Annotated in this window: 53 protein-coding genes and 3 tRNA genes (1 of these 56 running past the window's edge); 33 read left to right on the forward strand and 23 right to left on the reverse strand. The window is 65.8% G+C overall.

Going from position 1 to position 57,671, the window contains the following annotated elements:
* Positions 1-33 precede the first annotated feature (33 nt).
* The gene (locus MSZK_RS16410; RefSeq protein ID WP_099249573.1) at positions 34-774 is read right to left on the reverse strand and encodes a glucose 1-dehydrogenase; all 741 of its coding nucleotides are present in this window, start codon (positions 772-774) and stop codon (positions 34-36) included.
* 93 nt (positions 775-867) lie between these two features.
* Between MSZK_RS16410 and MSZK_RS16415 the strand changes: the two genes are divergently transcribed.
* Positions 868-1,656, forward strand: coding sequence for an alpha/beta hydrolase (locus MSZK_RS16415; RefSeq protein ID WP_099249575.1), 789 nt, complete (start codon positions 868-870; stop codon positions 1,654-1,656).
* A 17-nt stretch (positions 1,657-1,673) separates the two neighbouring features.
* Here MSZK_RS16415 and MSZK_RS16420 read toward each other — a convergent pair whose 3' ends face one another.
* The 5 genes from MSZK_RS16420 to MSZK_RS16440 form a co-directional block, all read right to left on the reverse strand.
* Complete coding sequence (locus tag MSZK_RS16420) at positions 1,674-2,273, reverse strand: TetR/AcrR family transcriptional regulator (RefSeq protein ID WP_099249577.1); 600 nt, start codon at positions 2,271-2,273, stop codon at positions 1,674-1,676.
* 3 nt (positions 2,274-2,276) lie between these two features.
* Positions 2,277-2,975, reverse strand: a complete 699-nt coding sequence (locus MSZK_RS16425) for a crotonase/enoyl-CoA hydratase family protein (protein WP_099249579.1) — start codon at positions 2,973-2,975, stop codon at positions 2,277-2,279.
* A 79-nt stretch (positions 2,976-3,054) separates the two neighbouring features.
* A complete protein-coding gene (locus MSZK_RS16430) occupies positions 3,055-3,867 on the reverse strand; it encodes a hypothetical protein (protein WP_099249581.1) in 813 nt (270 codons plus the stop codon).
* Positions 3,868-3,930: 63 nt separating this feature from the next.
* Entirely contained in the window at positions 3,931-4,632 is a 702-nt protein-coding gene (locus tag MSZK_RS16435; protein ID WP_099249583.1) for a hypothetical protein, read from the reverse strand.
* Between the two features lie 68 nt (positions 4,633-4,700).
* Complete coding sequence (locus tag MSZK_RS16440; RefSeq protein WP_099249585.1) at positions 4,701-5,417, reverse strand: MBL fold metallo-hydrolase; 717 nt, start codon at positions 5,415-5,417, stop codon at positions 4,701-4,703.
* Positions 5,418-5,574: 157 nt separating this feature from the next.
* Here MSZK_RS16440 and MSZK_RS16445 point away from each other — a divergent pair.
* The 11 genes from MSZK_RS16445 (at position 5,575) to rplA (ending at position 10,267) form a co-directional block, all read left to right on the forward strand.
* Positions 5,575-5,647 (forward strand) — tRNA-Thr (locus MSZK_RS16445).
* A 37-nt stretch (positions 5,648-5,684) separates the two neighbouring features.
* A tRNA-Met gene (locus tag MSZK_RS16450) sits at positions 5,685-5,758 on the forward strand.
* A 40-nt stretch (positions 5,759-5,798) separates the two neighbouring features.
* Positions 5,799-5,966 (forward strand): 50S ribosomal protein L33, encoded by a 168-nt coding sequence (gene rpmG / locus MSZK_RS16455; RefSeq protein ID WP_083118336.1) that lies wholly within the window; start codon positions 5,799-5,801, stop codon positions 5,964-5,966.
* 64 nt (positions 5,967-6,030) lie between these two features.
* Entirely contained in the window at positions 6,031-6,510 is a 480-nt protein-coding gene (hadA, locus tag MSZK_RS16460) for a (3R)-hydroxyacyl-ACP dehydratase subunit HadA (protein ID WP_099249587.1), read from the forward strand.
* Positions 6,497-6,925 carry a (3R)-hydroxyacyl-ACP dehydratase subunit HadB gene (hadB, locus tag MSZK_RS16465; protein WP_099249589.1) on the forward strand — a complete coding sequence of 143 codons (429 nt, stop codon included), beginning with the start codon at positions 6,497-6,499 and terminating at the stop codon, positions 6,923-6,925. The genes hadA and hadB overlap by 14 nt, the downstream gene beginning before the upstream one ends.
* Positions 6,926-6,927: 2 nt before the next feature.
* Positions 6,928-7,440, forward strand: a complete 513-nt coding sequence (gene hadC, locus MSZK_RS16470) for a (3R)-hydroxyacyl-ACP dehydratase subunit HadC (RefSeq protein ID WP_099249591.1) — start codon at positions 6,928-6,930, stop codon at positions 7,438-7,440.
* Positions 7,441-7,573: 133 nt separating this feature from the next.
* Positions 7,574-7,646: transfer RNA gene (locus MSZK_RS16475), tRNA-Trp, on the forward strand.
* A gap of 101 nt (positions 7,647-7,747) precedes the next feature.
* Positions 7,748-8,179, forward strand: a complete 432-nt coding sequence (secE, locus tag MSZK_RS16480) for a preprotein translocase subunit SecE (RefSeq protein ID WP_099249593.1) — start codon at positions 7,748-7,750, stop codon at positions 8,177-8,179.
* Between the two features lie 36 nt (positions 8,180-8,215).
* Entirely contained in the window at positions 8,216-8,971 is a 756-nt protein-coding gene (nusG, locus tag MSZK_RS16485) for a transcription termination/antitermination protein NusG (protein ID WP_099249595.1), read from the forward strand.
* 51 nt (positions 8,972-9,022) lie between these two features.
* A complete protein-coding gene (gene rplK / locus MSZK_RS16490; RefSeq protein WP_099249597.1) occupies positions 9,023-9,454 on the forward strand; it encodes a 50S ribosomal protein L11 in 432 nt (143 codons plus the stop codon).
* Between the two features lie 102 nt (positions 9,455-9,556).
* The gene (gene rplA, locus MSZK_RS16495) at positions 9,557-10,267 is read left to right on the forward strand and encodes a 50S ribosomal protein L1 (protein WP_099249599.1); all 711 of its coding nucleotides are present in this window, start codon (positions 9,557-9,559) and stop codon (positions 10,265-10,267) included.
* A gap of 49 nt (positions 10,268-10,316) precedes the next feature.
* Here rplA and MSZK_RS16500 read toward each other — a convergent pair whose 3' ends face one another.
* The 3 genes from MSZK_RS16500 to MSZK_RS33045 form a co-directional block, all read right to left on the reverse strand.
* Complete coding sequence (locus MSZK_RS16500) at positions 10,317-11,201, reverse strand: endonuclease/exonuclease/phosphatase family protein (RefSeq protein ID WP_233211349.1); 885 nt, start codon at positions 11,199-11,201, stop codon at positions 10,317-10,319.
* Positions 11,202-11,429: 228 nt separating this feature from the next.
* Complete coding sequence (locus MSZK_RS16505) at positions 11,430-12,917, reverse strand: sugar transferase (RefSeq protein ID WP_099249603.1); 1,488 nt, start codon at positions 12,915-12,917, stop codon at positions 11,430-11,432.
* A gap of 114 nt (positions 12,918-13,031) precedes the next feature.
* Positions 13,032-13,928, reverse strand: a complete 897-nt coding sequence (locus tag MSZK_RS33045; protein WP_233211350.1) for a hypothetical protein — start codon at positions 13,926-13,928, stop codon at positions 13,032-13,034.
* 2 nt (positions 13,929-13,930) lie between these two features.
* On the opposite strand from MSZK_RS33045, the gene MSZK_RS16515 reads away from it, so the two are divergent.
* A complete protein-coding gene (locus tag MSZK_RS16515) occupies positions 13,931-15,259 on the forward strand; it encodes a UDP-glucose/GDP-mannose dehydrogenase family protein (protein WP_099249741.1) in 1,329 nt (442 codons plus the stop codon).
* A gap of 30 nt (positions 15,260-15,289) precedes the next feature.
* On the opposite strand, the gene MSZK_RS16520 is transcribed toward MSZK_RS16515, so the two are convergent.
* Entirely contained in the window at positions 15,290-16,396 is a 1,107-nt protein-coding gene (locus tag MSZK_RS16520) for a glycosyltransferase (protein WP_099249605.1), read from the reverse strand.
* Between the two features lie 149 nt (positions 16,397-16,545).
* Here MSZK_RS16520 and MSZK_RS16525 point away from each other — a divergent pair, with 149 nt between their 5' ends.
* From MSZK_RS16525 to MSZK_RS16550, 6 genes are all read left to right on the forward strand, one after another.
* The gene (locus MSZK_RS16525) at positions 16,546-17,763 is read left to right on the forward strand and encodes an O-antigen ligase (RefSeq protein WP_099249607.1); all 1,218 of its coding nucleotides are present in this window, start codon (positions 16,546-16,548) and stop codon (positions 17,761-17,763) included.
* A gap of 123 nt (positions 17,764-17,886) precedes the next feature.
* Entirely contained in the window at positions 17,887-19,077 is a 1,191-nt protein-coding gene (locus MSZK_RS16530) for a glycosyltransferase (protein ID WP_099249609.1), read from the forward strand.
* Positions 19,078-19,190: 113 nt separating this feature from the next.
* Entirely contained in the window at positions 19,191-20,216 is a 1,026-nt protein-coding gene (locus tag MSZK_RS16535) for a GDP-mannose 4,6-dehydratase (RefSeq protein ID WP_099249611.1), read from the forward strand.
* Entirely contained in the window at positions 20,213-21,169 is a 957-nt protein-coding gene (locus MSZK_RS16540; protein WP_099249613.1) for an NAD(P)-dependent oxidoreductase, read from the forward strand. The genes MSZK_RS16535 and MSZK_RS16540 overlap by 4 nt, the downstream gene beginning before the upstream one ends.
* Positions 21,170-21,310: 141 nt before the next feature.
* Positions 21,311-22,276, forward strand: a complete 966-nt coding sequence (locus MSZK_RS16545) for a bifunctional 2-polyprenyl-6-hydroxyphenol methylase/3-demethylubiquinol 3-O-methyltransferase UbiG (RefSeq protein ID WP_158230593.1) — start codon at positions 21,311-21,313, stop codon at positions 22,274-22,276.
* 47 nt (positions 22,277-22,323) lie between these two features.
* Positions 22,324-23,136, forward strand: coding sequence for a phytanoyl-CoA dioxygenase family protein (locus MSZK_RS16550; protein ID WP_099249617.1), 813 nt, complete (start codon positions 22,324-22,326; stop codon positions 23,134-23,136).
* A gap of 62 nt (positions 23,137-23,198) precedes the next feature.
* Here the strand turns inward: MSZK_RS16550 and MSZK_RS16555 are convergent, their stop codons facing one another.
* Together MSZK_RS16555 and MSZK_RS16560 are read right to left on the reverse strand one after the other, a co-directional pair.
* Positions 23,199-23,921: a class I SAM-dependent methyltransferase gene (locus MSZK_RS16555; protein WP_158230594.1), complete on the reverse strand. Its 723-nt coding sequence runs from the start codon at positions 23,919-23,921 to the stop codon at positions 23,199-23,201.
* 228 nt (positions 23,922-24,149) lie between these two features.
* A complete protein-coding gene (locus MSZK_RS16560) occupies positions 24,150-26,516 on the reverse strand; it encodes a hypothetical protein (RefSeq protein WP_099249621.1) in 2,367 nt (788 codons plus the stop codon).
* A gap of 633 nt (positions 26,517-27,149) precedes the next feature.
* On the opposite strand from MSZK_RS16560, the gene MSZK_RS16565 reads away from it, so the two are divergent.
* From MSZK_RS16565 to MSZK_RS16580, 4 genes are all read left to right on the forward strand, one after another.
* On the forward strand, positions 27,150-28,016 hold the full coding sequence (locus tag MSZK_RS16565; protein ID WP_199203368.1) for an N-acetylneuraminate synthase family protein: 867 nt from the start codon (positions 27,150-27,152) through the stop codon (positions 28,014-28,016).
* 67 nt (positions 28,017-28,083) lie between these two features.
* Positions 28,084-29,148 carry a hypothetical protein gene (locus MSZK_RS16570; RefSeq protein ID WP_099249625.1) on the forward strand — a complete coding sequence of 355 codons (1,065 nt, stop codon included), beginning with the start codon at positions 28,084-28,086 and terminating at the stop codon, positions 29,146-29,148.
* A gap of 1 nt (position 29,149) precedes the next feature.
* Entirely contained in the window at positions 29,150-30,535 is a 1,386-nt protein-coding gene (locus tag MSZK_RS16575; protein WP_158230595.1) for an oligosaccharide flippase family protein, read from the forward strand.
* Complete coding sequence (locus MSZK_RS16580) at positions 30,501-31,706, forward strand: acylneuraminate cytidylyltransferase (protein WP_099249629.1); 1,206 nt, start codon at positions 30,501-30,503, stop codon at positions 31,704-31,706. Before MSZK_RS16575 ends, MSZK_RS16580 begins: the two co-directional genes overlap by 35 nt.
* 6 nt (positions 31,707-31,712) lie before the next feature.
* Here MSZK_RS16580 and MSZK_RS16585 read toward each other — a convergent pair whose 3' ends face one another.
* The 10 genes from MSZK_RS16585 to MSZK_RS16630 all read right to left on the reverse strand — a co-directional run bounded on the left by MSZK_RS16585 (position 31,713) and on the right by MSZK_RS16630 (position 42,842).
* Positions 31,713-33,218 (reverse strand): polysaccharide biosynthesis tyrosine autokinase, encoded by a 1,506-nt coding sequence (locus MSZK_RS16585; RefSeq protein WP_099249631.1) that lies wholly within the window; start codon positions 33,216-33,218, stop codon positions 31,713-31,715.
* 285 nt (positions 33,219-33,503) lie between these two features.
* Positions 33,504-35,330 carry a DUF4012 domain-containing protein gene (locus MSZK_RS16590; RefSeq protein WP_099249633.1) on the reverse strand — a complete coding sequence of 609 codons (1,827 nt, stop codon included), beginning with the start codon at positions 35,328-35,330 and terminating at the stop codon, positions 33,504-33,506.
* Positions 35,331-35,466: 136 nt separating this feature from the next.
* Complete coding sequence (locus MSZK_RS16595; protein WP_142389945.1) at positions 35,467-35,913, reverse strand: hypothetical protein; 447 nt, start codon at positions 35,911-35,913, stop codon at positions 35,467-35,469.
* 221 nt (positions 35,914-36,134) lie between these two features.
* Complete coding sequence (locus MSZK_RS16600; RefSeq protein ID WP_099249637.1) at positions 36,135-37,199, reverse strand: alpha/beta hydrolase; 1,065 nt, start codon at positions 37,197-37,199, stop codon at positions 36,135-36,137.
* A 51-nt stretch (positions 37,200-37,250) separates the two neighbouring features.
* Positions 37,251-38,144, reverse strand: coding sequence for a cyclopropane mycolic acid synthase family methyltransferase (locus MSZK_RS16605; protein WP_099249640.1), 894 nt, complete (start codon positions 38,142-38,144; stop codon positions 37,251-37,253).
* Between the two features lie 146 nt (positions 38,145-38,290).
* Complete coding sequence (locus tag MSZK_RS16610; RefSeq protein ID WP_099249644.1) at positions 38,291-39,163, reverse strand: cyclopropane mycolic acid synthase family methyltransferase; 873 nt, start codon at positions 39,161-39,163, stop codon at positions 38,291-38,293.
* Positions 39,164-39,304: 141 nt separating this feature from the next.
* Positions 39,305-40,252, reverse strand: a complete 948-nt coding sequence (locus MSZK_RS16615) for an alpha/beta fold hydrolase (protein WP_099249647.1) — start codon at positions 40,250-40,252, stop codon at positions 39,305-39,307.
* Positions 40,252-41,598, reverse strand: coding sequence for an AarF/ABC1/UbiB kinase family protein (locus MSZK_RS16620; RefSeq protein ID WP_099249650.1), 1,347 nt, complete (start codon positions 41,596-41,598; stop codon positions 40,252-40,254). Before MSZK_RS16620 ends, MSZK_RS16615 begins: the two co-directional genes overlap by 1 nt.
* Positions 41,599-41,680: 82 nt before the next feature.
* On the reverse strand, positions 41,681-42,277 hold the full coding sequence (locus MSZK_RS16625) for a DinB family protein (protein WP_099249653.1): 597 nt from the start codon (positions 42,275-42,277) through the stop codon (positions 41,681-41,683).
* A 10-nt stretch (positions 42,278-42,287) separates the two neighbouring features.
* Positions 42,288-42,842, reverse strand: coding sequence for a DinB family protein (locus tag MSZK_RS16630; protein WP_099249655.1), 555 nt, complete (start codon positions 42,840-42,842; stop codon positions 42,288-42,290).
* 61 nt (positions 42,843-42,903) lie between these two features.
* On the opposite strand from MSZK_RS16630, the gene MSZK_RS16635 reads away from it, so the two are divergent.
* Complete coding sequence (locus tag MSZK_RS16635) at positions 42,904-43,857, forward strand: YafY family protein (protein ID WP_099249658.1); 954 nt, start codon at positions 42,904-42,906, stop codon at positions 43,855-43,857.
* On the opposite strand, the gene MSZK_RS16640 is transcribed toward MSZK_RS16635, so the two are convergent.
* Positions 43,847-44,332, reverse strand: coding sequence for a hypothetical protein (locus MSZK_RS16640; RefSeq protein WP_099249660.1), 486 nt, complete (start codon positions 44,330-44,332; stop codon positions 43,847-43,849). The genes MSZK_RS16635 and MSZK_RS16640 overlap by 11 nt on opposite strands.
* 15 nt (positions 44,333-44,347) lie before the next feature.
* Here MSZK_RS16640 and MSZK_RS16645 point away from each other — a divergent pair, with 15 nt between their 5' ends.
* From MSZK_RS16645 to MSZK_RS16685, 9 genes are all read left to right on the forward strand, one after another.
* Positions 44,348-45,115: an endonuclease/exonuclease/phosphatase family protein gene (locus tag MSZK_RS16645; RefSeq protein WP_099249662.1), complete on the forward strand. Its 768-nt coding sequence runs from the start codon at positions 44,348-44,350 to the stop codon at positions 45,113-45,115.
* A gap of 27 nt (positions 45,116-45,142) precedes the next feature.
* Positions 45,143-49,324, forward strand: coding sequence for an NEW3 domain-containing protein (locus MSZK_RS16650; RefSeq protein WP_099249745.1), 4,182 nt, complete (start codon positions 45,143-45,145; stop codon positions 49,322-49,324).
* Complete coding sequence (locus tag MSZK_RS16655) at positions 49,321-49,923, forward strand: malonyl CoA-ACP transacylase (protein ID WP_199203369.1); 603 nt, start codon at positions 49,321-49,323, stop codon at positions 49,921-49,923. The genes MSZK_RS16650 and MSZK_RS16655 overlap by 4 nt, the downstream gene beginning before the upstream one ends.
* Positions 49,923-50,831, forward strand: a complete 909-nt coding sequence (locus MSZK_RS16660) for an ROK family protein (protein ID WP_099249665.1) — start codon at positions 49,923-49,925, stop codon at positions 50,829-50,831. The genes MSZK_RS16655 and MSZK_RS16660 overlap by 1 nt, the downstream gene beginning before the upstream one ends.
* A 295-nt stretch (positions 50,832-51,126) precedes the next feature.
* Positions 51,127-51,666, forward strand: a complete 540-nt coding sequence (rplJ, locus tag MSZK_RS16665; protein WP_099249668.1) for a 50S ribosomal protein L10 — start codon at positions 51,127-51,129, stop codon at positions 51,664-51,666.
* A 32-nt stretch (positions 51,667-51,698) separates the two neighbouring features.
* Positions 51,699-52,091, forward strand: a complete 393-nt coding sequence (gene rplL, locus MSZK_RS16670) for a 50S ribosomal protein L7/L12 (protein ID WP_099249671.1) — start codon at positions 51,699-51,701, stop codon at positions 52,089-52,091.
* 212 nt (positions 52,092-52,303) lie between these two features.
* On the forward strand, positions 52,304-53,353 hold the full coding sequence (locus MSZK_RS16675) for an ABC transporter ATP-binding protein (protein ID WP_099249674.1): 1,050 nt from the start codon (positions 52,304-52,306) through the stop codon (positions 53,351-53,353).
* Between the two features lie 23 nt (positions 53,354-53,376).
* On the forward strand, positions 53,377-55,560 hold the full coding sequence (locus tag MSZK_RS16680; RefSeq protein ID WP_099249677.1) for a molybdopterin-dependent oxidoreductase: 2,184 nt from the start codon (positions 53,377-53,379) through the stop codon (positions 55,558-55,560).
* Positions 55,561-55,662: 102 nt separating this feature from the next.
* Positions 55,663-57,671 carry the 5' portion of a lipocalin family protein gene (locus tag MSZK_RS16685; RefSeq protein WP_099249679.1) on the forward strand. It continues 1,114 nt past the right edge of the window, so the window shows 2,009 of its 3,123 coding nt (coding positions 1-2,009); it begins with the start codon at positions 55,663-55,665; its stop codon lies off the right edge, out of view.

Here is a 57,671-nt window from a genome sequence, read left to right on the forward strand (position 1 = left end):
GGTCCCCGCCGATGTGTGTCCGGGCGCTGGTGATCAGGGCATCCGGTGCGGAACGTCGGTGATCAAGCCGCCGTCCATGACGAATTCCGATCCGGTCGCGTACGACGACTCGTCGCTGGCCAGAAACAGCACGAACGTCGACACCTCGTGCGGCTCGCCGAGGCGTCCCATCGGGGCCGCCACCAGATCCTCGGGCATGTGTGCGGTCATCGGGGTCCGGATCATCCCCGGGTGCAGCGAGTTGACCCGAATGTTGTTGCCGGCCAATTCGAGTGCTGCCGACTTCGTCAGTCCGCGGATCGCCCACTTGGAGGCCACGTAACCGTGGTTTCCCGGGGTTCCGCGCATCGCCTGGATGGACGACATGTTGATGATGGAGCCGCCGCCGGCCGCAGTCATCGGTTCGATCACCGACTTGATCCCGAGCATGGTGCCGGTCAGGTTGACGTCGATCACCCGTTGCCAGCGCTCGGGTTCGAGGTTCTTGAGCGTGCGGCGGTACACGATGCCGGCGTTGTTGACCAGGACGGTCAGGCTGCCGAATTCGCGCACGGTGAGTGCGACGGCGGCCGACCAGTCGTCGGGATCGGCGACGTCGAGGTGGACGTAGCGGGCGGCCTCGCCGAGTTCGGCGGCCACCGCCGCCCCCTCCTCGTCCAGCACGTCGCCGAGCACCACCTTGGCGCCCTCACTGACCAGGAGCCGGGCGTGCGCCGCCCCCATGCCACGCGCGGCACCGCTGATCAGGGCGACCTTGCCCTCGACACGTCCCATGCGCGGCACGGTACTCCAGAGCGCACGGCTCGGGTGCAGGCTACCTCCGCGTTCGCCCGCCAAACAGCCCTGCCGGGGCTAAGGTGAGCGGCTGTGTTGGAGGTGATCGACAAGGGTGGGGCCACTGCCACCCACGCCACGCCGCTGTTGTTCGTGCACGGCGCCTTCCACGCGGCATGGTGCTGGGACGACCACTTTCTGGACTACTTCGCCGAGCGCGGCTATCACGCGCTGGCCCTGAACCTGCGTGGCCACGGCGGAAGCACGTCGCCGGCACCGATCAACGAATGCAGCGTCTTCGACTACGTCGCGGACGTGAATACCGTGGCCGACGGCCTGCCGGTGCGGCCGGTGGTCATCGGACACTCGATGGGTGGCTTCGTGGTGCAGAAGTACCTTGCGGTGCACGACGCGCCGGCCGCCGTCCTGGTCGCGTCGGCGCCCCCGACCGGTATCGCTCCCGCGACAGTGCGGGTGGCCCGGCGGCACTGGCGTCAGTCGATGCGCACCCGGTCGCTCAGTAGGCCGCTGGATTTCTTTGCTGCACCGGGTGTTTCGCGCGCGACCTTTTACCATTCCGCCACACCCGACGACATCGTCACCGCCTGCGTGTCGCGGCTCGGTCCAGAAAGTGCCCGGGTCCTCTACCGCGATCTGCTCTACCGCCACCTCGCCCGGCCCAAACAGGTCACCACCGAGGTGCTGGTGCTCGGTGCCGAACTCGACGGGTTCTTCACCCCGCGTGAGGTGGCCGCCACAGCCCGGGCGTACCGCACCGAGCCGGTGATGTTTCCTGCCATGGGGCACAACATGATGCTCGAGCGCGGCTGGTACGAGGTGGCCGATCACATCGACCGGTGGCTGCGGGCCACGCTGGGCTGAGCCGGACGTGACCGCGGTCAGCCGGCCGCCGGCCGCAACCCCGCCAGCATTGCCTGCACTCCGACCTCCCACCGGCGGTCGACCGACTCCGCCGTCGTGCCCAGCCAGCGGCCGGCCTCCTGGACCGCCAAACCCTGTGCCAGCGCCAGCAATACGTGGGCGATGTCGACCGGATCACCGGCGAGCAGCCCGGCGTCGGCACAGCGTTGGACCTTGCCGACGAGGATCTCGCGCACCGTCGGCGCGGCTGCCAGCTGCTCGGGATCAGGATCGAGATCCTGGAACGGCCTGCTGAACATCACCCGCGCCAGCGGCGGATAGTCCAGGCAGAACCGGCGAAACACCGGTATCGCCGCCCGCACGTCGGCCAGCGCGTCGTCGGTCTCCCCGATTGCGGTCAATTCGGTTCCCAGCCGGCGGAAACCCTCGAAGAACACCGCCCGTAGCAGACCGGCCTTGTCGGAGAACAGCTCGTAGACCGCCGGCACCGAGGTGCCTGCTCGTTCGGCCACCCGCCGAGTGGTGAAGCCGGACATGCCGTCTTCACACAGCGTCCTCACCGCGACGTCGATCACGCGATCGCGCAGCTCGGGAGTGCGCTGCTTGATCCTGGGCACGGACTAGGAGAGCCCGAACTCGGAGCCGATGTTGTCGATGCCCGCGCGCATGGCGTCCAGCGTGGCCTGGCGGGCGCGCAGCTTGCTGGCCACGTGTGCGCCGGCGCTCAGCGTGGTGAACTCGCGGGCGGCTTCCTCGGCGCGCGAGAGCACCAGGTCGTTCAGCACGATCTCGTCGACCCAGCCGCCGGCCAGGGCCGTCTCGCCGAGGAAGATCTTGGCCAGCCCGACGGCCTGCTGGTAGGCCGACGGGGTGAGCCGAAGCCGCAGGATCTCCAGCGCGGGGTAGGGCAGCACCATCCCGATTGCGACTTCGTTGGCCTGAAAGTTGTACGTGGGGCCGGTAATCCGATGATCGGTGCTGCATGCCAGGAATGACCCCATGGCGATGGCGTGGCCGGTGACTGCCGCGACGACGGGCTTGGGGAACGACAGCAGCCGGTGGGACAGGTTGAATCCGGCTTGCAGCATCTCGATGGAAGCCTGGATGTCGCCGGAGCGGAACACCTTCAGGTCGAAGCCGCCGCTGAACACCCGCTCGTTTCCGGCGATCACCACCGCGCCGGCGTCCTCGGCGAGCGCGCGGTCCAGATTGTCGTTGATCTCGCCGAGCATGGCCGGGCTCAGCACGTTGACCTTGCCGTCGTCCATCGTGAGCACGGCGATCGCGTCGTTCTTGCGATAACTGACCGATCCGCTCATGGAGGCTCCTTCGTCGCAGCGTCGAATTTCGTATCGACGTTACGTAACGAGGTTCCAATTGCCAAGAGGCAATCTCGGCTCAGCCGTGCCGGGGCAGCCGAACGACCTCGGTGGGATGCTCGAATCGCTCGCGCCGCCACCGGCTCTGGGTCTCGTCCGCGGCGCGCTTCATCCGGTCGATCTCGGCCCGCAATACGTCGACTCGGGCCTCCTTGGTGGCGTAGTGGAAGTAGTCGAGGGTGGTGCGCAACAGTTCGAGCTTCTCGCGCTCGCGCTTGGCCAGGTCGTGTCCGGTCATCATCTCCACACGGCGCACCGGCTGCAGCGACTCCCAGTCCAACACCACCTTGGTGCGATACACCGCGCGCTTGCGGCCGAAGGTTCTGGCCCGCCACCCCTGTGGTGCGGGACGGTCGTAATAGGAGACCACCCCTTCGAATCGTGAGTCGATCGACGGGCCGAACTGGTTACGATCCAGCGCGGAATCCCACACTGTGCGCCATTCCTGGGTGGGTGCGAGCTCTGGAATGCCCTGCGGCAGCGTCAATTCCACGATGTCGGTGAACCCGTCCTCGGCGTGCTCGTAGCGAGCAACCGTCGGCGGTTTGTCGAAGGTGAACCCCACGTCGTAGGCGGCCGTGCTGCCGTAGTTGCGGACGACCAGCTCGACGACGTGCCAGTCCGCCGCGTGCGGCTCCATCACCATCGCGACGTGTGGCCGCACCTGCTTGGCATTGACGTGCTGGTGCCGGCGGATCTGCCGATGCGTGTAGAGCAGCGCCACCAGCCCCAGCAGCAGTGCTGCCCAGGCGGCTACCGCCAGCCACGTTCCGGCCCCGACCCCGGTTACATCTCCCCACAGATCCGCGAGACTCTCTCTCGCGTTTTCCACCCATCGCTTATATCACGGCAAACTGTCGACCGCAGTATTGACGCAGGTGAAACTTATTGCGGCTCAGGACAACCGGCGCTGCGCGGCCAGCGGGCTGGCCGCGGCCAGCGCCCGCCGGCGTCGCGCGGCGAGGGTAACCGGCAACACCGCCCCGATCCCGCACGCCTGGGCGAACTGCTGAGCGGTGAGCCCATCGGCGGAATTCATGTCGCAGCGCCCGAACGGCGGTGCGCCCTCAGGTAATCCACCGCCGTACCCCTGCCCATCGGTGTACTGGTGAGCGACCTTGCCCGGATACGGCGGGTTCGAGCCGTAGGCGGCGACGACCAGGCGCAGACCCGCCGGCTTGGTGGGCCACAGGCGGTTCAGATCCCCGACGTTGCCGTAGCCGATCACCTTGGCCGCCGAGCCGACGTACGCCCCGACCGCGTCGTAGGCGGCGTTGATCCCGGCGGACTGGTCGCCGGAGATCTGCCCGCCCCACGACTCGACGTCGATCATCACCGCCATCCGCGGATGTGGCGCGCGCACCTGGGAGATGAAAGTGTTCACGGTGTCGCGCCAATTGGGCCGCCAGACGAAGTAGGCGATGAAGAACGTCAACCGCCCGGCATCGACATTGCGCAGGCACCAGGCGTAGTTGTTCACCCATCGGCGGTCTCGGTAGGTGCCGTCACAGGCCCGGATGCACAGCACCGGATACGGGTAGGTGTCGTTGACGCCGACCTGCCATTCGGAGACATCGGCGTAGAGCGTGTCTGCCATCGAATCTTCCCGGCTGTCAATCAAATTGGGGGCGGTGCCCCTGCGGTCAGGTTACCGCGTCGAGGCGCTCAGCCACCCATCAGCGTGCGCCACTGGTCCAGGTTGGACGCCTTGTACACGTAGTTGGAGCGCTTGACCTCCGACAGCGCGGCGCTGGGCTCGATGGAATACCAGTGTCCGGGAAACACCGCCGGATCACCGGACAGCGCCGCCAATTGCTGGAGGCTGCGGAACATCTCGTCGACATCGCCGCCGGGGAAGTCGGTGCGTCCGCAGCCGTCGAGGAAGAGCGTGTCCCCGGCGACCAGGCGGCCGTCCAGCAGGAAGCACTGGCTGCCCGGCGTGTGGCCGGGGGTGTGCAGCAGCTCGATGTCGATGGCGCCGACGGCCACCTTGTCGCCGTGCTCGTGCGCGGTCAGCCCGCTCATCGGGATACCGGTCACCCGGGACACCCAGAGCGCTTCGTGGGTGTTGACGTGGACGGGCACCTCGGCCCGCTCCAGCAGTTCGGCCAGGCCCGCCAGCGTGAAGCCCATCATCGATCCGCCGACGTGGTCGGGGTGGTGGTGGGTGACCAGCACGCCGGACAGATGCATGCCGTCGGCCTCGAGGGCGTCGACCAGGTCGCCGGCCGCATAGGCCGGATCGACGACAACGGCGTCGCCGGTCTCGCGGTCACCGATCAGGTACGCGAAGTTGCGCATCTGCTGGGCCATCATGTCGCCGGCGGCGAAATCCCGGCCGGACAGCAGCTGGCGGAAGTACAGACGGTCGGTCGAGGCCATGGCCACACAGTAGATCGCCCGGTAGTGGCTCGACCAGCCGTGCTCGCTCTCGTTCGCGGGTCATTTCGCGCCCGCGACGAGCGGTTTGGCTCAGTCCCGCGCCACGCTGTACCCTCTTTAAGGCCCACGCCGCGCCGCAGGTTGCGTCGGGGGTCAGGCCCCCTTAGCTCAGTCGGCAGAGCGTTTCCATGGTAAGGAAAAGGTCAACGGTTCGATTCCGTTAGGGGGCTCGGTGGACGCGAGCGGGGCTCCGCCCGCGCCTATCGGGGCGGTGTAGCTCAGCTGGTTAGAGCGCACGACTCATAATCGTGAGGTCGGGAGATCGAGCCTCCCCACCGCTACTAGTAGACGCAAACGAGAACGTGAAAGAAGGCAACGGACGTGGCCTCCAGTACTGACGTACGGCCGAAGATCACTTTGGCCTGCGAGGTGTGCAAGCACCGCAACTACATCACCAAGAAGAACCGCCGCAACGACCCCGACCGGCTGGAGCTGAAGAAGTTCTGCCCGAACTGCGGGCATCACCAGCCGCACAAAGAGTCGCGCTGATTTGTCGGCCGTCTGTCGACGGCCCGGTAGAAGTGCCGAGGTTGACTAGGTAGGTTTCTGTTCCGTGGCATTGTCCGAAGCTTTGATCGGAACGCACTACCGCCATCCCGAGTCCTATGTGGTGGAGCGCGAGAAGATCCGCGAGCACGCCAACGCCGTCAAGAACGACCATCCGGCGTTCTTCTCCGATTCGGCGGCCGCCGAACTCGGCTACGACGGCGTGCTGGCGCCGCTGACCTTCATCAGCATCTTCGGCTACACGGCTCAGACCGCCTTCTTCGCCGACGCCAACATCGGCCTCACCGACAAGCAGATCGTGCAGGTCGACCAGGTCTTGAAGTTCCGCAAGCCGATCACGGCCGGGGACACGCTCTTCTGTGACGTCTACGTGCATGACATCCGGCAGGCGCACGGCACCGACATCATCGTCACCAGAAATGTCGTCAGCAACCAGGACGACGAGGTAGTACAGGAGACCTACACGACGCTTGCCGGGCGGAGTGAGGAAGACGGAGAGAGTGGCTTCAACGATGGCACTGCGTGAGTTCAGCTCGGTCAATGTGGGTGAGGAGCTGCCTGAAAAGGTCATCACCCTGACCCGCGCCGACTTGGTCAACTATGCCGGTGTGTCCGGCGACCTCAACCCGATCCACTGGGACGACGAGATCGCCAAGCAGGTCGGCCTGGACACCGCGATCGCCCACGGGATGCTCACCATGGGCCTCGGCGGCGGCTACGTCACCTCCTGGATCGGTGATCCGGGTGCGGTGACCGAGTACAACGTGCGCTTCACCGCGATCGTCCCGGTGCCCAACGACGGCGTCGGCGCCGAGATCGTCTTCTCCGGCAAGGTGAAGTCCGCCGACCCCGAGACCAAGTCCGTGACCATCGCGCTGACGGCCACAACGGGGGGAAAGAAGATTTTCGGTCGCGCCGTGGCGATTGCGAAGTTGGCGTAACCATGGCACTCAAGACTGACATCCGGGGAATGGTCTGGGAGTACCCCGACACCTTCGTCGTAGGACGCGAGCAGATCCGCCAGTACGCCAATTCGGTGAAGGCCCACGATCCGGCCTCGATCGACGAGAAGGCCGCGGCCGAACTCGGCCACTCCGGTCTGGTGGCACCGCCGACCTTCATGTCGATCCTGGCCGTGATGATCCAGCGGCACTTCTTCCAGCATGTCGACGTCGGTTTCGAGACCATGCAGATCGTGCAGGTGGACCAGAAGTTCAAGTTCTACCGACCCATCGTCGAAGGCGACGCGGTCAAGGGAACGATGTACATCGAGTCCGTCGACGAGCGGTTCGGTGCGGACATCGTCACCACCCGCAATGTGCTGATCGACCAGCACGGCGAGGTGGTCATGGAGTCCTTCACCACGCTGATGGGTCACGAGGGCGACAACTCGATCTCGGCCGGCTGGGATCCGGAGACCGGACAGGTGCTGCGCAAGCCGGTGGCCCACGACTGACAGCGGGATTAACACTCGTCCGATGTGCCGTTGTACACTCGGACCTCGGGGTTTTCCCAGATAAGCGCGCTGTCCGTCGGTTCGGGTTGACCGAACGGGGAGCGCGCGACCTATGTGGGGCAAACCTTTGCAGAGGGGCGTAGCTCAACTGGCAGAGCAGCGGTCTCCAAAACCGCAGGTTGCAGGTTCAAGTCCTGTCGCCCCTGCAATAACTGAATAAGACTGGACTGGAACATGGTGGACACTGGAGGGTGCACACCGGGCTGGGGTACTCAGCCCTGACGGACTCGACACAAAGGAGCATGCGGTGAGCGACGAGCGCGACAGTGCTGACGCCGCAAGCGACAGCACCGAGGACACCACCGGCGGGCAGACCGTCGTCGTGACCCGACCCGCGCGTCCCACCGGCAAGCGGTCCAGGCGCGCCGGGGCCACTGCGCTGGCCGAGCCGGAGGAAGTCGAATCGAGCGCCGAAGAACTCGGCGTCGAGGACAAGTCCGGCAAGAAGACGAAGAAGAAGACCAAGAAGGCCAAAACCGGTCCTTCGCGCAACCCGATCCTCTTCGTCTGGAACTACCTCAAGCAGGTCGTCGCCGAACTGCGCAAGGTGATCTGGCCCAACCGCAAGCAGATGGTCAGCTACACCACCGTGGTGCTGCTGTTCCTGGCCTTCATGGTGGCCCTGATCGGCGGGGTCGACCTGGGCCTGGCGAAGCTGGTGCTGTGGGTGTTCGGCTAGCCCGAGCATGGATGTTTTTAGAGAGGACTGACTACCGTGACAACCCCCGAAGGCGATACGCCCACGGGTGAGGCCGTCGACGTCATCGACGAGGCCGCACCTGAGCTCGAGGCGGCGCCTGACGCTGAGGCGCCGCAGGCCGCCGGCGAGGCCGCCGAGGAGGAACTCGATCCGGCCGCCGCGCTCAAGGCTGAGCTGCGCAGCAAGCCGGGCGACTGGTACGTCATCCACTCGTACGCCGGCTACGAGAACAAGGTGAAGGCCAACCTCGAGACCCGCGTGCAGAACCTCGACGTCGGCGACTACATCTTCCAGGTGGAAGTGCCCACGGAAGAGGTCACCGAGATCAAGAACGGCCAGCGCAAGCAGGTCAATCGCAAGGTCCTGCCGGGCTACATCCTGGTCCGGATGGATCTCACCGACGACTCCTGGGCCGCGGTGCGCAACACCCCCGGTGTCACCGGATTCGTCGGCGCGACCTCGCGGCCCACCGCGCTGTCGCTGAACGACGTGGTGAAGTTCCTGCTGCCGCAGGGCGCGGCGAAGAAGCCCGGCAAGGCGGCATCGACGGCTGCGTCGGCCGCCTCGTCCGAGGCCACGCTGGAGCGCCCGGAGATCCTGGTGGACTTCGAGGTGGGCGAGTCGGTCACCGTCATGGACGGCCCGTTCGCCACACTTCCGGCGTCGATCAGCGAGGTCAACGCCGAGCAGCAGAAGCTCAAGGTGCTGGTGTCCATCTTCGGCCGCGAGACACCCGTCGAACTGACCTTCAACCAGGTCGCCAAGATCTAGTAATCGGGCGCTTGCGCCCTCTGGAAAGCACAGTAAGGAAGTCGAACACCCATGGCCCCGAAGAAGAAAAAGGTCGTCGGGCTGATCAAGCTGCAGATCCAGGCCGGGCAGGCCAACCCCGCCCCGCCGGTCGGCCCTGCGCTCGGCCAGCACGGCGTCAACATCATGGAGTTCTGCAAGGCGTACAACGCCGCGACGGAAAACCAGCGCGGCAACGTCATCCCCGTGGAGATCAGTGTCTACGAGGACCGCAGCTTCACCTTCGCACTGAAGACCCCGCCCGCGGCCCGGCTGCTGCTCAAGGCCGCCGGTATCCAGAAGGGTTCGGCCGAGCCGCACAAGACCAAGGTCGCCAAAGTGACCTGGGATCAGGTGCGCGAGATCGCCGAGACCAAGAAGGAAGATCTCAACGCCAACGACATCGACCAGGCCGCCAAGATCATCGCAGGCACCGCCCGGTCGATGGGCATCACTGTCGAATAAGAACTGCAGGAACACGTGGGAGAGCCCGCTTCGGCTCGTGATGAGCGCTTGCGCGAAGAGCGATCAACACAGCACCACGACCTCTGAATTCAGGAGATACCAATGAGCAAGACCAGCAAGGCATATCGCGAAGCCGCCGAGAAGGTGGACCGCACCAAGCTCTACAGCCCCCTCGAAGCCGCCAAGCTCGCCAAGGAGACCTCGTCGAAGAAGCAGGACGCGACCGTCGAGGTGGCGATCCGGCTCGGCGTCGACCCGCGCAAGGCCGACCAGATGGTCCGCGGCACGGTCAACCTGCCCAACGGCACCGGTAAGACCGCGCGCGTCGCGGTGTTCGCGGTGGGGGAGAAGGCCGAGCAGGCCAAGGAAGCCGGTGCCGACATCGTCGGCAGTGACGACCTGATCGAGGCGATCCAGGGCGGCATGCTCGACTTCGACGCCGCGATCGCCACGCCCGACCAGATGGCCAAGGTGGGACGCATCGCCCGCGTGCTGGGCCCGCGCGGTCTGATGCCGAACCCCAAGACCGGCACCGTCACCCCCGACGTCGCCAAGGCCGTCACCGACATCAAGGGCGGCAAGATCAACTTCCGCGTCGACAAGCAGGCCAACCTGCACTTCGTGATCGGCAAGGCGTCCTTCGACGAGAAGAAGCTCGCCGAGAACTACGGCGCCGCGCTGGACGAGGTTCTGCGTGCCAAGCCGTCGTCGTCCAAGGGCCGCTACCTGAAGAAGATCACGGTCTCGACGACCACCGGCCCGGGCATCCCGGTCGACCCGGCCGTCATCCGGAACTTCACCGAAGAGGCTTAGACGCTCGAACAAGTGGCCACCTGCCCTGGGCAGGTGGCCACTTGTCGTTTCAGGACGCGGTCGGGTCGACAGGTACTTCGATGGTGGCCAGCAGAGCGCGATGGTCGGAACCGGGAATCGTGACGGTCTGGACGGACGTGGCGACGGAATTCCGTGTCAGCACGTGGTCGACTGTGAGCAACGGCGGAAACCATGTGTCGGCCGGATACGTCGGGGCGAAGCCGGCCCCGGACTGATTGACCGCGTCGGCGTAGCCGCCAGTGAGCAGATCGCGGAACTGGCGCATGTCAGGAGTGCTGTTGTAGTCACCACCGACGATCACCGCCGCCGGCCCGGCGATCCGTTCGAACGTGCGAAGCTGGGCTTTGGCACCCGTCATTCCGATACGCCAGTTGCTGACGGTGTTCCGCTCGCCCGCGACTGGTGAGTACACGTGGACGCTGGCGAGCAGCGGGTCGAAACGTACACCGGGGACATCCACTCGGGCCGCCGGCATTTTCACCGCACGGTGTCGGGGCACTGTCAACGCGGTCAGAGGGTAGCGACTCCAGATCCCGATTCCGGCCGAACCCTCAGCCGGAAGCAGATGCGAATAGCCAAAAGCCTTGGTGATGCCCGCTCGCTTGAGGTGTTGAACCGCCTCCGGGGTCAGCTCCGCCACGGTGATCACATCGGCGTTGCCCTTGGCCAGTTGGACCAACACCGCGGCGTCGGCCTGTCCCTTGCGCAGGTTCGACGACAGGACGCGAATCTGGATGCGTTGTGTCGACGTCCCGGGAACGCCGAGGTAGTACCACGTGACCTGGATAGTCAGCGACATCGCCAGCGTCGCCACGGTGAGTACGGCGACGATGCGTTGGTGGTACAGGACGGCCACCAGAGCTCCGACGATCGCCACCAGCAGGACGTAAGGTGAGCCGACCGCCAAGATCATCGACGGCACATTCGTGATCGGCTTCGCCCGCGCGACCATGGCGACGACAACGAAGGCTGGGACAGCGGCTAACGACAGCCCTTGCAGGACCCGTCTGGCCGACAAGAGACGTGTGTCCTCCTTGTGCGTCCGCATCTGACCGCACGCTATCAGTCCAGATCAGCGCATGCTGGTTGGGCTTATAGGGGCTGGAAGCTGGTGGTGCCTGGTCCAACGGCCGCGATGCCGTCAGTATGCTCCGTGATGACCGAAGACAGCGCGGACTGTCTTCAGCGCAATCAGCAAGTCGGACATCATCGACCAGTTTTCGACGTAGAAGAGGTCGAGTCTGACCGAGTCTTCCCACGACAGATCTGACCGTCCACTCACCTGCCAGAGACCAGTGATGCCGGGGCGCACCAGCAGCCGCCGCTTGGCGTGATCGTCGTAGGACTTGACCTCGTTCGCCAGCGGCGGACGCGGGCCGACGACACTCATATCCTGCTTGAAGACGTTGATGAACTGGGGGAGTTCATCGAGGCTGTACTTGCGAAGGAACCGGCCGACCGGAGTGATCCGCGGATCGCACCGGATCTTGAACAGCACTCCGCCTTCACTCTCGTTCAGAGCGGACAATTGCCCCAGCATCGTGTCGGCGCCGTCGACCATGGTGCGGAATTTGACCATTTCGAATGGCTGACCGTTCATTCCGATCCGCTCTTGGCGGTAGAAGACAGGACCCTTGCTGGTCAGCTTGATGGCGATCGCGATGGCGGCCAGAATCGGCAGCCCGAACACCAGCACGGCGCTCGAGAACGCGATATCGAAAAGTCGCTTCTGGAAGCGCTTTGCGCCGTGGTATTGCGGCTTTTCCACATGGATCAGCGGTAAGCCGGCGACGGGACGCATCTGTAGCCGAGGTCCGGCAACATCGACCACGCCGGGCGAAACCAGCAGGTCGATGTTGAGCTTCTCCAGCTCCCAGGACAGGTCCCGGAATCCGCGTCCGTCGAGGCGCTCGGTCGCCGTCACGGCCACCGCATGGCTCTTGGTGGCGGTGACCGCACCGACGACGTTTGACTCGTCCCCGAACGACGCAATCGATCCAATGCCGGGAACAGTGATTTCAGTCCTGCTGCGAGGGCCCGGAATGCATGCACCGACCACTTCGTACTCCGAGCTGTCCCGAGCGAGGGACCGAGTGAGGTCACATACCGCCCGTTCGCTGCCTACAACGAGGACACGGGTGATGCAGCGCCCATACTTCCTGCGAGCCCTGACCACCATCTGCCGACCCAACCACCGGAACAGGATGAGCAGCGTGATGCCGGCGGGAAGCGCGATCATCAGGTAACCGCGGGCAATCTCCAGTTTGAACAGCATCGACAGGATGGCCACGGTGCCGAACACCGACAACGTGGCCAGCCACACCCGCCGATACTCTTCGGCACCCGAACCGATGACGCGGGGCGAACGAGAGCGGTTGATCGACAAGGCCAACGTCCAGCTGACCGCGATTATCGTCGAGACGACGAAATAATTTGAGTTCTTGAAAGGCGCTTCCGTGGGTGGCAACGCCCCGAAACGCAGCCACTGTGCCAGACTGATCGCGGCGACGACGGCGATCAAGTCGGCGACCACCAGGCGCCGAGCGTATCCGAGCTGCCAGGAAGGAATAGCCTCCGTAGCTGGACCTACGTCCGCAGCAGCCACCAATCGTTCGTTAATTGCAGTCATCTTCCCCCCAAAACCGGCTCCCCCGCAGGACTGCGCGACTCTGTGAGAATCATGTCATATTGGTGGCGACGTCGCGCCTTAACGGCCGGAGCCGATCGACTTGCTGGCGGAGAGCTAATTGACGCCCGGCGCCGAACTGCGATGGCAGAACTCGATGACCGTCGGCAGTTGTTCGGCGATCAGGGCGCCGACCTCGGCGAAGAACGCGGCGTCTTGCCCAATGGGGTCGGCGATATCCGCCACATTTCGCGCCGGTAGCTGGGAACGGACCGCGGCCAGGTCTGCCAGATTCTGCGGCTCGCAGTTCGCGATCAAGAGGGAAGCCTCGGTCAGGGTGAAGGTCCTGCGCAGCTGGCGCGGAGCCAGCTCCAGGACCGCGTCGCGATGTCGCGTGGTCATCGTCAGCACCAGGTCGGCGTCCGAGGCGATCTTGGGCGTGATCTGTCGTGCGGCGAAGTCGGACGCGTCACCGCCCAGCTCTTCGAGGACACGGGCAGCGTCGGAGTGAATCGGATGATTGCGGACCGCCCGCGTTCCTGCGCTGGACGCCCGAAATCCGTCCCATTCACGCGACTCGGCGTAGGCCTGGGCAAGTCGCTCGGCGATCGGCGACCTGCAGATGTTTCCGGTACAGACAAATAGGACGTGCAGAGCTGAACTCCTCGGTTCGGCGTCGGATCCCCGGTATGCCGGAGATCCGACGCATACGCCTTGGTTCGCGGTGGTGTCGGTGTCACAGGTTAGCCGCTGAAGCAGAAGAGTGAGCGGTGGGCGAGATGCGGGGCTGTTTGTGGCGAGGAGAACGCCTGGTATCCGCGGTGGGAGACAAAGCTGCAGGTCGTCGGCGGCCGGACAGGCGATGCCGGGCTCTGCTGTCGTCGATGTCCGCCTGAAGGGTTGCGGGTGGGCTGCTATTGGTGAATGTTGGTCCCGTTGGGGGCCATAGGTTGTGGTCCCGTGAGGGCGGAGCGTCGTTGGCGCCGAGATGGCGCCGTACAGGGTAGGGGACAATGATGGGTTGCCGCATCGCCGTTTTCGGAACCGGTTACCTGGGTGCTACCCACGCCGCGTGCATGGCCGAACTCGGTCACGAAGTCGTCGGTGTCGATGTTGACGAGGCAAAACTCGCGCGATTGGCCGCCGGTGAGGCCCCGTTCTTCGAACCAGGCCTCAACGAGGTGCTCAAGGCCAACGTGGATGCCGGCCGGGTGCGGTTCACGACGTCGTACGAGGAGGCGGCGGAGTTCGCCGATGTTCACTTCATCGCCGTGGCGACCCCGCAGAAGCGGGGGGAGTTCGGTGCCGATCTCACCTACGTCGATTCGGTGGTCGCGACCTTGGCGCCGCTTCTTCGACGGCCCGCAGTCATCTACGGAAAGTCCACCGTCCCGGTCGGTACTGCCGCGCGATTGAGCGAGATGGCGCACGCGCTCGCGCCAGTCGGTGATGTGATCGAAGTGGCGTGGAACCCCGAGTTCCTCCGCGAGGGCTTCGCCGTGCAGGACACCCTGCATCCAGACCGGATCGTGCTTGGCGTCGACCAGGGCCGCACAGGACAAGCTGAGAAGTTGGCCCGGGAGGTGTACGGCAAGATCATCGGTGAGGGGGTGCCGTTCCTGGTCACCGATCGCGAGACCGCTGAGCTTGTCAAGACGGCAGCGAATGCCTTTCTGGCAACCAAGATCTCGTTCATCAACGCAATGGCCGAAGTATGTGAAGCCGCCGGAGCCGACGTTTCGGAACTCGCTGACGCCATCGGTTATGACACCAGAATCGGGCGGCGTTTCCTGAATGCCGGAATCGGCTTCGGCGGAGGCTGCCTGCCGAAGGACATCCGTGCGTTCATGGCTCGTGCAGGCGAGCTGGGCGCCAACCACGCGCTGACTTTCCTGCGCGAGGTCGACAGCATCAACATGCGGCGTCGCGTCAGGATGATGGAAATGGCCCGTGAGGTCGCGGGCGGCTCATTGATCGGTGTACGGGTGGCTGTGCTGGGCGCGGCATTCAAGCCGGACTCTGACGACATTCGCGATTCTCCGGCATTGAACATCGCGGGTCAGATTCAACTGCAAGGGGCGTCGGTATCGGTATACGACCCGCAAGCCATGGAGAATTCCCGACGGCAGTTTCCGACCCTGGATTACGCCAGTGACCTTCGTGCCGCGTGTGAAGGTGCAGACCTGACGTTGGTGCTCACGGAATGGGATGAGTTCCGTCAGTTGGACCCCGGCTACCTGGACACCATTGTCCGGCAGCGGCGGATCATCGACGGCAGAAATTGCTTGGATCCGGCGAAATGGCGCAACGCCGGGTGGATCTATCGCGGAGTCGGCAGGCGCTAGAGACAGCGAATTTCGACGGTCAGGCCGACCTCAGGATTCGCTGGAGAGCACTTCCATCAGGCGTGCAAGAAAACGCTCCTCGGAAAACGTCGCCGCCTGGGCGCGGATGACGTCGGGATTCCACACCTTGGTGCGGCTCTTTTCGACCGCTTCGCGGACGAGTTCAGGGACAGGCTGGTCGAAATAGAGCCCCGTCTCACCTTCTCGTATCGTGTCGAGAAAGCCGCCCCAGCGCAAGACGATTGACGGCTTTCCAAAAGTTGCCGCCTCGATCGGCGTCAATCCGAAATCCTCGAAGCTGGCGGCCAGTACCGCGACGCAGTGCGCGTACAGCCACCTCATCTGGGCGTCGGTGAGGTTTTTGACCATCAGAATCGATGGTCCGGCCTTCTGCCGGAGCCGGCGCTCTTCTGGTCCCGCGCCGACAACGACCAGGGGCAAACCCAACTCGTTAAATGCATCGATCACGACGTCGACGTTCTTGTAGGGAAGCAGTCGGGAGATACACAGATAGAACCCGTCCGCCGCTGCCGGCAGAGCTGCGATGTCGACGGGCTCTTGGGGCAGAGTCGGGTCGATCGAATGCGGAGCCGGCAGGACCTCGGCCTCGATCTTGTACGTTTCCCGAATTCGCTGCTGAACAGCCGTGGATATCGCGAAGTATTTCGTGGCCGTCGCCGCCTGCCGCTTGTCCCATCGTTTGAGCAGCGGCGAAAAGACCTTTAAGGCAAGTCGTTTGGCCGTCATCCGATCCGAACCGAGGTACGCGTCGGGTTGGTAGAGCCAGCGGGCCGGCGAATAGCAGTATACGATTTTCGTGCCCGACGTGCGGAATCCGTGGGCCCATCCGCTGCTGCTCGCGATGGTATGCGTGGCGTTGATCTTCGTGCTGCCGACCACCGCAGCCAGTAGCGGCAGGGCCAGCCGATGGAATTTGCGCAGCAGTGCAACTCGATTGAGCCAGCTGGGGCGAATGTCGTGCGCTTGAAATTCTGGGTAGGTCGAGCCCGGTTCGTACAGGGTGGTGTAGATCGGAGCCTCGGGAAAGGCGCGTGCTAGAGCCAGGACCACCTTTTCGGCACCCCCGCGCTGGGTGAGGTAGTCGTGCGCGATGGCGATGCGGTCGTCCTTGGACATGCAGCGATGATCTCACGACCGAATCAGATGGCTCGTGCTGTGGAGCGCACGACCGCGCTGGCCGGCTCGCTGCGCGGCGTGCGTGTTGCTGCGTATGCTCATTACCGGCTGGAAAGTGTGTGCCAGCTGGGATGTGAAGGAGTGGGGGCATGGGGGAGCCGCGAACGACCGCCCGGCCCGACGTCGACTGGGGTCTGTTTGTGCTCGTTGTCGTCGCGTCGCAGGGATTTTCCGCGTTCCTCCCAGGAGACCAGACGCGCAGCACCCTGATCCTCGCGACCGTTGTACTGATCGGTTTGGTGGTTCGACAGCTTGCCCAGGCATTGAGCGCAACCTGGCTCAGTCCGCTGGTGCTTTTCCTCGCGTTCTGGTTGGTCGGAGCCGCACTTCTCTCGCCACGGCCAATGGCGTCGCTGCCCCAGGTCGTGGTGCTGATTCTGATGGTCGTGTACACGACCACCAGACAGGGCACCACCAAGGACACCATTCACACGTTCGCGCTGGCGACGACATTCGCGCTGGTGCCCTCGATCATCGGCCTGGTCACTCCGATTCTGGCGCCGGTATTTGCGCATGCGGGCAGCGCGGGCGGCTATGCCGGTTATTTCTCGTGGAACAGCATGTCCGGAATGTGCGCCGCGGCCGCCCTGCTCAGCATCGTGTTGGCGTTCTTCTATTGTGGATTCTGGTGGTGGCAGGTGCCTGGCGCGGCCGGTGCCGTGTTGATCCTGGTGTTGTCGGACTCCGCAACCGCAGATGGTGCGGTGTTGGCCGCGTTCGCGGTACTGGGTTGCGTTGCGATTCTGCGTCGCGTCAGTTTGCGTAACCGGCGCCAGGCAGTCATCGGCGTCGGAATCATCGCCGTCTTGCTGGTGATCAAAGCGGTCAGCGACCCGGAGATCCTGCCGAAGATTTCGGAAGCGCTGGGGCGCACCGATACCGTCAGCAACCGAACCTACATCTGGAACTATGCGATGGACGGGATCGCCGAGGCGCCGTATTGGGGTTATGGCTTCGGGTTCTGGGGTTCCTACACCAAGAACTCGGCCCACAACGGCTTCCTCGATCTTGCGCTGACGGCGGGACTGCCCGCGGTCGGTGCCCTGGTGGTGATGATCCTCGCCGCCGTGGGACGGCTGGCTGTCGCGGCCAGTCCCATGCTGCCGCTGCTGGCGTTTGGCATCATGATCAATCTTGCGTTGTCGCAGTTGGCAATTCCGTCGGTGGCGTCGTTGGCGATTCTGCTCGCTGTCGGGGCGGCCGCCGGGTTCGGTGCAAGGACGACGGCACGCGCCGATGCGCCTCCGGGCGACGCTTCGACACCGGCACCCACCGCAGCCATGCGTTCGCTGTCGGGCACCGCTTAGACACGGGGTCCGGGACGGATGCCTTGTGCGGCAGTGGTTTTCCCGCGCTCGATGCGGCTGAGCGCCATTCTCCCGACGTGTGGGGCGTCGAGCGGGTGAGTCGTCCGGTCATCGACGCCCTGGATGCCGCCACAGGTCCTCGGCCGAGGCGTCCTGTCACTTCGCTCGAGAATGAGGGACATGATTACCGTTGCCCATGTTGACCACACCGCTGAGGCTGGAGGTGCCGAGCTCGCGCTCGCCCGGCTCGTCGAGAAGGATCCTGGGTGGATGCCCCTGCTGATGATTCCGCCGACGAGCTCTGAAAGTGACACATTCGCCGTCGTTCCACAGAAGTACGTGTCGCGGCTAGGTGTGTGGCAACCGGCCGGCGCAATCGGGGGCGGCCTCACCGGCCAATTGGCACTGTTCGCCCGGGCCTTCTATCAGGCCTTGGTAATCAGGCTGAACCGGTCGTTCCGGCGCGCTGAGGTCGTACACGCGAACACGAGCCGCGCGGCGATCATCGGCTGGCTTGCGACCGTCGGTTCGCGGCGACGACTTGTGGTCCATCTGCGTGACGCGGTCGACGTCGAAGCCTTGGGCTCACGGAACACCAAGCTGCTCAGCCTGATCCTGGGCCGTGCCGCGGGCGTCATTGCGAATTCGAACTACACGTTGCGCTCCGCACAGCCACATCTGCGGCCAGGAACTCCAGCCATGGTGATCCCTTCTCCGGTAGGCCTTTCCGACGAGCGGCCGGTCGGAGGAGTGCGCGACGACGTCCGGGTGGTGGGCATGCTGGCCCGGATCACCGAGTGGAAGGGGCAGGAACTCCTGATTGGTGCGTTCGCGGACGCGTTCGCGGGGTCTACGGTCACGCTTGAACTGGCGGGCTCGCCGGCCTTCGGGCAGGACGCATATCTGGAGCACCTCCGCACCGTCGTGCGGGACCTCGGCATCGAGCAGCAGGTGCGGTTTTTGGGACACGTCAGCGACATCTGGCCATTGCTGGATTCCTGGGACATCTGCGTGCACGCGTCTTTGCACAGCGAACCGCTCGGCCAGAATGTGTTGCAATACCTCGCTGCGTGCCGACCGGTGATCGCGGCGAATGCCGGGGGCCCGACGGAATGGGTCAAGCAGGGTCATACCGGCCTGCTGTTCGAGACGGGCAGCCGGGCGGCACTCGGCTCGGCTCTCGAGACGTTGCGTGACGACGCCGAGCTCCGAAGGGCGTTGTCGGCGAACCTCGCTCGGGAACGGCCAGTGCCCACCGATGAGGCAGTTCGCGAGATTTACCGCGAGTTCTTCGAATCTGTCCGTCTCCGCTGACGCGCTGGTAGCGATCCCACGGCGTCCTTCTCGGCCCGAGCGGGGCGCGCCACGGTTGGGCCGAGTTACGATACGACCGCGGGACGCTACGGCGAGCGAGCGACGGGGGCCCATTGACCGAGCACACAAAGACCGCCCTGATCACGGGGATCACCGGGCAAGACGGTGGCCATCTGGCACCCCTCCTGCACGAGAAGGGCTACGAGGTCTACGGGATCATCCGTGGCCAGAGCAACCTCAAGAAGGAGAAACTCCTTGAGGAGTTTCCCTTCGTCAAACTGATCGAAGCGGATCTGCTCGACCCGTCGTCGATCATCCGCGCGGTTGAAGAGTCCGATCCCGACGAGTTTTACAACCTGGCGGCCATCAGTCATGTCGGGTACTCGTTCAAGAACCCGACGTTGACATTGGACACCACCGCCGGTGGCGTGCTCAATTGCCTGGAAGCCATTCGGATGACCGGCCGTGCCGACAAAACTCGGTTTTACCAGGCCTCGACCTCAGAAATGTACGGCGGACTTGATTACAACCGCCCGGGGCTCGGATATGACGAGCGATCGCTTTTTCATCCCCGAAGCCCCTACGGCGTCGCGAAACTTTACGGTCACTGGATAGCCAAGAACTACCGGGAGAGCTACGGCATCTTCGCCGCGTGTGGAATCTTGTTCAACCACGAGGGGGAGCGTCGTGGCGTGGAATTCGTGACGCGGAAGATCACCCATGCGGTGGCTCGTATTCATCTCGGCCTGCAGGACACGGTGAATCTCGGCGATCTGTGGCCCAAGCGTGACTGGGGGTACGCCGGCGACTACGTGCGGGGCATGTGGCAGATGTTGCAACACCACGAGCCCGACGATTTTGTCCTCGCCACCGGCGAAACCCATTCCATCGAAGAATTCCTCACCCAGGCATTCGCCGAAATCGGTATCGACGACTGGACACCGTACGTCAACCGGAGCCAGGCGCTCATCAGACCCGCGGAGGTCGACATCCTGCTGGGCAACCCGACCAAGGCGGAAACCGTGCTGGGTTGGGGGCGCGAGGTCGGCTTCACCGACCTGGTACGCCTGATGGTCCAGCACGACATCGCGGATCAGCGGGCGCGCAGCACCGTGCTCGCGTCGCAGACCGAGCGATGACCTTCGCGCGACCTGGCGATCGAATAGCGGTAAGTGGAGCAACAGGATTCGTCGGGCAGACGTTGGTGTCGCGGCTCTGCGCCGATGGCTACCGGGTGGTGGGCATCTCGGAGCGCCCGGAGCCGCCGCCGACCATAGCCGACATTCTCGACGACTACTGCGCCGCGGACCTGACGGCAGGCTGGCCGGTCACCGGGCCCGTCGGCGGGATCATCCATCTGGCTGGCCTCGCCGCGGTCGGTCCGTCATTCGATCATCCGCAGGATTACCTCGCGACGAACAGCGCGATGGTCACTCACCTGTTCGAGTGGGCCCTTGCCGAGCAGTGGAACGGTCGCGCACTCATCGTCAGTTCAGGCGCGGTTTACGGCGGTGAACTGGACGGGCACAGCTTCACCGAAGAGTCCCCGGTGGTGGCGACGTCGCCCTACGTGGTCTCCAAGCTGTTGGTGGAACTGCAGACGGAGTACTACCGCCGTCGCGGAATCGACGCGGTCATGGTCCGGCCGTTCAATCACATCGGCCCGGGCCAGCGGCCCGGCTTCATCGTTCCGGACCTGGCAGCCCGGCTCGCCGAATGGCAACCGGGCAGCGCGCTGCCGGTCGGCAATCTGGACTCCGCCCGCGACTACACCGACGTTCGCGATATCGCGGTCGCCTACCGCATGTTGCTGGAACTGCCCGCACCGCAACACAGCACCTACAACGTGTGCAGCGGCACGTCTCGCTCGGGATGGGAGATTCTCGCCGCAGTGTGCGCGGCCCTCGGAAAGCCGGTGCCACCTACGACTGGGACAACCCAGCGCAGCATCGACCCGTCGGTAATCGTCGGCAACGCCGAGCGGCTCTCCGAAGAGACGGGTTGGACGGCCACGGTGGATCTTCAAAAGTCGATCCACGACTTCGTCACGTCGGTCGACGGGTCTGACCAGGCTCGTTCCATCGACCGATGAGCCGACCCGACTGCCGATATAGTATTGCTTCTGCTCAATTGCCGACTGCGACTAGGGGGAGTTGCGATGCCGGACATGCTTGACCAGCTACTCGCGCGATCCAGGGGAACCCGCGAGAACCCCGCCGTGCCACTGAACTCGTTGCAGATCGCCACCCGGGATGCCGTGCTGGGTAAGTACGCCGACGGTACCTATGCAACGGTCGAGGTGGCGTGCCTCTGCGGCGCTCGGGGGGGTCAGCTGGTCGCTGAGCGCGATCGTTACGGGCTGCCGTCGCCGAGTGTGCTCTGTCTCGAGTGCGGTGTGGTCCGAACCTCGCCACGCCTCGCAGATGACAGTCTGTCGGCGTTCTACGACCACGAGTACCGCCCGCTCTACACCGGCTCGGTGCAAGCCCAGGACAAGTTTCTCGAACTCCAGCGCATCCGCGGGGAGAACATCAACCACTTCCTCACCGGTGTGCTCCCGGCCGGAAGCCGGGTTGTCGACATCGGCTGTGGTGCAGGGTTCACTCTGCTGTCGTTTCGGGAGTCCGGACACCGTGTTGCCGGCTGCGATCTCGGGTCCACCTTTCTCGACGCCGGCCGCTCCCGCGGTCTCGATTTGCGCCACGGAGACCACACCAGCCTCGCCGATCTGGCGCCGTTCGATCTCGTCATCTTGTGTCACGTCTTCGAGCACATCGCCGACCCGCGAAAGCTGATGGATGACTTGAAGCCGATGCTCGCCCCGGGTGGGTTGGTGTACATCGAACTGCCCGGCCTCCGAGCCATCCCGGGCTCGTTCGGCGATCCACTGCGCTATTTCCAGAATGCCCACCTGTGGAATTTCGATCTCGGCAGCCTCACCGCTGTTCTGGCCGGATATGGCTATCGGCAGGTGAAGGGCGACGAGTTCATCCGCTCGGTCTTCACCCCCGACCCGACGGTGGTTCCAGCAGATCAGGGTGGGTATGACCGCGCGGTGCAGGCGCTTTCGCATGCCGAGGCCATGCGACGTCGGTCCGATGCGCGCCGCATGGTCAGCGGCACATTGAAAGATGTCGGGCGAAAAGTGCTCGGCGGCGAGCGCGCGTCGAAATTGAAGCGCAAACTAGGGCGCGTCTGACGATCGCTTCGTAAGCTGGCGAAGCTCGGAGACATCGGGAGGCACAGATGATCGTTGTCGACCTCGCACGAATGGCGAAGCGAGGATTGGGTGCGTTCCGTGCGACCGCACCGATGGCGGCACCGGAATTTGACGACGTCAAAGGCTGGATGCAGACGGTACGCGACGAAGGTGTCTGCGCGATCCCCGGTTTCTATGATCCGGCGACCTGCGAGTACCTCCGTCAGGAGATTCTCGATGTGGCGGAACGGTTTCCCGCCGCGGTGCACAACAGGTCCAACGGAGCCGACCGCCGAGTTTTCGGCATCGAGCAGGTGGCCGAGGGTATCCGGGCGTTTGCCGACGAGCCTCGGCTACTCAACGCGGCCCGGACCGTACTCGGCGAAGACGCCGCCAACGCGTTCACCCTTGCGGGTGTGATCAGCTACACCGAGGGCAACTTGGGCTCGGGGGAGGGTTGGCATCGGGACAGCTTCTTCAATCAGTTCAAGGCGATCATCTATCTGACTGACGTCACCGAACAAAGCGGCCCCTTCGAGTACATCACGCGCTCACATCTGCTTCAGCAGAAGTTCGCCGACCACAAGAGATTCGGCATTCCGCTCGACACCGTGCGGATCGAGGATGCTGCTGCCCAGCGGTTGATCGCCGCGCAGCCTGAGCGGCATCGGGTGATGACTGCGACGATGGGCACGGTGGTACTTGCAGACACCACTGGCATCCACCGCGGTATGCCACTCCTCGGCGGTGAGCGGTTCGCGCTCACCAACTATTACTTCCCGCGTAAGGCCTTCAACGCCAAGCTGTTTGATCATTTCAGCCCTGTTCTGGGCCGCCACGTACCGATTTCGGCCGGCTAGTCCGGTGCGCTTGCCGGCAACGTGAAGCGTTGTCCGGCCGTGCGGTCCGTGAGACTGCGGCCTCAGGCGTCCTTGGTCGCGATGAAAATCTTCTCCCCGCGCAGCAAACCGTAGCGTGCGACGTTCGGTTCCTCGGCGGTGAATTCGGTCAGCGTGAAGCCGGCTTCGGCGATTCGGTCCCGGACATCGCGGCCGAACATCCGGACGTGATCAGCCTGCCCGAAATACCTGATCCGGTCGGCGGTGCTGGTGTGCGCCGGGTTCTCGTAGGTGTGGTCCCAGCCTTCCACGATCGGGAACAGCAGAAGGGCCCGCCCGCCCGGGGCCAGGATGCGGTGGATCTCACGAAGCGCTTTTCCATCGTCGACGTGTTCGAGCACGTGTGCGCACACCACCAGATCCACCGACTCGTCGGGGAGGTCGATGCTCTCGATGTTCAGCACTATCTCGGCCGCGCCAGGGAAAAGATCCGCCGAGCGGTATTCGCCCGCGCGACTTCTGAACACGCTCTCGAGGAAGCGCTCCGGTGCGAAGTGCAGAATTCGCGCGCCGTCGACGACCGAGGCGTTGTCGTTGACCCACAGCGCGACAAGCCGGTGGCGTTCCTTGGAATCGCACTTTGCGCACGCGGCGCCGCGACGGGGTGGGCTGCCGAAGGGGAGGAACCTGCCCGAGTGCCCGCAGAGGTTGCACTCGTGTCTTTCGGGTTTGGACAGGTTGACGATTCCTTGAAGGGGACGGGCGATCGACAAGGGAATGACTTTTCTGCCGACTTCTTTCAACACCGTGGTGCGTCCTCTCTGGATGTCGGTGGAATGCGTACGGCGCCTGCACTATTGGCAGGCAGCGCGGAACCTGCGAACCACCTCAAGCAACGCTGAATCCCCATACCCCCACCCCGGGTGAGCAGAACCGAGTCGACTGATGATACGCCGACGCGACCTGGCTGCGCAGAGCATAGCAACGCGCCGACCGGGATATGGCGGTGCGAGTCGGCTGCAGCCGCGGATCGGTTAGGTGATCTGCAGTAGTGTCGCGGTCGTCGTGGTGTTTCCGAACCAGTACGTGCCAAGGAAAACCTTGTTGCTCGCCTGGTTGAACGCTGTCCACTCAGCCTTGCCGCCCGTCGACGTCCGGGTGGTACCGATCTGGGCGCCGGTCGAGGTGCTCAGGATCGCGAACCGGGTGGTGTAGTTCCCATTTGAGTTGGCGACCGTGGTGGTGACGAACGCGCGGCTTCCGTCGCTGCTCAGATCCTCGGACACCAGGTTGCCGGCGAGCTTGAATGTCGTGCCGATGAGGGCGCCGGTAGAGGTGTTGAGCACGACGGTCCGACAGGTATAGGCCATCGCGTCGTAGTTCTCCACAGCGGTGACCACGGCGCGGCTGCTTCCGGCGTTGAACTTCGCGGCCATGGTCGTACCGGTGAGTTTTACCGTGGCGCCGACCTGCGCGCCGTTGGTCGAGTTGAGAAGCATGATCTGAGTGGTGTAATTGCCCGATGCGTCGGTGGTCGTGGAGTTGTTGGTGACCAGAACGCGAGCGCTGTTGGCGGCGAACAGCGCGGACCCCTGACCGGTCAGCTTCAGCGTCGCGCTGACTGGGGCGCTGTTCGCGGTATTGATGAGCACGACGCGGTATGTATTGGTGGCCCAGTCCTGGGTGGTCAACAGGACGCGCGTTCCGTCGGCGCTGAACTGCGCCTCGCCTTGGCCGGCCAACTTCACCGGTGTACCGATCAGGGCTCCGGTGCTGGCGTTGATCAAGGCAGCCGTGGTGGTGGCATTACCTGAGCCGTCGGCTCCGTCGAGGCTGACGAGGACACGGGATCCGTTGGCGCTGAAGGACGCGGTCCCGTCGCCGGTGAGTTTGACGGTGGTGCCGACCAGCGCGCCGGTCGCGGCGTTGATCAACACCGTCCTGTTCACCCCGTCACCAGCGGTGGTGTTGACGAATGCCCGGGTGCCGTCGGCGCTGAACCCCGCGGTGCCCTGGCCGGCGATCTTCACCGTCGCACCGACCTGCTTTCCGGTGCTGGTGCTGATCATCATCGTCTGGGTGCTGATCGCACCGGTTGCCGGGTCGGTCGAGTACGCGCTGATCATGACTCGACTGCCGTCAGAGTTGAATTGCGGGACGCCAAAACCCGTCCCCTTCACGGTGGTACCGACGAGCGCACCATTGGTGGCGTTGATGATCACGGTGCGGGACAGATATGCACCGGTCGTCGCGTCCGGGCTGAGCGTTTCGACGACCGCGCGAGTGCCATCGGGGCCGAACTGGGAGAACCCGTAGCCGGCCAGTTTCACGGTGGAGCCGATTTGAGCGCCGGTGGCCGTGTTGAGCACGACCGTCTGACTTTGAATATCAGTCATGCTCGCACCCTGTTGGTACGCGGTCAGGATGACGCGGCTTCCGGTGGAGTTGATCTGTGCGATTCCCAGACCGGAGAGCTTGAAGGTGCTGCCGACCTGCGCGCCGGTGGCCGAGTTGAGGATCACCACTCGGCTGGTGTAGATCGGGTTGGCGGGATCCAAGCTGTCCGGGTTGTACGTGCTGATAATGGCATGGCCGCCGTCGGCGCTGAAGACCGAATAACCGAGGCCGGCCAGCTTGATCGACGACATCTGGGCCCCGGTGGCGCTGTTGAGCAAGACGCTCTGCGTGGAAAAGCTTCCGCCTGACTGGGTGTACGCGCTGGCGATGACCCGGCTGCCATCGGCGTTGAATTGCACTGGCCCCAGAGAGGTTCCGGTGAGTTTGACGGTGGTGCCGACTTGCGCGCCGGTGGCTGTGTTGATCAGCACGAGCCGAGTGATGTAGTTGCCGGTGGCCTGGTCTTGGGCCTGACTGGAGAACAGTGCGCGACTGCCGTCGGCGTTGTACTGCACGTCTCCCATACCGGCCAGAGTGATCGAGCCCAGCGTGGTGGTGCCACCGGTGCCTGCAGCAGGCGTCGCCGCCGCCGTCGGGGCTGTCGTAGCCGACCGGGCCGAGCTGGCCACGCCGGTCGATCGGCTGGTGCCGACCGTCGTGGTGGCGGCGCTGGTCACCACATTGACCAGGGACGCGATCTCCGCGGGCAGCGGAATCGACGGTGCGGCGGGCGACGTGCCGGTGGATACCGCGTCGGGTGCCGACGCTTTCGATGCTGGGATATGACGGGCGAATCCGCCGGTGCCGGACTCCGGTGACGACGTGGCCGAGACCGTCACCGACTGACGCCCGGCGGCCTTCGTGAGCTGTTTGGCGCTGTCAGACTTGGCCGGCTTCTTGGTCGCGTGGTTGGCGCTGCTGCTGGCCTTGCCTGCGCCGGTTCCGCCGTCGGAGTTGTCGGCGTGGGCCACTGCGGTGCCGCCGGCCAACGCGGCCGCGCCCACGCCCAGGGAGATTGCGCCCGCCCCGAGCCAGAAGTACGGCTCGCGCCGTCCGCGTCCAGACCTGCTCTGTTGAGTAGCGTGCGCCCGATTTTTCGCCACGTCCAACCCCCCGAAGAATTGACGATTAGGTAATCCAAGGCTCAGAGTCGCACACCCTCGATGCAGAGGCAATACGCCATGCCTAATTCGCAAGCTGGGAGCGGCCACCTAATTGCCATTTCACGTATATCACGGATTTTTCGCAGCTAGAGACTCCAGCTGTGTCGGCGCACTCTTCGCGGTAATCGACCTGAGGGGACCGAAAAGAGGTTGATGGGTGGGCTCTCGCGACCGAAATTGGTGCCGCAGATCGAGGCCGAACGAATGCCGTATTCCGGGCCCAGTGGGTGGCTGCGAGACGATACATCTCGGCCCCGCTCGGTCACCGATGGCGTGTCCCCCGGGATCCATCGCCAGAGCGCGGGAAAGGGCTGTCTATCTTTGGACGCAATCACGTCGTGGCTGGTACCGTATCCATACCTTGGAGGGCCTTTCGCCAGGTCATTTGAGCGAGACGCCGAACGAGGGAAAAGGCCTTGCGGCAAGCCAAACCGGCTTGACCCGTGGGAGGGGGAAGTAGCTATGTCAAATCCAGTGAGTGCGCCCACTGTCATTGCCGAGGTCGGCTGCAACCACGCAGGAGATCTCGAGCTGGCGAAGAAGATGATTCGGGTCGCCGCGGAGTTCTGCGAAGTGGACGTGGTCAAGTTCCAGAAGAGGAACCCGCGCGAACTGCTGACGCCCGAGCAGTACGACGCGCCGCATCCGAACGCGATCCACTCGTTCGGCGACAGCTACGGCGCGCATCGTGAGTTCCTCGAGTTCACCGTGGACCAACACGTCGAACTGATGGACACCGCTGCAAAGTTCGGGGTGACGTACGCGACGTCGGTGTGGGACATGACCTCCGCGAAGGAAATCGCCGGACTGAACCCCAAGCTGATCAAGATTCCGTCGGCGACGAACCTGCACTTCGAGCTGCTCGGGTACCTCTGCGACAACTACGAGGGGGAGATCCACCTCTCGCTGGGGATGACGACACGTGCCGAAGAGGAGTCGATCGTCGACTTCTTCCGGGCCCACGACCGGATGGGTGACGTTGTCCTGTACTCGTGCACCTCCGGCTACCCAGTGCCCTTCGATCAGCTGGCGATCCGGGAGATCGAGCGGCTCAAGGCCATGTACGGCTCCGAACTGCGGGCCGTCGGATTCTCCGGGCACCACCTGGGCATCGCGGTCGACGTGGCGGCTTTTGCCCTCGGCGCCACCGTGGTCGAGCGGCACTTCACCCTCGACCGCACCTCGAAGGGAACCGACCACGCCGCCTCGCTGGAGCCGGACGGTATGCGCCGGGTGCGGCGTGATCTGTCCGCCGTTGCCGCAGCGATGACGTCGCGCGACGACGGTGGGCTTCTGCCGATCGAGCACGAGACGCGCGCGAAACTGAAGTGGCGCCAGTAAGTTTGCGCTTTGGTTGTCGAACCACTGACGCAGCTGGTTGCGTGCGGGAAGACCCAGTAGGGCCGCGGTGAAGCTCGTCGCGTTTGTCTTCTCACCGCTACAGGCGCTGAACCTTCTCGAATACAGCCAGCGCTTCGACCGGCCGGTCGATGTGGTGGTGGTGGGAACCCTGTCTGGGCTCGAAACCACCAGCCGCACCCAGATCGATGCGGTGTTGTCCCTGGTGAAGCCGCGCACGATCATCTATCGCACATGGTTGCTGTCGTCCGGTAAACCGCTCCGCGCGCGACGGGCAGTGTCATCGGCTGTATCCGCCCTGCGCGAGCATTTGACCGCGGGGCCGTACGAGTTCGTCGTCGGCGAATACCGCAACTCGTTCTCCTGGGCGGTCTTGCACCGACTCGGGGACTTGGTCGGCAGTGTTGTGGTCGTCGACGACGGAACAGCCATGCTGCGTATCGACCGCCGGCGACCAACACTGCTGTCGCGGAAAGCTTTGCGGCTGAGGCTCAAAAGTCTGATCTTTCTCGTGTTCGGCGTTCGTGGCGTCCTACCTCCTTCGGCGCTGACCTTCTTCACGATTTTTGCTCTCGAGGCCCATCTGGCGGACAGCGACACGATCGTGCGCAACGACTACCGAACCCTCAGTGCCGAGCTTCGTAAGCTTCCGCCCGACGAAGACTCGGTGTACGTCATCGGAACTCCGCATCGCGAGGCGGGCGTAATGGACACCGGTGACGTGGAACTCGCTCTTGAGCTCGCCCGCTTCGCCGGCGAGTGGACCGGCAAAGAGGTCGTCTACATGGCCCACCGCCGCGAGCGGGCCGAGAAACTCGATGCCTTGCGGGCAGAGTTCACGGTCGTCATGCCCGACGTTCCCTTCGAAATCTATCCACGGGTGATCGGCAAGCAGCCGCGTGCGGTTGTCGGCTACTACTCGTCGTTGTTCGCGACGGTGGCTGATCTGCTGGGAGATTCGGTGGACATCACCGCGCTGCAGATCCCCCGCGACGGTGTCAACGAGTCCTGGCTTCCGTTTGTCGAGGACGTCTATCGGTACTACCGAACCGAACTTGCCTCGGCGGTCAAGGTGATCGAGCATCCGACGCTGTCCCGCGGCACGAGACGCTGACGTGGGAACGGGCCTCGCCGGCACACTCCGCAATCGCGCCTCACGACTTCTTCGCAACGGTCGCGTACTCGGTGCGGCATCGCTGACCGCCGCGGACGTCATCGGAAAAGGCATCGGTCTGCTGATCACGCCATATCTGGCCAATCGGATGGGCGCAGCGCAGTTCGGTGTCCTCAATCTCTATGTGTCGGTCACCCAGATCCTGACGTTCGCCATCTCTCTGGGGGGTGCCGGCCTCCTCGGCGTCGAGTACATCCGCGAGGGATACACCGCGGCGCGGCGCCTGCGCGCGGCCAATCTTCGTGTTTCGCTGTGGGTTTCGATCGCCCTGCTCGTGGTGAGCGTGACAGTCTCGTGGATTGTTCCGGCAGCCGTCCCGTTGATGGCCGGTTTGCTCATCGTCGGGGTGAGCTATGTGCAGGCACTCAACGTGCTCGAATTGTCGTACTACCGCGGCGCGCAGACCTACAAGTTGGCGGTCGCGGGCCAATTCGCATTCGCGATCCTGAACGTGGTGCTGACCGTTGTGGCATTCGAGTTCGACTCGGCCACCGCCGTCAATCGCCTGCTCTCGATTGTGTTGGCCGGCGGCATCGTCCAGCTGGTGTACGCACTCGAGTTACGTAGCAAGCACTTTGAGCGAGCCGACACAGTGACTCGTCGATCGAACACCGCCACGGTCATCCGGTTCGGGATGTCGCTCTTCGTCCACCAGGCGAGCACCTGGATCCGGCTGAGCATCGACCGGTTCGTCGTGTCGGCCTACTTCGGTCTAGCTGCTGCCGGTGTGTACAGCGTCGCAGCCACCCTCGCGAGCGTGGTGTACATCCTGTTCATCTCGGTCAACCAACAGCTTCAGCCGTTTCTCTATCGGCGGCTCAAGAATCGGGATTTCGCCGGATTCCAGCGAGTTCAGGCGTGGTTCGTCGCGGTGGTGTTCGGTTTCACCGCCCTCTACTACGGACTTGTGCTGGTGTGCTTCGATTTGATGTTCGCCCGCGAGTACGACTCAGCCAAGGCCCTTCTTCCCGCGCTGCTCGCCGCCGCCGCCGTCCAGTCCGTCTACCACTTCTTCTCGCATGCCGCGTTCTATGAGCGCCTCGGTGGCCAGATCTCGTCGGTGACGGCAACGGCCTTGGTCGCGTATCTTGCGGGGTTGGGCGCCCTGGCCGTCTTCCGCCAGGTGACGCCGCTGCACGTGGCCCTGTTGGGTCTCGGCGCGAATGCGGTTGCAGCAGGCGGGATGGCGTACCTGTCGCGACGCACCCTCAGACGACTTCGGCTCGGTCCTGCTGAGGTAGAACATCGGGACGAGCCACTGCAACCTCGACGAAGTGAGGCAGGAGTCAGCGATGTCAGATCCCAACCCGGAGCACACCCGGAGTAGTGACGGAGGCGTTGTTGCCGTCATACCCGCCCGCGGCGGGTCGAAGGGCGTGCCAGGCAAGAACCTGACCAGAGTCGGTGGTGTTCCACTCGTCGCTCGCGCGATCCTGACGGCGCATCAGGTCCCGGCGATCGACGCCGTCTACGTGTCGACAGACGACAGCGCGATCGCCGAGGTGGCGCAGCAGTTCGGTGCGGAGGTGATCAACCGGCCAGATTCGTTGAGCGGGGACACCGCTTCGTCGGAGGCGGCACTGTTACATGCGCTGGATGTGTTGGCGGCGGAGGGCGCCGGCGGTGGTCCCGCCACGCTGGCCTTCCTTCAGGCAACGTCCCCGTTTATCCCCGCGCGCAGCCTGGCTCGGGCGGTATCTTCGGTTCGCGCCGGCGATTTCGACGCCATGTTTTCGGCCGTTCCGTTCCATGGGTTCATCTGGCGACTGTCTGCGGATGGGGCTGTCGGGATCAACCACGATGCATCGGTGCGGTTGCGGCGCCAGGACCGCGAACCCGAGTTCCTGGAAACGGGTGCCTTCTACGTGATGAATGTGGCGGGATTTCGTTCCGCCAAGCACCGCTTCTTCGGACGTGTCGGTGTCGAACTACTTCCAGCCGAAACGGCGATCGAGATCGATACCCCGACTGACCTGGCCCTCGCCCGAGCTGTGGCCGCGACGGTCGGAGCTGACTCGCAGGCGGTGCCGGCCAGGGCTCTGGTGATGGACTTCGACGGCGTACACACCGATAACCGCGCACTGATAGACACGAACGGAAACGAGTTCGCGCTTGTCAATCGGTCTGACGGCATGGGAATCGAGCGACTGAGAGCAGCGGGTGTGCCGCTGCTGATCATCTCGAAAGAACGGGTGCCGATCGTCCTCAGCCGCGCTGAGAAACTCGGTATCGAGGCGGTGTGCGGCATCGACGACAAGGTGGCTCATCTGCGGGCCTGGTGTCACGAGCGCTCCATACCGCTTGCCGACACCGCCTACGTCGGCAACGACATCAACGATCTGGGTTGCCTGGATGCGGTGGGGTGGCCGGTCGCGGTGGCAGACGCTCACCCTGAGGTGATCGAAGCCGCACGCGTGGTACTGACCGCTGCCGGCGGCAGCGGCGCGATCAGGGAGATCTCAGACCGCATCCTTCTCGCCCGCGACGGGCACGCGTAGTCAGGATCAGTCGGCGCGCGAGGGGGTACCGCTCTGCTGCTGGCCCGCTTCGGACGTCGCCTCCGCATCGGCGGCGGAGGAGTCTTGGCCGATGGTCGTTGCCACGGCGTTCTTACCCGTCGCTTCACTACGTGACGACCGTTCCTGCTTCTTAGCCTCGGCGCCGTAGTAGCTGTACGTGTAGCTGTACGACGCCCCGCCGCCGCGCGTCGGCATCATGGTGAACACGCTGCCCAGAAGCGTCGCGCCGACGTCGCTCAGGTTGCGCACCGCGTGCATGACCTGCTCCCGCTTGGTCTGGCCGAATCGCGCCATGAGAAGCGCACCATCGGCATGAGCGGCCAAGATGGCGCCGTCGGTCACGGCGAGAAGCGGCGACGAGTCGACGATGACGTAGTCGAACTTCTCGCGAAGTTCACTCAACACGTGTTTGGCGGCCTGCGATCCCAAGAGCTCACTGGGATTGGGTGGGGTCGCTCCCGAGGTGAGGACCGTCAAGCGCGGAAACTTGGTCTCTTGCAGGACCTCGGAAAGGGATGCGGCACCGCTGAGGACGGTGCTGAATCCGGTTTGTCCGATCAAGTCGAGGTACCGGTTCAGCGAGGGCCGTCGCATGTCTCCGTCGACGAGCACGACGTTGTGCTCAGCTTCGGCCAGCGCAAGTGCGATGTTGATCGCGGTGGTCGACTTGCCCTCATTGGGCATGGAACTGGTGACGACGATGACCCGGGGCGGGTTGTCGACAGCCAAGAACTGCAGATTGGTCCGGAGCTTGCGGAATCCTTCGGCGATGGCCGAGTTCTCGCTCTCGAACGAAATTGCAGGCTGATTGCGCCGCCCCTTGTCCAGCGGCACGCTGCCAACGATGCCTACGCCGGTGATCTCCTCGAGCATCTCTCGGCTCTTGATCGTGTTGTCCAGCACGTCGCGAAGCGCTGCGAGGGCGACACCGAGGAGGAGTCCCAATCCGAGACCGATCGCGATGTTTCGGGCGGTCTTCGGAACTACTGGTTTGCTGGGGACCGAGGCACGTTGTTCCACGACGACTCGGGCATCAGGTGTGGCCCCTGGCTTGGGCGTCTCGAGTTCGCGCACCAAGAGCACGAATTCGTCAGACATCGCGTTGGCGATGTCGCGGGCTCGCACCGGTGACTCGTCCAGGACCGACACATCGATCAGGACGGTGTCGAGCTTCGCCGTGGCCTTGACTCGCTTCTGCAACGCGGGCGCATCCATGTCGATGCCGAGCTTGTCGATGGTCCGTTGGGCCAGCGTTGCTCCGGTGATCAGCTGGGTGTAGGAAAGGACTCGCTCTTGGGACAGCCGATTGCCCTGGTACAACTCTGCGGCCGACGAGCCGGCGGAGGTGGAGACATAGAGTCTCGTGGACGCTTCGTAGAGCGGAGTCGTGAGAAGCGAGTACCCGATCGCGATCAACACCGCTGCGAGCGCGGTGACGACGATGGTGATCCATCTCGTCCGCAGCAACTTTGAAAAGTCCTGAAGATTCACGATATCCCTCCCTCGCTGACCAACCCCCGGCCCGACGCGCCAACATTCGCTGGTGCCCGGGAACCTGAAGCTGCTGTCTGCCCCGAGTCCGTTGATTCAGGCACCCAGGCACGGTCACTTAAGCGCAAATTCCATTGTCTCACTTCGAGTGCTGAGCTGCTGACACTACGAGAGGGACAGGGTGTGCCACGGCGCGGGTTGAACCTACTGGCATGGGCACTGCCGAACACGTTCATTCGTTACGTGCCCGTCGATCTGGTAACCAGCCAGTGGGGTCGCTCGGTATCACTCCGAGCACACGGGTACCGAAACTTTGGGAGTGGGGTTGTCCACCAATGGTTGGATCGGAACCTGCGCCTTGCCCGCAACAGTCGGCTCGGAGAGCCGGAACGTCACCTCGGCGGTCTTTCCGGGCGCCACTGCCACCTGAGCTTCATAGCTCGGATGTCCGCGCTCCATTGCTCCGAAGACACGGATCTTCTTGCCGTTGACGGAGGCACTGATGATCTGAGCGCCCTTTGTCGCCAGAAGACGGACCGAGGTGAGCATTGCACCCCTCGGGATGTTCTCCGCCAGACCGGGGAAGAAGCCCAACTTTCCTGCGACATAATCCGGCAACGGCGACGGGTCCGACAGCGTGTTGGTGAGCCGAACGGTGACCGTTGACATGCGTCTGTCTCCGTCGCAGCCGTCGGCGACGTACTCGATGTTGCGGTCCAAGTAATAATCCATCTTGTTGCCGCCGAGATTGTTGATCACGATTTCGGCGTACGGGGCCGGATCGTTGGGGATCACGTGGGCCAGCGGAGTTTCCTCCAGCAGCTTCTGGTCAGCGGGCGATGAACTCCACACCGAGATTCGCCGCTCTTTCACCGCGCGGCCCAACGCTTCGAACAACTTGCGCGGCGACTCCACGGGCTTGGTGATCTTCTTGACGACTTCGGTGGCAATGTCCTGCAGATACTGCTTTCGCGCTGATTGGTCGGTGGGGAAACGTGTGTAGATGGTGGACTCGGTCAACTCGACCACGTTGTCCTTCGTCACCGTCTCGCCGTCCGGCATTGTTACCGGACCGGTGGCAGCGAGGATGTAGCTCAGAGCGATCGGGTCGATGGCAACGACTCCGTCGACATTCATCCCGGTCTGCTGCGTCCACAGCGACTTCCAGATCTCCGCCGCGTAGGGGAAATGTGAACTCTGGTTGCTGTTACGAACATCGGTCGTCGGGTTGGTGAACCCGTACGCCTCGTCGAACTCCTTGCCGAGTGATATCGGTGCAAAGTCTTTGTCGAACTCGGTGTTCCGGCCCAGGTTGTCCACGCTGGGCTTGCCGTTGTCGAATCGGAGAATCCCGAACCCCCCGAGCAGGCCGCCGGTACCACGGGCCTCGGCGTTGGTCTGGAATCCCATGAAGTAACTGCGTGGGCCGTCGGCTCCCATCAGAGCCGGCGCCACCCGCGCCGCCAGGGCGGTATTGCCCAGCAAAGCCGCGATGTCAGCGGTCTGCGCCTGCAATTGTGAGCGTGCCGTGCCCAACGCTGACAGGTACCGCGGATCCGAGATCGCTTGCGCGTCGGCATTCAGGCGAGCCGCATCCGCCGCGATTTTGGTGAGTGCTGGTTCTTCTCGGCGTAATGCCACGACGTCGAGCCGGCCGTTGGCGAGCAACTGATTTGGTGCGACGGTCGTGCCAGCCTCTGCGGTGGGCTTCAGCACGTCGGCGGTCAAGCCGAGTACCACGTCGGATATCTGTTGACCGGTCTTGAACGGGCTTCCCAACCACGGCACTGCCGCAACGATGTTCCATGGCAGCGAATGGGTGGCATCCTGGGCGGCCCGGGCATGAGACTGTGCTTCGGCAGCAGCGCTCGACGCGCCGGCCGTGTTTCCTTGCAGCAGTGCATCTTTGGTCTGTTGCGCGCTGTGGCGTGCTTGTTCGAGGTTGCTCTTCGCAGTCAGCGCTTGGAAACCGAGCCAGCAGCCGAACACAATGACGACCAGCGCGGCGCCCCCCGCCCAGATGACATTTCGGCGCGTAAGCCAGCGTCGCTCGTCGTCCTCGCTGTCGTCGCCAAAGTCGTCGTCGGACTGATTACGTGAAAAGAGGCCCACTCAGCAATCCCCCCGTGCTCCGGTGCGGTCTGCGCTAGACGCTAACAGCCCGCAGCTTTGATAGCTGCCAAACACGAAACAACTCGCCAGTTGCCCGATTTGGGTGTCAACTGACGAGTTGTCTCGTGAGTTAGAGCTATGCGCCGGTGAGGTACGGTCCGACGTGGAAGGTCTGGGCGATGTTGTTGGCGAAGGCGAAGACACCGTCAGCCAGCTGGGTCAGGCCCAGGAACTGCAGGACCTCGCCGGTCCCTTCGACGATCACGTAGGCGAGCGTGCCGACGTAGATCACCGCTCCCCGGACCCACGCCTGGGTTCCGGCAATGGCACCTTCGACCAAGTAGCAGCCGACAGCGCCGGGGCTGCAAGTGCTCGTCGCGGACGCGGAAGCCGAGGGAAGCAGCACCGGATCGACGACCAGCGAGGCCGAGTCGCCGAGCCCTTCCGCGAAAGACGTCAGGCTGGGCGCAGCGTGGCTGATGGCCGGTGCGACGGTGGCTGCGGTGGCGATCGCCAGGGCGGCAGTGCCAACCTGGAACTTGGTGGACATGGCCGAGAACTTGGTAGCGACTGCTGTTGTCATCGAGACCCCCCTAAGGATTATGCGGTTGACCTTGCTGTTCTTCCTGGACATAGCCTGAGAATTGGTAACAGAGTCGCATACCACCGCAGCCTTGTCAACACAAAAAACACCTTGTCGCCAGGGGTTTTGTTGCATATGCGAGGTATTTCGACTCTCTGCGCTTACCTGACACTTTCCTGTAACATGCCTGACTCACATATCGCCCGTTCGCCGGATTCGGGTCAGAGCGACCGCAGCGAATGTGCGAAGCCACTGATATCGCGAACCGAGGCCGCAAAGACTTCCGGCATCAACGCCGGGAACAGCAAGTCACCGCCGTGGCAGGTGCCGACCACGATCCGCCCGGCCGCGGGGACCCCCGCGGCAAGCAGTCGGCGGTAATAGACAAGCCCCTCGTCGCGCAGAGGGTCGAGCTCGTTGACGGAAATGATGTGCGGCGGCAGGCCGGCCATGTCCGCAAGGCTCGCCGCGCCGGCCCAGCAGGTCGGGTCGCCGGTGTGCGACATTTCCGGGTCGTAGATCGAGCCGAGTAGCGCAGCCTGCTGACAACTGATGAAGTAGCCGTCGTTCTCGCGCAGCGACGGCAAGTCGTCGGGATAGTCGAGCCAGCGGTTGGAGATGTACGGGCATTGCGCGTACGCGCCCGCGATCTCGCCCAGCCACCCCTCTCGCTTGGCCTTGTGGGTGACGGTCAGCGTGAGGTTTCCGCCGCCCGACTCGCCCGCGACGATCAGATGGCTGACACCGAGGTCTGCGGCGTTGGCGTACACCCACCGTGCCGCCGCCGCGCAGTCGTTCAGACCGGCGGGGTACGGGTGAGCACCCAGCCGCCCGCCGGAATTGCGGAACTCGACGCCAACGGCCACCAGGCCGGTCGCCGCCAAACTCTCCCGCAGGTGGCGGTACCCGGCATCCGCCGCACTGGCGATCGCCATCGCCCCGCCGTGAAAATGCACCACCGCCGGCAGCGGACCGTCGGCGCGGTCCGGGCGACTGACGAACACCGTGATCACGTTGCCGTCGACGCCGGGAATGGTGACCGTCGTCGTCGTCACGCCGGTCGGAGCCGGGGCTGCGAGGGCGAACACGTCGAGCACGCCGCCCACCGCCTCCTCGGCGGCCGCCGCATACGCCAACCGGTCGGCGAGCGGTGAGTCGACCGTCAGCGGCGCATCGGGCAGGACGTCGGCCAGCCCGAGCGGGGCGAAGGCCGCCACCATCCGGGGATCCGATCGCGGATCGGTGCCAAGCGTGCGATTCGGATCGGCGAGCCGGCCAGCGAGCATGGGACCGACACTAACGCCCCCCGTCACGCCGGCGTGCGCAGTGTCAAACGCTCAGGCTGCCGCGCCGGGCTTGAGGTAGGTGACCAGACTGACGTCCAGCGCCTCGTCCAGGTAGTAGTACTGGCAGCCGGTCAGATACCGCATGTAGTTGTTGTAGCTCTCGATCCCGGCAGCCGCGACGGCCTCGTCTTTGTGCTGTTCGAGCCGAGCCGCCCAGATTCCGAGGGTCTTGATGTAGTGGTTGCGCAGCGACAGCGGTTCGGGCACCACGAAGCCGGCCTTCTCGCCGTGCTCGACCAACATCTTCGTGCTCGGAATGCGGCCGCCAGGGAAGATCACCTCGGCCATGAACTTGGCGAACCGGGCCAGCTCGAACGTCAGCTTCTTGCCGCGAGCCGCCAGGTCGTCGGGATGGTAGCCACAGCTGCTCTGGATGGTCATCCGTCCTTCGTCGGGCAGGATGTCGAAGCAGGTCTTGTAGAAGTCGTCGAAGCGCTCGAAGCCGAAGTGCTCGATGGCCTCGATCGACACGATCCGGTCGACGGGGGAGTGGAACTGCTCCCAGCCTTCGAGCCGGACGTCGAAGGTGCGCTCGCTGTCGATCTTGCTCAACAACTGCTCGCAGTAGGCCTTCTGGTTCTTCGACAGGGTCAGGCCGATCACGTTGACGTCATATTTCTCCATCGCCCGCTGCAGCGTCAGGCCCCAGCCGCACCCCACTTCGAGCAGCGTCATCCCGGGTTTGAGATCGAGCCGGTCGAGGTGCTGGTCGACGTTGGCGATCTGGGCCTCGGAGAGGGTGACGTTCGGACCGGTGAAGTACGCGCAGCTGTACTTGCGGGTCGGGTCCTGGAAGACCCCGAAGAAATCGTCCGAGAGGTCGTAATGCGCCTGAATTTCCTCGAAATGGGGCCGCATGTCCTTGGTTTCGGTTGCCTCGGGCATGAGTGTCTAAGCCTTCCTGAATTTTCTGGTGTGACGACGCCACTGCCCCCGCGAGTGGTATTGCGCGCCAGTATGCACTATGTGATCTGGACCATACCTTCTTGCCCCGCCCGAACCGCCGTCAAACAGTGCGTAAACCCTGCGTGTCAATGGTCCTGCTTCTCGAGCGTGAACTGATCGACATCGATGTACCCGACCCGGAAGCCACGGGCACATCCCGTCAGATACTTCATATACCGGTCGTACACCTCCTCGGACTGCACCTCGATGGCCTCGGCTCGGTTGGCCTCCAACGCCTCGGCCCAGCAATCCAGTGTGCGGGCATAGTGCGGCTGCAGGGATTGAACACGCGTGAGAGTGAAGCCGGCCTTGGTCGAGTGCTCCTCGACCTTCTCCACCGACGGCAGCCGGCCGCCGGGGAAGATCTCGGTGAGGATGAACTTCGCGAACCGCGCCGCCTCGAAGGTCAGCGGGATCTTCTTCTCCGCCATCTGGTGGAAGGTCAGCGATGTGATGGTGTGCAGCAGCATCACCCCGTCGTCGGGCAGCACCCGGTGGGCCATCGTGAAGAAGTCGTCGTAGCGGTCGAAGCCGAAATGCTCGAAGGCGCCGATCGAGACGATCCGGTCGACGGGCTCGTCGAACTCCTCCCAGCCCTTGAGTTCGATGCGCTTGTCCCGTGAGCTCTTCGACTCGCGGAACACCTGCTCGACGTGATCGCGCTGGTTCTTCGACAGCGTCAGCCCGATGACGTTGACGTCGTACTTGTCCAGGGCGCGCAGCATCGTGGCTCCCCATCCGCAGCCGACGTCCAGCAGTGTCATTCCCGGCTGCAAGCCGAGCTTGCCCAGCGCCAGGTCGATCTTGGCGATCTGAGCCTGTTCGAGAGTCATGTCGTCGCGCTCGAAGTAGGCGCAGCTGTAGGTCTGGGTGGGATCGAGGAAGAGCCGGAAGAAATCGTCGGACAAGTCGTAATGGGCCTGGACGTCCTCGAAATGAGGCTGGAGCTTTCTGGGCATGCCGGTGCGCCTTTCGCAGTGAATGCTTCAGGCAGCAACCACGTATCCCCCCCGTTGGGACAAAGCGATCACCGCTGGTGTGCAGACCCGATGCTAGCCGCTCCAGCTGAGAGTAAACAGTCCGTGACGCACCGAAATTAGCTAGTTGACCTCGGCAAATGTGGTTTTGAGCTCGCCCACGATGTCGTCCCACAAGGCCTCGGGCAGGTCGTGCGCCATGCCGTCGAACAGCACCAGGCGGGCGTTGGGGATGGCCGACGCGATCGAACGGCCACCCGACGGACGCATCAGCTTGTCGGCGCGGCCGTGGATCACCACGGTGGGTGCGGTGATCCGGCGGTCGTAATGCTTGAGGCTGCCGCTGCCCAGCACGGCGCCGAAATGCCGCGCGATGCCCTGCGGGTAGTGCGCCCGCTCGTAGGCTTCGAGCGCGTCGGCGCGGGCCTGATCTTCGGACACCGGGTAGCCGGGACTGCCGATGATCTTGCCCACCCGCACCGCGTTCTCGATGATCACCTCGCGCGGCGAATTCGGCGACGGGCCAGTGATCAACGACAGCAACGCGCGCGGTGCCGGGGGCGGCAAGAACGCAGAGTTGTTGGAGGAGAAGATGATTCCCAATGCATTCGTCCGGTGGCCATGCCGCGCGGCGAAGATCTGGGCGATCATCCCGCCCATCGACGCCCCGACCACATGCGCCCGTTCCAGCTCCAGATGATCGAGCAGCGCCGCGGCGTCGTCGGCCATGTCCTCCAGGCGGTAGACCGAGGGACTGGGGCGACCCAGGTACGAGCGCACCAGGTTGGGCACCAGCCCGCCGCCGGCCCGCCGGCCGTGCAGCTTGGAAGACAACCCCACGTCACGGTTGTCGTAACGAATGACCCGATAGCCCTGGTCGACCAGCTTCTCGCAGAAGCCGTTGCGCCACAACAGAAGTTGTGCGCCAAGGCCCATCACCAGCAGCACCGGCGGGTCGCCGGGGTTGCCGATATCCTCGTAGTACAGCTCGATCTCGTCGACCCGTCCATCCCCCGAGTCGCTGCGCTCCTGCCCCCAAGGGACGCGGGCAATACCGGTCCGGATGTCCATCACACCTCGACATCGCTCTGGTGCTCGCGGCTGACCTCGACCATGAAGTTGGCGAAGTAGCCGGAGAACTGGGGGTCATTCATCATCTGCCACTTCGGCGCCAGCAGCTTCATGTAGCGCTCGACGTAGAGAAACTGTTTGCCGATCAGCACCAACTCGCGCGGCAGCTTGACGTCATACGCTTCGGCCAGCGTCGAGAGCTGCTTGCCGATGTCGGCGTACGACATGTCGCCGAGGGTCTTCAGCGTCAGCGGCTCGGCGAACGCCTTGAGGTCCTTGGCGGCCTGGGCCTCAGGCTTCACCGTTCCGACCGCGCCGAGCAGCACCACGATCTTGCCGGCCGCGGCGTGGTCCTTCTTCACCAGCAGCGCATAGATCAGCTCACGCAACAACCAGCGGGTGCGCGGGTCGATGCGGCCCATGATGCCGAAGTCCAGGAAGACGATGCGGCCGTCGTCGTCGACCAGCAGGTTGCCGGCGTGCAGGTCACCGTGGAACAGGCCGTGCCGCAGGCCGCCCTCGAAGGTGGAGAACAGCAATGCCTTGACCAGCTCGGTGCCGTCGAAACCCTTGCGGCGGATCTCCTTGACGTCGTCGATGCGCACCCCGTGCACCCGCTCCATGGTCAGCACCCGCTCACTGGTGAACTCCCAGTGCACCCGGGGCACCCGGATGTTGCGGCCCAGCGGCGAACCGTGCAGGCCCGACACCCAGGCTTCCATCGATTGCGCTTCGATGCGGAAGTCGAGTTCTTCGGCGAGGTTGTCGGAAAAGTCGGCGACCACGTCCTGGGCCGACAGCCGCCGGCCCAGCTTGGCCAGCTCGACGACCTGGGCGAAGCGCTTGAGGATCTGCAGGTCGGCGGCCACCCGGCGGCGGATACCCGGCCGCTGGATCTTGACGACGACGTCCTCACCGCTGTGCAGGGTGGCGAAATGCACCTGGGCGATCGAAGCCGACGCGAACGGCTTCTCCTCGAAGCTCGCGAACAGTTCGGCCGGGTCACCACCGAGTTCCTGGCGCAGCAGCGCGTGCACTTCGCCGGTGTCGGCGGGTGGCACCGCGTCGAGCAGTCCGCGGAACTCCCGGCTCAGCCCCTCGCCGAACGCGCCCGGGCTGGACGCGATGATCTGACCGAACTTGACGTAGGTCGGACCTAGGTCAGCGAAGGTCTGTGGAATCTGCTTGATGACCTTGTCCTGCCAGCGCCCGCGGCCGGGCAGCGTGCCGAGCACGCGGGCGCCGGTACGGGTGAGCTGCCAGCCGGTCATGCCCATGCGGGCGGCCTCGACCGGCAACGGAACGCGATCGAGCTTGGCTACTTCGCGGTGTTTGGTCGAACTCATTCTTGCCAGTGTGCCAAACCGGCTGTCCATACCACCAATCTTGCGGGGCCGCAGCGACCCTGGTCACAGCGGCGGTCTGGCCTCAGGATTTGGGTTGCCACGGCGTCAGCCACGGCTGCGGCGCCATCCCTTCGGCCGCCGCGACGAGCTCGTACATCGTTGCCCCGTCGATGCTTTCGCGGATGATGTCGGCGTGCCCGGCATGTCGGGCAAGCTCGGTGATCAGGTGTCCGAACACCCACCGCACCGACCATGCGGTGACATCGGCCGGGAACCAGGGTGCGTCGCGCGGCACCGGCACCGCGGCATCCAGGTCAGCGGTCTGCACCAGACGCAGCGATTCGGCGTTCTGCGCCCGCAACGCAGCCAAGAGCTGGGCCAATGTCTCGTCGGGCCGCATCACGTGCTCGTCCTGATACTCCTGTGCACGCTCCTCGAACGGGCGGCTGTCGGCGGGTGGCTCCTGGGGCGCGGCGGCGACCCGCTGCATCCAGCTGCGTTGCACACCGGTCGCGTGCTTGACCAGGCCACCCACGGACAGCGAGCTGACCGTCGGGGTGGCCCTGGCCTGCTCGTCGGTCAGCCCGTAGGCGACGGCGAAGAACGCGCTCTGCTGGTAGGCGAGGTACTCACGCAGGGAGTCGCGCTCGTCACGGACGGGTCGGGCCAGAGTGGGCATGGTGGTCCTCTCAGTGTGCGGTGTGGGTGTACAGGTCACGCAGACAAGCAATTTCGGCACCGTGATGAATGACTTCACGGTTGATGTGCAGGATCAGCTCGGACAACGTGTGCTCGGCGTAGGGGCCTTCGGCCGGCCCGCACGGGCGGGCGAGATCGCCGTCAGACAACGCCCGCACCCCGCTGTTCCACTGCTCATACGCCAGGTCGAGCTGGGCCAGCGCGGTCTCGGCGTCGGTGGCATACGGCCAGCTCTGATAGTCAGCGGGCGGCCCGCCGAAGTGGGAGTGGTTGCGCATGGCCAGCACGCCGACGATGACATGGGCCAGCCGCCAGGCGATCGTGGTCACCGGCTCCGGCCGTGGCGGCGGATAGGCGAAGTCGATCCGGGCCTTCCCCTGGTCGCTGTGCCCCTGACCGCCGGCACCGTCCCGGTGCACCGTCCAGCACCCGGGCACCGGCTCCCAGAAGTACTCGTCGTCGGTCAGGCCCGCCAACCGCGGGCGCAGCGTGGTGCGCCAGTGCCAGTCCAACTGCTCGGCAAGCTGCGTCGTCCAAGAGGTCATAACCGCAGGCTTTCACGAGTTACGGACAGTTTCTGTCCGCAGACTGGGCGACTCTGGAGCCATGTCCCAAACGACCAGCCGGGTGTTGCAGCTGCTCGGACTGCTGCAGTCGAGGCGAGTCTGGTCGGGTGAGGAGTTGTCCCGGCGGCTCGGCGTGACCACCCGCAGCGTGCGCCGCGATATCGAGCGGCTGCGCGAACTCGGCTATCCCGTGCATGCCAGCACCGGCCACGGCGGCGGCTATCAGCTCGGCGCAGGGGCGGCTCTTCCGCCGCTGCTGCTCGACGCCGACGAAGCGGTGGCGATGGCGGTGTGTCTGCGGCTGGCCGCCGGCGGCAGCGTCGCCGGGGTGGGGGAGTCGGCGCTGCGGGCCTTGACCAAGCTGGACCAGGTCATGCCCGCGCGGCTGCGGTCCCAGGTCGCGGCCGTGCACGAGGCCACCGTCACCCTGACCCGCGAGCCCCAGTCGCCGGTGGATCCCGAGATACTCATGACGCTGGCGCGAGCCTGCCGCGACCGCGAGCACGTCGACGCCGACTACGTCGACCGGGCGGGCGCCGCGAGCAGCCGCCGTCTGGAGCCCTATCAACTCGTCACCACCGGGCAACGCTGGTACCTGCTGGCCTATGACCGGGATCGCCAGGATTGGCGCAGCCTGCGACTGGACCGGATGGCGCAGGTGCGGGTCGCGGGGACCACCTTCACCGCGCGGGACGCGCCCGATGCCGCCACCTATGTCGGTCGGGCGATCACCACCTCGCCATATCGGCATGTCGCCAGGGTGCGCTACCGGGCGCCCAAAAGTGTTATTGCCCAGCACTTCTCGCCGACATCGGTGACGATCTCCGAGGACGGCCCCGACGCCTGCGTGGTCGTCAGCGGGGCCGACGACCCGCACACACTGGCGCTGTACCTGGCCATGCCCGGCGTCGCCTTCGACATCCTCGAACCCGACGCCGTCGCCCAGGCCGCGCTGGCGATGTCGGCGCTGCTGGCCGGTTCCGTCACGCGGTGATGCCGAGCCGGTCGGTGAGCGTCAGGAACGCGACGGCGAAATCGTTGTGGGCGGTACCCGTACGGACGCTGTCCCAGTCGACCTGCTCGCGTACCGCCCGCACCGGCGGCAGCAGCGCCGCGAAATCGCAGTGGTGCTCACCCAGCGAACACAGCTTCTCGATCAGCACGTAGGTGGGCGGCAACGCCCGCATCGAGACCGCCAGGACCTCGCGGCGCACCGCGTTCTCCAGCGTCGCCGCATCGACGGGTACGCCGTTGAGCCGATGCAGCACGTCGATGACGAAGTCGTCACCGACGCACGCCTTGACCAGCCAGTCCTCCGGCGGCCGCTCGACGGTGAACCCGGCGTCGGCCAGGCTCTTGGCGGCCGCCTCCACCTCGGATCCGGCCAGCGAGAAGTCCGGCCCGTCGGCGGTCATCGCCGCGGCGGCACGCCGCAATGCCGAACGCAGATCGGTATTTCGGGCCGGCATGGGTACCAGGTACCCATGCGGATGGCCACCTTCAACATCCTGCACGGCCGCAGCACCGACGATGGGCAGGTCAACCTGGAGCGACTGGCGGCCTGTATCCGCCGGCTCGACCCCGACGTGCTGGCCCTGCAGGAGGTCGACTGCGATCAGCCACGCTCATCGCTGGCCGACCTCACCGCGATCGCCGCCGCCGCGATGGGGGCCGCGTCGCACCGGTTCGTCGCTGCCATCTCCGGTACCCCGGGGGCGACGTGGATGGCGGCCACCGGCAGCGAGCAACCGGGCACGGCCGCGTACGGGATCGCACTGCTGTCGCGCTATCCGGCGATTTCCTGGCAGGTGCTGAGGCTGCCGCGGATTCCGGTCCGGTTCCCGATGTATCTGCCCGGCCCCAACCGGGTGCAGATCGTCGACGAGGAACCCCGAGCGGCGATGGTGGCCCAACTCGACACCCCGGTGGGCGTGCTCACGGTGGCGAACACCCACCTGTCCTTCGTGCCCGGCTGGAATCGCATCCAGCTCGCGCGGTTGATCCGCGACCTTCACGGTCTTCCCGGCCCTCGGGTGCTGATGGGCGACCTCAACATGTCCCCGGCGGCGGCGGGCCGGCGCAGCGGCCTGCGCCCACTGGCCGTCGCGCCGACCTTTCCGCTGCACTGCCCGAGCCGCCAGCTCGACCACATCCTCACCGATCACGATGGCCTGGTCGCCACCGACGCCTCGGCACCGGTGTTGCCGATCTCCGACCATCGCCCGCTCGTGATCGACGTGTCGCTCCGCTGAGGGGTGGTCGCGCCGTACATTGCTGGCGTGCGGATTACCTCCGCGGAATCGACGGAGCTGTTCGTCGGTCCGCCCGATGCGCCGCTGCAGGTGGTCCGAGCCGACTACCGAGGGGCCGGTGCCGCCCAGACCGTGCGGGTCTCCGGGGACGGCATGGCGTCCGACGACATCGCCCTGGCGCCCGGAGACGGGACCGTCGAGATACCGGTGCGCGTGCACCAGCCCGTGCCTGGCCAGCAGCGGCGGGCCCGCGTCGGTGAGCTCTCCTTCGCGTTCACCGTCGCCGAGCCGGGCTGGACGATGTACATGATCAGCCACTTCCATTACGACCCGGTGTGGTGGAACACCCAGGGCGCCTACACCAGCCTGTGGACCGAGGAGCCGCCCGGGCGGGCCCGGCAGAACAACGGGTTCGCGTTGGTCGCCGCTCACCTCGAAATGGCCCGGCGCGACCCGGATTACAGGTTCGTGCTCGCCGAAGTCGACTACCTCAAGCCCTATTTCGACACCCATCCCGAGGATCGGGCCGACCTGCGCCGGTTCATCGCCGACGGGCGCGTCGAGGTGATGGGCGGAACCTATAACGAACCCAACACCAACCTGGTCGGCGCCGAGACGGCGATCCGGAATTTCGTGCATGGCGTCGGGTACCAGCGCGACATCCTGGGCGCCGACCCAGCCACCGCGTGGCAGCTCGACGTCTTCGGTCACGACCCGCAGTTCCCGGGGATGGCCGCCGACGCCGGCCTGACATCGAGTTCGTGGGCCCGCGGCCCGCATCACCAGTGGGGTCCGATGGCCTCCGAGAACGGACAAGCCGGCGACCCGCGGCGCATGCAGTTCCGCAGCGAGTTCGAGTGGATCGCCCCGTCCGGTCTTGGATTGCTGACCCACTACATGCCCGCGCACTATTCGGCGGGGTGGTGGATGGATTCCGCGCCGTCGCTGGCCGAGGCGGAGGCGGCCACCTATCACCTGTTCTCCGAACTGAAATCGGTGGCGCTGACCCGCAACGTGCTCCTGCCGGTGGGCACCGACTACACCCCGCCGAACGCGTGGGTCACCGAAATCCACCGGGACTGGAACGCCCGCTACACCTGGCCCCGGTTCATCTGCGCGCTGCCGTCGGAGTTCTTCGCCGCGGTGCGGGCCGACACCGCCCGCCGCGGGGTGTTGCCCTCGCCACAGACCCGCGACATGAACCCGATCTACACCGGCAAAGACGTCTCCTACATCGACACCAAACAGGCCAACCGGGCGGCCGAGGACGCCGTGCTCGGCGCCGAACGGTTCGCCGTGTTCGCCGCGCTGCTCTCCGGTGCGCGCTACCCCGAAGCCGCCCTGGCCAAGGCCTGGGTGCAGCTGGCCTACGGCGCCCACCACGACGGCATCACCGGCTCGGAGTCCGATCAGGTCTACCTGGACCTGCTGACCGGCTGGCGTGACGCGTGGGAGTTGGGCAGCGCCGCACGCTCCGGTGCGCTCCAGCTGCTCTCTCGGGCTGCCGCGGCCGAGCCGGGTTCGGTGGTGGTGTGGAATCCGTTGGCGCACAAGCGTACCGACATCGTCACCGTGCAGTTGGCGACACCGATCGGACCCGGCGTCGCGGTGGTCGACTCCGCAGGCGTGGCCGTCCCCGCGGTGGTATCCGACGACGGGCACCTGGTGAGCTGGCGCGCCGACGACGTCGACTCCCTCGGATGGCGCAGCTATCAGGTCGCCGCGGCGGACGCCGGCGGCTGGCAGACCGCCGACGGAGTCCAGATCGGCAACGAATTCCATCGCCTGCGGGTCGATCCCGCCCGCGGCGGCGGCGTGGTCTCGCTGATCGAACTGGCCGCCGACCGCGAACTGATCGCAGCCGGCCAGGTGGGCAACGAACTGGCCGTCTACGACGAGTACCCGGCGCATCCGCAGGCCGGGGAGGGCCCGTGGCATCTGCTGCCGACCGGGCCGGTGACGTGTTCGTCTGCCACCGTCGCGGATTCGGTCCGTGCGTTGCGCAGCCCACTGGGCGAACGGCTCGTCGTCACCGGCCACATCGGTGAGCTGTTGCGCTACACCCAGGTGTTGACTCTGTGGCACGGAATCGACCGGGTGGACATCAGCACCACCATCGACGAGTTCACGGGTGCCGATCGGCTGGTCCGGCTGCGCTGGCCCTGCCCGGTCCCCGGTGCGCTGCCGGTCAGCGAGGTCGGCGACGCCGTCATCGGACGTGGATTCGGACTGATGCACGATCCCGCCTCGGGGCAGGACCGGGCGGTCGACTCCGCCGAACATCCTTGGACACTGGACAATCCGGCGCACGGCTGGTTCGGGTTGTCCTCGGCGGCACGCATCCGGGTCGGATCGGTGGCCCGAGCGGTCTCGGTGGCCGAAGTGGTGGTGCCCAACGAGGACACCCCCAGCGCCCGCGATCTGATGGTGGCGCTGGTGCGCGCCGGAGTGACCGCGACCTGCAGCGGCGCCGGGCGTCCGCGGTACGGGCACCTCGCCGTCGACTCCAACCTGCCTGATACCCGAATCGCGTTGGGCGGTCCGGACGACAACGCCTTCACCGCGGCGGTGCTGGCCGCCGCCGACCACGTCTACACCGCGGAACTGCACCGCCAGCTCTCGGCCACCGGGCAGGCCCGGGTTTGGGTGCCGGCCGCCCGACCGTTGTCGCAGGTGTGGGTGCCCGACGCCGACCTGCGTGAGGTGCTCGCCCTGCCGGTGCTCATCGTCGCCGGTCACTGGGCAGGCGGACTGACCGATGCCGTCGCCGCCGTCGTCGACGACCTCGACGACGCGCAGATCGACGTCACCCAAGATGCCCCCTCGGGCGGCGGGGAGTTCGAATCACGCACGGTCGCATTGCTCAACCGCGGCGTACCCGGGTTCGCTGTCGAGCGCGACCACACGTTGCACAGCTCGCTGATGCGCTCCTGCACCGGATGGCCTTCGGGGGTGTGGATCGACCCGCCGCAACGTAAGACCCCGGACGACTCCAACTTCGCGCTGCAGCACTGGACGCACACTTTCGATTTCGCGCTGGTGTCCGGGCGTGGCGACTGGCGGGATAATCAATTGCCTTCCCGCAGTGCTGAATTCAACCATCAGATGGTGTGTGTCGTGGCCGCGGACGGGGCAGGTGTGCTGGCTGCCGACGGCTCGCTGCTGCGCGTGGAACCCGCGGGGGCCGTGCACCTGGGAGCACTCAAGATCGGCGGCAACCCCACGGCCACCGGCAGCTCGGCTGCGGTCGACCCCGAGGACGTCACCGTGCGTCTGGTCGAAACCCGCGGCAGCGCAACCGATGTGACCCTGTCCTCCGATGTGGGTACTGTCTCCGCGGTGGTGTCGGCTGATCTGCTCGAGACCGCGCGGGGCGACGGCCGCCGGCCGCTGCACCTGCACGGGTACCAGATCGCGACCCTGCTGGCCCGGCTCGACGTGCGGGCCGTGCTCGACGCCGACGGGGAGATGTTGGCGCCCGAAGCCGAGAGCGCCCAACCGCTGTACGCCCGGTACTGGTTGCACAACCGCGGCCCCGCCCCACTGGGCGGGCTGCCCGCGGTGGCGCACCTGCACCCCGAGACCGTCGCCGCCGAGCCCGGTCAGCGGCTGCGGCTACGGCTGACCGCGGCCAGCGATTGCAGCGATGCCAGCCTGCTCGGCGATGTGCGGCTGCGCGGTCCGCGCGGCTGGACCGTCGGCCCGCCCGAGTTGTCCTTCGAACTGCCCGCCGGCCACCACCGGGAAGCCGAGATCGTCGTCGACGTGCCGCCGGACGCCGTGCCCGGGCACTACCCGCTACGGGCACAGCTGACGCTGGGTGGCGATGTGCCCGTGGCATGGCGGCAGCCGGTCGAGGACGTCTGCGTGGTCTCGGTCGGCACCCCCGACGCCCTGGTGCAGCTGGTCGCCGAGCCGGACGCGGTCGTCGTCGCAGCCGGGCAGCGCGCCCGGCTGGCCGTCACCGTCGGCAGTTCCGCCGGCACCGATCTGGTGGTCGAGGCACATCTCATCAGCCCGTGGGGGACCTGGGAATGGATCGGCCCGGCCGCACGCGGTGCCGTGCTGAGTGCCCGCTCGACGGTCGAGATCGCCTTCGACGTCACCCCGCCGCCGTGGCAGCAGCCGGGAACCTGGTGGGCGCTGATCCGGGTCGGCTGCGCGGGCCGGCTGCTCTACACACCGGCGGTGGCGGTGACGGTGCGATGAGTGTGGTGGCCACGGTGGCCGGGATGGACGTGGGAGTCGACGAGGTCGACGCCCGCGAGGCGGCATTGCGGGCCGCACCTCAAGTTGCGGCCCTGCCCCGACCGCACACCAGCGAAGGCCGCCAGTTACGCCGGTGGCTGACCCAGTTGCTGGTCGCCGAGAAGCTGGTGGCCCGCGAGGCGGAGACGCTCGGTGTACGCGTCACCGCGGCCACGCCGGACGAAGAAGACCTGCTGCCCGACCAGACCGCGCGGCTCGAGATCGGCAGCATCGCGGCCGCGGTACTCGTCGACCCCGTCGCACGCGCGGTGTTCGATCACGTCACCGGCGATGTCGACGTCGACGAGCGCACCGTCGTCGATTTCCACACCCGCAACCCGCGGCGGTTCCTGCGGTTCCAGGGAACCGGCTGGCAGGTGGCCTGCGAACCAGACCTGGCCGACGTACGGCCGTTGATCGTCGCGCACCTGCGCGGCGCCGCCCGGCGGCGTCGATTCCGGATGTGGCTCGACCAGCACCGCGCCGATCTGGTGTGGCTGGCGCCGGGCTACGAACATCCCGGCGACCCGCGTCAACCCGACAACACCCACCGCCACTGATGACAAATACCTCTGCAACCCTCGCGCTGGACATCGGCGGCACCAAGATCGCCGCCGGCCTCGTCGCCGCCGATGGGCGCCTGCTGTACGAGACCCGCCAGCCCACCCCGCGCAGCCACGACCCCGAAGAGGTGTGGGCCGCGACCCAGCGCGCCCTGGCCGATGCGCTCGGAGCCGCCGAGGGCCCCGTCGACGGCGTCGGCATCGCCGCGCCGGGCCCCGTCCACCTGCCCACCCAGACCATCAGCCCGGTGAACATGCCGGCCTGGCGGGACTTCCCGATCCGCGACCGGGTGGTCGCCGCGGTGCCCGGCGTGCCCGTCCGCATGGCCAACGACGGGGTGTGCATGGCACTGGGGGAGCACTGGCGTGGGGCCGGACAGGGAGCGGCCTTCCTGCTCGGCATGGTGGTCTCCACCGGGGTAGGCGGCGGCCTGGTCCTCGACGGTCGGCCTTATCACGGGCGGACCGGGAACGCGGGCCACGTCGGACACGTCATCGCCGACCCGGACGGCCCGCGATGCGTGTGCGGGGCCCGCGGGTGTGTGGAAGCCATCGCCAGTGGACCGAACCTGGCGGCGTGGGCCCGCGGGCAAGGCTGGGCCGGTACCGACGCCAAGGAGCTCGCCGACGCCGCAGCCGGCGGCGACGGCATCGCGCTGCGGGCATTCCAACGCGCGGCGCGGGCGATCGCGGCGATGATCGCCTCGGTGGGCGCCGCGTGCGACCTGGACCTCGTCGTCGTCGGCGGTGGCGTGGCCAAAGCCGGGCCGGTGCTGTTCGACCCCGTGCGAGCCGAGTTGAGCAACTACCTCGGCCTGGACTTCTTGTCCGGGCTGCAGGTGGTGCCCGCCGCACTGGGCGGGCAAGCCGGGCTGGTCGGCGCCGCGGCGCTGCTGCGCGGCTGACCCGCGAGCAGACGCAGACTCGCATGGCGCACGGGGTTTTTGTGCGATTGTGCGTCTGCTCGGCGAATTAGGAATTCAGCGCGGGCGCACGCTATCCTTGGCCAGTTCCACCGAAGACCGTCGGTTACCGAGCAATCGGTTGAAGGTCCCGGACATCCCGGGCGGCCTACGCAGGAGGACGAGGTAACAGTATTTTTCTGCGCGCCCCGACCTGTCCTGTGTCGGGGCGTTCGTGTTTTCCGGCCCTTTGCGCCCGTCGGTTGGTGGACGTCCCAACCAACACGAGGAGGCAAGCATGGCCAAGGCTGACAAGGCCACCGCGGTCGCCGACATCGCCGAGAAGTTCAAGGAGGCGACGGCCACCGTCGTCACCGAGTACCGCGGCCTGACGGTGTCCAATCTTGCCGAGCTGCGCAGGTCCCTGGGTCAGGGGACGACGTACACCGTCGCCAAGAACACCTTGGTGAAGCGTGCGGCGTCCGAGGCCGGTGTCGAGGGCCTCGACGAACTGTTCGCCGGACCGACCGCCATCGCGTTCATCAGTGGCGAGCCCGTCGACGCCGCCAAGGCGATCAAGAAGTTCGCCAAGGACAACAAGGCGCTCGTCATCAAGGGCGGCTACATGGACGGTCGCGCTCTGTCCGTCTCCGAGGTCGAGCGCATCGCCGACCTGGAGTCGCGCGAGGTGCTGCTGTCCAAGCTGGCCGGCGCGATGAAGGCCAAGCAGTCCCAGGCCGCGGCGCTGTTCGTTGCGCCCGCGTCCCAGGTCGCCCGCCTGGCCGCAGCTCTGCAAGAGAAGAAGGCCGGCTCGGAATCGTCCGAGCCCGCCGCCTGAACCACCACACCCACCACAGATAAGGAATCACCATGGCAAAGCTGTCCACCGACGAACTGCTCGACGCGTTCAAGGAAATGACCCTGCTGGAGCTCTCTGAGTTCGTGAAGCAGTTCGAGGAGACCTTCGACGTCACCGCCGCCGCTCCGGTCGCCGTCGCGGCTGCCGGCCCCGCCGCCGGCGGTGCCGCCGCCGAGGCCGCCGAGGAGCAGTCGGAGTTCGACGTCATCCTCGAGGGTGCCGGCGACAAGAAGATCGGCGTCATCAAGGTCGTCCGCGAGATCGTTTCCGGCCTGGGCCTGAAGGAAGCCAAGGACCTCGTCGACGGCGCTCCCAAGCCGCTGCTGGAGAAGGTCAACAAGGAGGCCGCCGACGACGCCAAGGCCAAGCTCGAGGCCGCCGGCGCGACGGTCACCGTCAAGTAGGTCTGTCATCGAAGAAATCCCCCGCGGGCATGCGTGCCCGCGGGGGATTTTCTTGTCCCGTCCCACCGGGCGAGAAGGTGGCAACGTTGCGGCGGGATCATCGATCACAGGTCGGTACACAAACTCAGTGGCGCCAATCGGCGTGCGCTACAGTGACTCAAACCACAGGCCATCGCAGCGATGGCTGACCAGCGTGGGCGGAAGGATCCGGCGTGGGCATTGCTATTCAGGTCGAGGGGTTGACGAAGTCGTTCGGTTCCCAGCGAATCTGGGAGGACGTGACCCTCGACATCCCCGCCGGTGAGGTCAGCGTGCTCCTGGGTCCGTCGGGTACCGGCAAGTCGGTGTTCCTGAAGTCGTTGATCGGTCTGCTGCGCCCGGAGCGCGGCAAGATCATCGTGGACGGCACCAACATCATCGAGTGCTCGGCCAAGGAGCTCTACGAGATCCGCACGCTGTTCGGCGTCATGTTCCAGGACGGCGCGCTGTTCGGTTCGATGAACCTGTTCGACAACACCGCCTTCCCACTTCGTGAGCACACGAAGAAGAAGGAATCCGAGATCCGCCAGATCGTGATGGAAAAGCTCGACATGGTCGGTCTGGGTGGCGACGAGAACAAGTTCCCCGGTGAGATCTCCGGCGGTATGCGCAAGCGAGCAGGCCTGGCCCGCTCTCTGGTGCTCGACCCGAAGATCATCCTCTGCGACGAGCCCGACTCGGGCCTGGACCCGGTGCGCACCGCGTACCTGTCCCAGCTGCTGATCGACATCAACGCCCAGATCGACGCGACGATCCTGATCGTGACGCACAACATCAACATCGCCCGCACGGTGCCCGACAACATCGGCATGCTGTTCCGTAAGCACCTGGTCATGTTCGGTCCCCGCGAGGTGCTGTTGACCAGCGAAGAGCCGGTCGTGCGGCAGTTCCTCAACGGTCGTCGCATCGGCCCGATCGGTATGTCGGAGGAAAAGGACGAGGCGACGATGGCCGAAGAGCAGGCCATGGTCGACGCCGGTCACCACGACGGTGGCGTCGAGGAAATCGAGGGCGTGCCCCCGCAGCTGACGGTCACCCCGGGCATTCCCGAGCGCCAGGCCGTGCACCGCCGCCAGGCCCGCGTGCGCCAGATCCTGCACACCCTGCCGCCGGCCGCCCAGGAAGCCATCCGAGACGACCTCGAAGGCACCCACAAACTGCCGACCCACACCTTCGCCGGCGAGCCCGCGCACGTCGCGCACGCCGAGGACGGCCGCAGCTGACTTCATCGTAGAAACGCGGGAGGATGACCGGCACCGAGCACAAGCCGACGTTCTGCCGCATCTGCGAGCCGCTGTGCGGCATGATCGCGACCGTCGAGGACGGCAAGCTGGTCGCTCTGCGGCCGGACAAGGACCACCCGGTCTCGCAGGGGTTCGCCTGCCCCAAGGGCATCGCGTTCGCCGAAGTGCACAACGACCCGGACCGGGTCACCACCCCGCTGCGCCGGTTGCCCGACGGGCGATTCGAGCCCGTCGACTGGGACGAGGCGATGTCCGACATCGCCCGCCGGCTGGCCGAGGTGCACCGCAGACACGGTTCCGGGGCGCTGGGCTGGTACTTCGGTAATCCCGGCGCCTTCAGCTACTCCCATCAGCTCTGGCTCAACGTCCTGCTGCTCGGGCTGGGGTTGAGATCGCATCTGTTCACCGCCGGCTCGCAGGACATCAACAACCGGTTCGTCGCCAGCCAGCTGCTGTACGGCTCGCCGCTGAGCCTTCCGGTGCCCGACGTCCTGCGCACCGACTTCCTGGTCGTGATCGGCGCCAATCCCGTCGTCTCGCACGGCAGTGTGCTGACCGCTCCGCGGCTGCGCGACCGCATGCACGACATCGTCAAGCGCGGTGGGCGAGTGCTGGTCATCGATCCCCGCAAGACCGAAACCGCCGCCCAGTTCGAGTGGCTGGGCATCGTGCCCGACACCGACGCCTATCTGCTGCTGTCGCTGCTGCAGGTGATGCTCGGCGAGAACCTCGCCGATCGGGCGGCCGTCGACGCCCGGGCGGTCGGGCTGGACTGGCTCGACCGTCTGGCCGCCCCGTTCACCCCGGAGGCCACCGAGCGGCATACCGGCATCGCGCCGGACATCGTTCGTGGCCTGGCCCGAGATCTGGTGACCACCCCGCGCGCCGCCGTCTACGGCCGGATCGGCACGAGTGTGGGACGCAGCGGAACGCTGACCACCTACCTGCTCGACGCGGTCAACCTGGTGGCAGGCAACCTGGACCGGGCCGGCGGGGCGATGTTCGGCACATTCGGAATGCCCGCCGAGCGCTGGCTGATGAAACCGCTGGCCGCGGCCCTGCGTGCGGTGTATCGGCGTAAACGGTCCCGGATCGGCGGTTTCCCGTCGGTGCTGCTGTCAGAGCCCGCCGCGATCATGGCCAGGGAAATCACCACCCCGGGCCCCGGCCAGGTGCGGGCGCTGTTCGTCAGCGCAGGCAACCCGGTGCTGTCGGTGCCCAACGGTGCCGAGCTGGAAAACGCTCTGCACACCCTGGAGCTGTCAGTCGGGATCGACCTCTACATCAACGAGACGACCGCGCACTGCGATTACGTTCTGCCCGCGACCACGATGTACGAGCGCGACGACTTCCCCCTGCCGTTCCAGATCCTGCAGCCGACTCCGTTCCGGCAGGCCACCGAGGCGGTGGTGGCGCCGGCCGGCCAGGCCCGCTCGGAGTGGGCGATCATCGACGAACTCAGCCGCCGGCTGGCCGACCGCACACCGGCGCTGCGCGGTCTGGATGTGATTCGCAAAGTGTTGGGACGCTTCGGTTTTCGGCTTACTCCGCGGCTGGTGGCCGACGCCGTCATCCGGCTCGGCGCAGGTGGTGACCGGTTCGGGCTCAACCGCGGCGGCCTGAGCTTTCGGAAGTTGACCCGCGACCACCCGCACGGGGTGGTGCTGGCACCCAACCTGCGGCCCGGAGTGCTACCCGAGGTCGTGGTCTACCGCGGGGCCAAGATCCGTCTGGCGCATGCCGACATCGAGACCGAAATCCACGCACTGGCCCGGCGCACCGAGCCCGACGGCTATCCGCTTCGGCTGATCGGCATGCGCGAGCTGCGGTCGGAGAACTCGTGGATGCACAACGCCCCGCTGCTGATGCGCGGAAACCGGGTGCAGACCGCGCTGATGCACGTCGACGACGCCGCCGACCTGCAGCTCGCCGACGGCGACCGGATCCGGGTGAGCTCGCCGTACGGCGAGATCGAGCTGCCCGTGACCGTGACCAAGGACATCGTGGCCGGCGTGATCGCGATCCCGCATGGCTGGGGGCACACCGGCTCGGGCGGCTGGCGCACCGCCAATGACGCCGGCGGAGCCAACGTCAACCAGCTGATGTCCAGCGCGCCAGAGGATCTCGAGCCGTTGGCCGGGATGGCCCGGCTGACCGGAGTCGCGGTCGCTGTCCACCCGGTCTGACGAAACGGTGACATCGCGGTCTGGGGGACGGCATTTCGCCGCGGACCCCGGTGGCGATTGAGTACGTTTTCCCGATCGTCAATCCCGGGGAGGCGGTCAGCGATGGCGCAACGGCAGGTGTTGTTTTCCACCGGCGCGGTGGTGGTGGGTCTGGGCGCCGCACTGCTGTCCGCGTCCGGTGTCGCGCACGCCGACGGCACCGACGGGTCGGGCGGCGCGAACGCGTCATCGGACTCCGCGACGTCGGCGGGCCCCAAGTCCGAGGCCGGTAGCCGGCGGGCAGCTGAGCCGGCACCCGGCGCCGGTGCTGCCACAGCATCGTCTGGTGGGAGCTCGAGCCGGTCGACGACGGGAAAGCCGAAGCCGGTGGCCAGCCGGGCCTCGAAGGGGGCAACCGGCGGAGTCGACCGGCGAGTCGGTAACCAGACCGCGCCCGCCGTGACCGAGGCCGCCGCGACCGAGGCTCCCGCCACGCAGGCCGCCACCCAACCGGATGTCGTTCCGGCCACCGCCGCGGTCGGTACCTCCCGGCGCGCAGCGGAAGCCGCTGCCCGGCGGGCCTACATCAACCAGATCATCGCCTCGGCGGGCACGCTGACCGTCAGCCCCGCGGCCACCGCATCCGCCTCGGAGCCCGCCTCCGACCTGCTGGCCACCGCGGTTGTCAACCTGCTCACGGGTCTGGGCGTGTCACCCCGCACCCGGGTCGCGGCCGCCACCACCACGCCGGTGGCCACGGCCGCCGCGGACCCGCTGCTGCCGGTCGCGCCGACCAACGGGGTCACCGGTGTGCTCGTCGGGCACTCCCGCCTCGACATCCCCGGCGCCTTCATCGGCAAGACTGTCGCCGCCGACTGGTACTTCCCGACCCAGGCCGACGGCAGCGTCGACGCCCAAGGCGTCATCTGGCTGCAGCACGGCTTCGGCGCCACCAACACCTTCTACTCGGCGTTGGCCAAGGATCTGGCGCAGCAGACCAACAGCATCGTGGTGGCACCGACGCTGTCCTCGATTCCGATGACCTTCTCGGGCGGCTGCCTGACCTGCGAGGTCACCCAGCAGGACGCCGCGGCCCTGCTCGGCCCGGACCGGTCGACGCTGCTGAGCAGCGCCGTCGCGGCGGGCTACACCGGCGCGGAGCTGCCCGAGCGGTTCGTGCTGGCGGGACACTCTGCCGGCGGCGGGTTCGCCACCGCGGTGGCCGACGACTACCTGGCCGGCAACGACGGCCAGTACGACCCGACCGACCTGGTCGGGGTGCTGATGTTCGACGGCGTCTCCAACGGCTCCCTGGACGGGTCGTTCGCCACCCAGGTCTCGGCGTTGGCCGCGGCAGGCAAGCCGATCTACCAGATCGCCGCCCCGGCGCAGAGCTGGAACCTGTTCGGAGCCACCACCAACGTGCTGTCGGCGACTCTGCCCGGCACCTTCATCGGCGTCGTGCTCCAGGGCGGGTCGCACGTGGACTCCATGCTCGGGGTCAACCCGATCTTCGACGCCGTGTTGCAGTTGGTGACCAGGCGCGTCCCGGCCGGCAACACCGCGGCGGTGTACACCCTGAGCAACGGCTGGATCAACGACATGTACTCCGGCGCCACCCCACAGGACCCGGTGTACGGCCTGTATGCGGCGTCCAACCAGCAGATCATCATGGGCCCGACCGCCGCGGTGGGCCTGCCCGCCGCGCAGGCCAACCAGCTGTCGTTCGTCGACCGGATCGTCAAAGGTGTGATCGACACCGTCGGCGGACTGTTCGGGTTCGAGTTGCCGCCACCGGTCAACAGCGGCGACAACGGGCTGGACCCGAACACGCCGGTGGTGCGGGTCGGCAACGGCGTCACCGGCGTCAGGACCGGATCTGCGGTGCTCGACATCCCGTGTGGTCCCAACGGCTACGCCGCGCCGGCCAACTGGTACTTCCCGACTCAGGCCGACGGCACCGTACAAGCCAACGGGGTGATCTGGCTGCAGCACGGCTTCCTCGGCTTCAACGACTGGTACGGCGACATGGCCCAGCAGCTGGCCCAGGAAACCAACAGCATCGTGGTGGTGCCGGACATCTTCTGGTTCGACACCCCGCTGTGCCCGGGCTGCTATCTGGGCGGCGAGCA

This window comes from Mycobacterium sp. shizuoka-1 (assembly GCF_002723835.1).
Lineage (GTDB): Bacteria > Actinomycetota > Actinomycetes > Mycobacteriales > Mycobacteriaceae > Mycobacterium.

Excerpts from the sequence above, each read along its gene's own strand:
- MSZK_RS16410 (WP_099249573.1), bottom strand. The coding sequence starts at position 774 with ATGGGACGTGTCGAGGGCAAGGTCGCCCTGATCAGCGGTGCCGCGCGT.
- MSZK_RS16520 (WP_099249605.1), bottom strand. The coding sequence starts at position 16,396 with ATGTCCAAGGACGACCGCATCGCCATCGCGCACGACTACCTCACCCAG.
- MSZK_RS16500 (WP_233211349.1), bottom strand. The coding sequence starts at position 11,201 with ATGATCTTGGCGGTCGGCTCACCTTACGTCCTGCTGGTGGCGATCGTC.
- hadC (WP_099249591.1), top strand. The coding sequence starts at position 6,928 with ATGGCACTCAAGACTGACATCCGGGGAATGGTCTGGGAGTACCCCGAC.
- MSZK_RS16435 (WP_099249583.1), bottom strand. The coding sequence starts at position 4,632 with ATGGCAGACACGCTCTACGCCGATGTCTCCGAATGGCAGGTCGGCGTC.
- rplK (WP_099249597.1), top strand. The coding sequence starts at position 9,023 with ATGGCCCCGAAGAAGAAAAAGGTCGTCGGGCTGATCAAGCTGCAGATC.
- rplA (WP_099249599.1), top strand. The coding sequence starts at position 9,557 with ATGAGCAAGACCAGCAAGGCATATCGCGAAGCCGCCGAGAAGGTGGAC.
- MSZK_RS16600 (WP_099249637.1), bottom strand. The coding sequence starts at position 37,199 with ATGCTCGCTGGCCGGCTCGCCGATCCGAATCGCACGCTTGGCACCGAT.
- MSZK_RS16620 (WP_099249650.1), bottom strand. The coding sequence starts at position 41,598 with ATGAGTTCGACCAAACACCGCGAAGTAGCCAAGCTCGATCGCGTTCCG.
- MSZK_RS16610 (WP_099249644.1), bottom strand. The coding sequence starts at position 39,163 with ATGCCCAGAAAGCTCCAGCCTCATTTCGAGGACGTCCAGGCCCATTAC.
- MSZK_RS16625 (WP_099249653.1), bottom strand. The coding sequence starts at position 42,277 with ATGCCCACTCTGGCCCGACCCGTCCGTGACGAGCGCGACTCCCTGCGT.
- rplJ (WP_099249668.1), top strand. The coding sequence starts at position 51,127 with ATGGCCAAGGCTGACAAGGCCACCGCGGTCGCCGACATCGCCGAGAAG.
- MSZK_RS16580 (WP_099249629.1), top strand. The coding sequence starts at position 30,501 with ATGTCAGATCCCAACCCGGAGCACACCCGGAGTAGTGACGGAGGCGTT.
- MSZK_RS16595 (WP_142389945.1), bottom strand. The coding sequence starts at position 35,913 with ATGACAACAGCAGTCGCTACCAAGTTCTCGGCCATGTCCACCAAGTTC.
- MSZK_RS16635 (WP_099249658.1), top strand. The coding sequence starts at position 42,904 with ATGTCCCAAACGACCAGCCGGGTGTTGCAGCTGCTCGGACTGCTGCAG.
- MSZK_RS16505 (WP_099249603.1), bottom strand. The coding sequence starts at position 12,917 with ATGACTGCAATTAACGAACGATTGGTGGCTGCTGCGGACGTAGGTCCA.
- MSZK_RS16640 (WP_099249660.1), bottom strand. The coding sequence starts at position 44,332 with ATGCCGGCCCGAAATACCGATCTGCGTTCGGCATTGCGGCGTGCCGCC.
- MSZK_RS16630 (WP_099249655.1), bottom strand. The coding sequence starts at position 42,842 with ATGACCTCTTGGACGACGCAGCTTGCCGAGCAGTTGGACTGGCACTGG.
- MSZK_RS16425 (WP_099249579.1), bottom strand. The coding sequence starts at position 2,975 with ATGAGCGGATCGGTCAGTTATCGCAAGAACGACGCGATCGCCGTGCTC.
- rplL (WP_099249671.1), top strand. The coding sequence starts at position 51,699 with ATGGCAAAGCTGTCCACCGACGAACTGCTCGACGCGTTCAAGGAAATG.
- MSZK_RS16550 (WP_099249617.1), top strand. The coding sequence starts at position 22,324 with ATGATCGTTGTCGACCTCGCACGAATGGCGAAGCGAGGATTGGGTGCG.
- MSZK_RS16655 (WP_199203369.1), top strand. The coding sequence starts at position 49,321 with ATGAGTGTGGTGGCCACGGTGGCCGGGATGGACGTGGGAGTCGACGAG.
- hadB (WP_099249589.1), top strand. The coding sequence starts at position 6,497 with ATGGCACTGCGTGAGTTCAGCTCGGTCAATGTGGGTGAGGAGCTGCCT.
- MSZK_RS16530 (WP_099249609.1), top strand. The coding sequence starts at position 17,887 with ATGCCGCCACAGGTCCTCGGCCGAGGCGTCCTGTCACTTCGCTCGAGA.
- MSZK_RS16615 (WP_099249647.1), bottom strand. The coding sequence starts at position 40,252 with ATGGACATCCGGACCGGTATTGCCCGCGTCCCTTGGGGGCAGGAGCGC.
- MSZK_RS16515 (WP_099249741.1), top strand. The coding sequence starts at position 13,931 with ATGGGTTGCCGCATCGCCGTTTTCGGAACCGGTTACCTGGGTGCTACC.
- MSZK_RS16660 (WP_099249665.1), top strand. The coding sequence starts at position 49,923 with ATGACAAATACCTCTGCAACCCTCGCGCTGGACATCGGCGGCACCAAG.
- MSZK_RS16680 (WP_099249677.1), top strand. The coding sequence starts at position 53,377 with ATGACCGGCACCGAGCACAAGCCGACGTTCTGCCGCATCTGCGAGCCG.
- MSZK_RS16645 (WP_099249662.1), top strand. The coding sequence starts at position 44,348 with ATGCGGATGGCCACCTTCAACATCCTGCACGGCCGCAGCACCGACGAT.
- MSZK_RS16440 (WP_099249585.1), bottom strand. The coding sequence starts at position 5,417 with ATGGCCTCGACCGACCGTCTGTACTTCCGCCAGCTGCTGTCCGGCCGG.
- MSZK_RS16605 (WP_099249640.1), bottom strand. The coding sequence starts at position 38,144 with ATGCCCGAGGCAACCGAAACCAAGGACATGCGGCCCCATTTCGAGGAA.
- MSZK_RS16525 (WP_099249607.1), top strand. The coding sequence starts at position 16,546 with ATGGGGGAGCCGCGAACGACCGCCCGGCCCGACGTCGACTGGGGTCTG.
- MSZK_RS16540 (WP_099249613.1), top strand. The coding sequence starts at position 20,213 with ATGACCTTCGCGCGACCTGGCGATCGAATAGCGGTAAGTGGAGCAACA.